The organism is Candidatus Brocadiaceae bacterium (assembly GCA_012728835.1).
GTDB lineage: Bacteria > Planctomycetota > Brocadiia > SM23-32 > SM23-32 > JAAYEJ01.
The window spans coordinates 55,676-112,796 of record JAAYEJ010000045.1 but is presented as its reverse complement, the minus strand read 5'-3'; the positions used below and the strand labels follow the sequence as shown (position 1 = coordinate 112,796).

Below are 57,121 nucleotides of genomic sequence, written 5' to 3'. Positions count from 1 at the left end.
GGCGGCCGCGACGGGGCCTACGTGCTCGACCTGCTGCGCGAGCTGCGCTGCCCCATCATCACGACCTTCCACACCGTCCTGCGCGAGCCGAGCCCCAGCCAGCGGGCGGTGATGGACGAGTTGATCGCCCTGAGCAACCTGCTCGTGGTGATGAGCGAGCTTGGCGCGCAGTTCCTCCAGGAGATCTACGGCGCGCCGGACGTGAAGATCCGGCTGATCCACCACGGCGTGCCCACGATCCCGCTGGTCGAGCCGCAGCACTACAAGGCCCAGTTCGAGATGGAGGGGCGCACGCTGGCGCTCACCTTCGGCCTGCTGGGGCCGGGCAAGGGCATCGAGTACGCCCTGCAGGCCCTGCCGCGCGTCGTGGAGCAGCGGCCGGACTTCTGCTACATCATCCTGGGCGCCACGCACCCGAACATCGTGCGCGAGCACGGCGAGAGCTACCGCCTGGGCCTGCAGCGCCTCGCCCGCGACCTGGGCCTCCAGCGGAACGTCCTGTTCAGCGACCGCTTTGTCAGCCTGGAGGAACTCTGCGAGTTCCTGAAGGCCGCCGACTTCTACGTCACCCCGTACCTGAACCGCGAGCAGATCACCAGCGGCACGCTGGCCTACGCGCTCGGGGCCGGCAAGCCCATCGTCTCGACCGACTACTGGTACGCCGAGGAACTGCTGGCCGACGGCCGGGGCCGGGTGGTCGCCACGCGCGATCCCGATGCCATCGCCGAAGCCCTGATCGAGCTGCTGGAGAACCCCGCCCGCGTGCGCGAGATGCGGGTGAACGCCTACGAGTTCTCCCGCCGGATGACCTGGAACGAGGTGGGCCGCCGCTACCTGGATACCGTCCGTGAGGCCATCTCGACCGCCCGCGTGCGCGCCTCGATGCCGGACGTCAGCATGCGCCACGAGCTGGCCATCACCGGCCTGCCCCGCCCGCGCCTGGACCACCTGATGCGCCTGTCCGACGACACGGGCCTGCTGCAGCACGCCCGCTACTCGGTGCCCGACCGCGCCCACGGCTACTGCACCGACGACAACGCACGGGCGCTCGTCGTGGCCTCGAAGTTCTACGACCTCTACCGCTCCGCCGAGGCCCAGCGGCTGCTGGACACCTACCTGGCCTTCATCACCTACGCGCAGCGCAGCGACGGGCTCTTCCACAACCTGGTCAGCTACAACCGCGTGTTCCTGGACGAAGCGGGAAGCGACGACTGCTACGGCCGCGCGCTCTGGGGGCTGGGGTACACGATGTACCGCGGGCCGGCCACGCACGTGCGCCTCGCCCAGGAGGTCTTCGAGAACGCCGCCGCGCACCTGCCCCAGCTCAACCTGCGCGGACGCGCATACGCCATCCTCGGCCTCTACTACTACCTGCAGCGTTACCCCGAAGCCGAAGACATCGTCGCGAAGATCGACCGGCTGGCCGGGCATCAGATCACGCTCTACCGCCGGGCAGCCGGCGACGACTGGCTCTGGTTCGAAGACGTGGTCAGCTACGACAACGCCGTGATCCCGCAGTCCCTGTTCCTGGCCTACGAGGTGACGCAGGATCAGCGCTACCTGGAGGTGGCCGCCGGAAGCCTGGACTTCATCCTCCGCATGTGCGCCCGCACGAACCACCTCTCCCTGGTCGGCAACGCCGGCTGGCACCGCCGCGGAGAGGGCGCGCCCGCCGGGTTCGACCAGCAGCCCATCGACGCCTGCGGCCTGGTCGAGGCCTGCAAGGTGGCCTTCCGGCTGACCGGCCGCCGCGAGTACCTGCGTTCCATGCGCATGGCCTTCGACTGGTTCCTGGGCGTCAACGACGTGGGTGAGTCCCTCTACAACTTCCGCACCGGCGGCTGCGCGGACGGCCTGATGGCGCACGGCGTCAACAGCAACCAGGGCGCCGAGAGCACCCTCTGCTTCCTGCTGGCCCTGCTGACCCTGGTCGAAGCCTTCAGCGAGCAGGAACGCGCCGCCCGGGGCACCGCCGCCGGCCGGCCCCCTGGCACGAAGGTCTGAGCCCCCCAGGCAGACGCCACAACCCCCGCACCGGAGAGCCCCCTTCCATGGCCGCAAAGAAGCCCGTCGTTCTGGTCGGCACCTGGCCGCCGCGCAGGTGCGGCATCGCCACCTTCGCCGAAGAAGCCCTCGAGTTCATCCGCAAGCACGAACCGGACCGGCCGGCCTTCGTTATCTGCCACACGGACGGCCGGGGCCCGAACGTCTTCCCGCTGATCGACATGTCGCGCGCCGACTGGTACGAACCCGTCGTGCGCAAGATCCGGGAGCTGGACCCCTACGTCGTCCACTGCCAGCACGAGTACGGCATCTACAACTACGTGGACGAACAGGGGCGGTCGGACATGAACGAGGGCTTCCTGCGCATGCTGGAGGCCCTGCCCGACGTGCCCAGCGTCGTCGAGCCCCACACCGTGCACGGCCGGATGAAGGAGCACGAGGAGCAGTTCATCCGCCGGCTCGCCGCCGCCTGCAACGTGCTGCTGTTCAAGTGCCACTACCAGAAGTGGCGCCTGGACTGGACCTTCTCCACCCACGGCTGGACGCGCCCGCACAACATCATGATCGTGCCGCACGGCGCCCGCCCCGACCGCCGCTACGCCATCGACCAGGTCGACCGGCTCAAGGAGGACCTCGGGCTGGGCCACCTGCGCGGCCGCCACATCATCGGCATGGTCGGCTGGATCCAGTCCAACAAGCGCTGGGACATCGTGACGAACCTGTGGGCCGACCTCTGCCGGGAGATCCAGACGCAGACCGGGCAGCAGTGGCTGCTCCTGGCCGCCGGCGACATGCGCGACCCCCACGACCAGGGCGAGTTCACCCGCTACGTCAACGGCGTGCGCCTGCTGGAGCAGAAGGGCATGGCCCACTTCTACCAGTTCACCCCGCGCGGCGAGACCTACTACAAGGTCATGGGCGTCTGCGACTTCGTGGTGCTGCCCAGCATCGACGAGACGCAGTCCGGCACGCTGGCCCGCATCATCGCGCTCAACAAGCCCTACGTCACGACCGCGCCCCTGGAGGGCCTGACCGCCCAGACGCTGGAGAGTGGCGGTGGCCTGCTGTTCACCAACCGGAAGATGCTGCGCCAGCAGATCCTGCGCCTCGCCACCGACGAGGGCCTGCGGTGGGAACTCGGGCACAACCTCTACCGCTACCTGATCGACGAGGTGAGCTGGGAGGTCGTCGCCGCCCGATACTACGAGGCCTACCGGGCCGCCAACGCCGAGGTGCACGAGGGACGCCCTCTGAGCATCCCCCCGGAGTTCTGAGGCGACCGCGCGCCGACGGCCAGGGCTACCACGTGTACTTCCGAAAGCCGAAGCCCTCGTCGTGCCCGTAGACGGCCGGGTCCGCGTCGGGATAGACGACTTCCTCGCCGTTCCAGGGGCGTCGCAGCGTTACCTCGCCCTTGCCGAACCGGACGACGTTGTCGCGGTGCAGCGGCACCTTGCCGCCGGCCGCGGCGATGTAGCGGGGGATGGCGTCGCCCGAGATGTTCCCGTACATGCTCTCGACGATGTCGCGCCCCACCTCGACCGGCACGCGCATGTGGGCGAACTGCGGATTGCGGTGGCTGCAGTTGAAGATGTAGTAGGGCCGCACGTAGGCGGCCTGGATGGTCTCGCAGAGCTTCCACATCTTCGTGCGCGTGTCGTTGACGTGCCGCAGGAGCACGGCCTGGTTGAGGACTGCGCTGACGCGGCGCGCGATCCGCTTGAACGCCTCCTTCGAGACCGGCGTGATCTCCTGCGCCGTGTTGATCTGCGTGACCACGCGCAACGGCGAGCGCTCGTTGCTCTCCTCCAGGATGTCCAGCAGCTCGGCATCGATGCGCTGCGGGGTCGTCACGGGCACACGCGTGCCCAGCCGCTTCATCGTCACGTGTTCGATCTTGTCCAGTTCGCTCAGAAACCACCGGATCGTCCGGTTGGACAGCAGGAAGGCGTCGCCGCCCGTGATGAGCACGTCGCGGATGGCCGCGTGGGCGCGGATGTAGGCGAGCGCCTCCTCGTAGGCCTCCGTCGGGAAGGTGCGGTCCCGGCTGCCGATGTGCGCGATGCGCAGGCAGTGCGTGCAGTACATCGCGCAGACGTTCGTCACCTTGACGGCGACCACGCGGGGATAGAACTGGTCGATCAGGCGCGCCGGCGAATGGTCCGAGGCGACCGGCGGGATCTCCTCGCCCGCGTTGTCCACCATCTCCCCGGTCGGCACGGACTGGAGCAGAACGGGGTCGTCCGGCCGGTCGGCCATGATGAGGCCGGCGTAGTAGGGCGTCAGCCGCATGCGGCAGGACCGCGTGACCCGCGCGACGTCGCGCAGGGCGTCCGGCGGCAGGGGCACGCACCTCGCCAGCGTCTCGACGTCGCCGATGGCGTGGCCGAGCTGGCCGGTGAAGGTGCTCCATTCGTCGGCCGAGATGCCCAGGACGCGGCGGATGCGGTCGTGATTCTCCCGGATGCGGTCCCACAGCTCCAGCCCGCTGGGCGCCTCGCTCGCGTGCGTGCGCAGGTATTCGGCCACGCGCTCGCTCGCGCGCGCGGCGATTGCCCGTGCGCGCCCCACTCGCCCGCCGACCGTCACGCCGTGTTCGTCGCACCGCTCGTGCCGCGCGCAGAGCGCGGCCAGGTCCTCCCGCGTGACGCCGATCGCCGCGGCTCCCGTGCCGGCCGTGCGCCGGGCCGCCAGCAGCGCCTCGAAGAACCCGGCGATCACGGCCGGGGAATCGGACTCGCAGGCCCGGGCATACTGCGCCCGCAGGTCCTCCGCCGGGCCGGCCCCGCCGCCGCGCTCGCACAACTCGTCGAGCAACTCCTCAGTGTACGCATCCAGCGTGCCCATCGTCCGCCGCCTTTCCGGAAACTCGACCTCACCGAGCGGCCAGCGAGTCGGCCAGCCGGCGCCGGCCCTCCTGCAGCCTGGACAGCATCCCGTCGCGCGTCGAATCGACCGCCGCCACCCGCCCGAGGAAGCATCCCGCCTCGACCTGCACGTCCGCGCCGACGTGCTCCAGGAACAGGCAGCCACCCTCCCCGCCGCCGGCCACGCGCCGGAACAGATCGCGCTCGGCCATCTCCTGGGACAGGAACCGCCCGGTCGCCGCCGGCGTGAGCGCCTTGTGGTTGAACGTGCCCCAATGCAGCGGCGGCCCGTCCGCCCGGGGCGGGGCAGTGTTCTCCGGGAAGGCCGACCCCGTCACCGCGCAGTATTCCAGTTCCAGCAGGTTCGGGGCGCCCGCCGGCAGCGCCTGGTCCAGCATGCAGCAGAACTCCATCGTCGTGCCCTGCTTGCGGGCGTTCACCTCGACCAGCCGGTAGTCGCCGCGCGCATCCACGATGAAGTCGCAGCCGAAGATGCCGCGGTAGCCCGCCCGCCCGAGCCGGCGCCCGATGCGGCGGACACACTCGCCCAGAGCCTCCTGAAGGGCCGCCGGCAGCACCGACGGCCAGGTGGACCCGGTGAAGCGGTTGCCGCCTTCGATGCGCTGGTCGGCCACGCCGGCGACGAACACGTCGCGCTCGCCGGCCGCGACCGCCAGGACCGTCGGATCGTGCGTGTGGGGCAGATAGCGGGTGACCAGGTACCTCGCGCGGGCGTCCGTGAAGCGTTCCGCGACGGCCTCGGGCGTGCGCGCCACCATGCTCTGCGCGCCGCCCGCCGATCGTTCCAGGCTGACGAACACGCCGTCCGGCCACCGGCTGAGCAGGTCCGGCAGGGCGTCCAGCAGCTCCTCGCGCCCGTCGCAGATGCGGTAGTCGGGAACCGGCACCAGGGCGCTCAGCTCGCGGTACTGCCAGAGCTTGCTGTTGAGCGTCTGCGCCAGCCGGGGGTCCGGCCCCAGAAGCCGTACCCCGGGCATGTCCAGCAGGGCCAGCCCCGGCCGGCTCTCGAACATCCAGACGAAGAGCCCGTCCTGCTGGTCGAGGATCCGGCGGACCGCCTGCCGCACCGTCTCGCTGTCCGAGACGGCCCGCAGGAACTCCGCGCCCGAAGGACGGACGGCCACCCGGGCACCGCGTTCCTGCGAGAGCCGCCGGGCCCGGGGGTTCACGACGATCGCGTTCGGCTCGGCGTAGATGTCCTGCACGTCCGGCACGACCGACACGTTCCGATACTCCCGGCCGAGGCGGCGCCGGAGCCCTTCGCAGACGAACTCGGCCAGCGGACACCCCTTCGCCTCGCCGACGTACAGGACGCAGGCCGCGTTGCGATTCCGTTCGACGCCGTGGGGGATCATGCCGTCCACACCGAGCCCGCCCTGACCGCACGTGCCGCGGGGCCGCGCGGCACGCGCGTCGCCCAAGCGACCCCGGCAAATGTAGCGCGGCCGGGGCTCACTTTCAAGGCCGGACGGCGCGTCAGTGGTCGCAGATGTTGTCGCCGGTCTGCAGCCGGCCGGCCAGGAAGGCCTCCGCCAGCTCGTGCGGCTCCGCCTCCGGGGCACCGACGATCACACGGATGCCGGCGTCCGAGAACAGATCCTGCGCCCGGCGGCCCATGCCCCCGGCGATGATCAAGTTCGCCCCCTTCTCCGCCAGCCACCGGGGCAGAACCCCCGGGGCGTGCGTCGGCGCCTGCATCCGTTCGACCTCGCCGACACGCTTCTCCGTCTCGTCCACGCTCACCAGGGCGAACTCCGTACAGTGCCCGAAGTGTGCGGACAGCTTCCCCTCGAACAGGGGCATGGCGATCTTCATTCTATCCTCTTTCTGACCTGAGCGGCTCCGGCCATTCTACCAGTGCGACGGGCGGTCCGCATCCGACACCTGCTCCAGCCGCCCCTGGCGGAACGCCTCGAGCGCCTCGGCGACCGTGCCGCTCGCCCCGACGCCCACCTTGACGCCGGCCGCCTGGAGCACCTGCATGGCCTTCGGGCCGATGTGCCCGCTCAGCACCCACTGGCAGCCCTTCTCGGCGACCGTCGTGGCCGACTGGACGCCGGCACCGCCGGCGGCGTTGACGTTCGTCGCGTTGTCCAGCGCTTCCACCTGCCCCGTCTCGTCGTCGTAGAACACGAAGAACCGGGCGCGCCCGAAACGCGGGTCCACCTGGGCCTCCAGATCGCCGCCCTGACTGGTCACGCAGATCCTCATGGCCTGCTTTCCTCTCTCCACACGCCGAAGGGGGGCCTGAGCGACCCCCCTTCGCATGCCGGAAACTCGGGCTACCGGCCCTGTTCCTTCTGAAGTTCCTCGATCTGGGCCCGGATCTCCTCGAGCTGCTGCTCGAGTGCCGTGGCCTGGTCCTTGAGCATCGCGGCCTGGCTTTCGCGCGACGGGGCGGCGTAGCCGTAGGCCGGCGCGCCCCACACGGGGGCTGCGGGAGCGTAGCCGGCGCCCCAGAACCCTCGGCCCCAGCCCATGCCGCGACCCCAGCCGCCACGGCCTCGGCCCCAGCCCATCCCGCGGCCCCAGCCGCCGCGACCATCCGCGTTCATGTAACCCGGCACGCTGTAGCCGGCGCAGAAGCCGGCGGCGCGCCCCGTCATCGGTCCCATCCCCATCGGTCCAGATCCGTCTCCGCCTGGCATGGCCAGACCTCCTCTATGGAAAAAGGTAACGATTCGATTTCAGTTCACCGCGCCCGCGTGTCAACGCGCCCGCGTGTCAACGCGCCCGCGTGTCAACGCGCCCGCGTGTCAACGCGCCCGCGTGTCAACGCGCCCGCGTGTCAACGCGGCCGCGTCATCTGCGCTCCGCACTTCGGGCACTTCATCTGGTAGCAGGGGGTTCCGCGCTGGTGCGGCGCCTGCGCGCCACAGCTCGGGCACACGCAGTGGCCGCCGGGCCCCAGGCCGAATCCGCCGCCCCGGCCCCGGCCGCCGCCCTGTCCGCCCCCGCCGCGTCCCTGTCCTTGTTCCTGTCCCAATGGCATCGCTCTATCCTCCTCCTTGTCGCCAGCCCCATCCGTGCCGGCCCCGGCCCGGGCCGCCCGGGCGTCCGGGGAAGGGCGGCGGCATGAACTGCACGGGCCCGCCCTCGATGGCCAGCGCGTGGCCCTCCGAGAGTGCCCGGGCCACCGTCCGCCTCGCCTCGGCCAGGATGCGGCTGACCGTCGGCCGGGACACCCCCAGCCGCTCGGCCACCTCCTCCTGGCTCAGCCCCTGCGCGTCGGCCAGGCGGATGGCCTCGTAGCCGTCCAGCCCCAGCCGCACCCATTGCAGGGCCCGCGTGGGCACGCCCGCCGGCTTGAACACCGTCACGGGCGGCCTGTGACAGATGAAACGCTGTTTCTTGTTCCTGGGCATCCGCGCCTCATTTTGAACATATGTTCATAATAGCCTGCCGACGGCAACGACGTCAAGGGGAATTCCGAAGCGGGGGGAAGCGGCGCGGTCAGTTCCCGGCGCAGGTCGTGAGCAGCAGCAGGGCGGCGGCCAGCACCAGGATGACCGCGACGGCGACAAGCAGGGGGCGCAAGGGCCGGGCGTCGGCGAAGCGCGCTGCAGCCTCCCCCGGCGGCAGGTCGGCCAGGCCCAGTGCGTCCACGTCCAGCACGAGGGTCCCGCGCTCGGCGGCGGCCGCGATGGCGCGCAGACGACTGCGCTCCGGCCCGTTGGGCAGCCAGGCGGCGGCCTCCAGCCAGGCCCGGCCGGCCTTGCGGCGATAGCCCAGCACGTAGAGGCGGCGGGCCTCGGCGATGCTGTCGCAGAACGCTCTGTGCATTCGCCCCTTGCGGAAGCGGGCGACGGCGGCAAGACCTTCGTCGCTCAGGGGGCCGGCCAGGATGAACGTCTCCAGGTGCGTGCGGGCCACCGGGTATCGTTCTGACTCCAGCGCGTCCACGAGCGGCTGCGGGAGCGCCTCGCGCGGGGCGGCCACGTCCTCTGCGGAGGCGGCCGTCTCCCGCGCGGTGGAGGCCACGGTGACGGCGAGGTCCGCCTTGATCGCCAGCAGGGTGTCGCTGTCCGCGCAGAGCGACTCGGCCCGGGCAATCGTATCCAGGGCGGATTCCGGCTTGCCCATCTCGGCCAGGCTCACGGCCTCCTGAAGGAGGGTCTCACATGCCTGGTGCCGGCGCTCGATCTCGTCGATCAGCGCGGTCACCCCTTCGGTGTCGGGCGGCAGCGACTCCAGGATGTCCAGCGCGGCAGCCAGCCGGCCCTCCTCGGAGAGCCGGCTGGCCTCCTCCCGGAGGGCGCCCGGGTCCGTCTCGCGCGCCGGTGTGTCCTGGAAGGCCGGGCCGGCCGGCCCGTCGCCCACCACCAGGACGATGCTGCTGCTGAGAACGTCGAACAGCTCGAACCCGTCCGCGGGCCGGTCGGCGCGCTCGGGGGCCAGGCACCTCTGGACGATCGAGCCCAGCCGCCCGGGCCACCGGCTCTCATCGATGGGCGGCGCGGGGGCGGCGAGGTCCGGCTGGACGCCCGTGTGGAGGTGCTGCAGGATGCGGCCGAAGGCGTACACGTCCGAGCGCGTATCGAAGTCCCGGACGTTTGCGCGCTGCTGCGGGTCCTGATAGGGGTGGATCAGGTGGGGTTCGAGGGCGCTGCACCCCCGTTCCCACTCGTCGGCCCACAGGCCGATGGCGAAGTCGCTGAACAGGACGCCGCCGCCCGGGAGGGCGAAGACGTTCGACGGCTTCAGGTTTCCGTGAGCGCCGGTCGCCCCGTGGAGTTCCCGCAGGGCCGAGGCGAAGTCCAGGGCGAGGTGCTCGATCCGGTCGTCCGTATCGGCGTCCCCGAGGTGGTCGGCCAGCGAGCCCCCGGGGATGTACCGCATGACCATGACGTAGTGCCGGCGGTCCGGACGGCGGTCGTACAGGTCGACCGCGCAGCGGCCGGAGAGGTCCTGCCAGAAGGTCAGTTCCTCGGTCAGCCGCGCCTGGGCCCGGGGGGTCTGCAGGTTGGCGACGGGGATCGCGCGGATGCAGGTGTCGGGCCGGGCATCCCTGGGGGGTCGGGCGAGCCACAGGGAGCTGAACTGGTCGGTCGTGAGGCAGTCGGCCAGGGTCAGGCCGCCGACGACCGAACCCCGTCGGAGCCCTTCGGGCGTTGACGCTTGTTCCGGCACCTTCCCCCCTCCCTGGAGAATCACAGGTGATTGTAGGAGCAGGACTCCACCGCTGTCAATCGGCGTCTTGGGCCGGCCGGCCGGCCGCGTTGACAGGTTCGGCTGGCAGGGATAGCATACGGTGGCCATGGCCGCCATCGCGTCCACAATCGTCTACATCCTCGGCACCGTGCTCTACGGCGTCCTGACGGGCCTGGTGGTGCGCCGGCGCGGCAAGACGGCCAGCGAGATGATCCTGCTGTTCCTGGGTGCGAGCGCGGGGCTCTGGTATCTGGGCAACGCGCTGGACCGGTCGGCGGAGCTTCTGATCGGCCGTCGCCCGGCGGCCATCGTGCGGGTGACGGACGTGTTCTGCTGCCTGGGCGTGGCCGTGGTGCCCAGCCTTCTTCTTCTGATGGCGCTCCTGTATTTCCACGAGCGGAAGCGGCGGCTGCCGGGCCGGGTCCTGGGGCTGCTGGGCGGGGCGCTGGTTCTGCCGGTGCTGCCGTTCGCCGTCCTCCTGGTGCACATCATCGGGGGCGAGGCCCGCCTGGCGCCGGTCAGCGCCGGGCCGGCGGGTCGCGCCTTCGCCGCCTGGCTGGCCCTCTCGCTGGTCTCGAGCGCATGGGTCTGCTTCCGGCAGGTCCGGCGCGTGCGGGACGTGCACGAGGAGCGCCTGTTCCGGATGCTGTTCTGGGGCATCGTGCTGGTGGCCGGGGCCCTGATGGCCAGCCCCCTGCTGATGGAGGGCCAGGCGGCGGCGCTGCGGCCGGCGTCCGAGGGCGACCTGATGGTCGGCCTGGCCGCGCTGTTCCCGGGCGTCGTCTTCGCCTACTACGTCTACCGGCACAACTACCTCGAGTTCGTCCTGCGCCGCAGCATCTTCTACGCGTTCCTGACCCTTCTGGCCATCGGCATCTACTACGTCCTGATCCGCGAGCTGTCGCTCTGGCTCGGGCAGCGCGTGGAGGGACTCAACACGCCCCTGGTCGAGGCGATCCTGGTGATCGGGCTCGTCTACCTGTTCCCCCGCATGGGCGACGGACTGCGCCGGCTGCTGCGGCTGGTGGTCTTCCCCCGCAGCGCCGACGCCGCACAGCGGCTGAGCGTGGTCAATCAGGACGTGCTGGCGGACCCCATGGTCGAGCCGCAGAAGGCCCTCGAACGCGTCTGTCGGGCCATCCGGGACGGCTGCAGGGTGCGCAGCGCCACGATCCTGCTGCGCCGCGAGGACCGGATCGCCCGTTACGGCAGCCGGACGCCGCGCACGTTCTCCGAGGCCGACTTCGACGCGATCCTCGCCGTCTGCGAGACGTCCGGGTCCGCCTGGCTGGAGCGCCAGGAGGTCCGCAACGCGCCCTGTCTGACGGCGATGCGGAAGCTGGGGGCCTACAGCGTCTACCCGGTCGTGCAGGCCGGGCGCCACTGCGGCCTGATTGCCGTCGGGCGGTCGCCGGCCGTGCTGCCGCTGAGCGAGGACGCCTCGGAGCAACTGGTCGTCATGGCGAACCGGATCGCCGACGCCATGGGCCGGGCGGAGTTGATCCAGGAGACGATGCGGCTCCAGCGCCGCCTCTATGGACGGGAGAAGCTGGTCAGCCTGGGGCAGTTGGCCGCCAGCGTCGCCCACGAGGTGCGCAACCCCCTCAGCTCCATCAAGTCGCTGGTCCAGTGCCTGGCCGAGGACCTGGAGGCGCGCGGGATCGAGGTGGAGGAGAGCGATCTGATCGTCGAGGAGATCAACCGCCTCAACCGCACCGTCAGCGGCCTGCTCCGCTATGCCCGGGCGCCCGCAGACGGGGATCGCGCCGCCGACTTCGCCGATGTGCTCCAGACCGTTCTGCAGGTGCTGCACCACGAGTTCGAGCGGCGCGGCTGCCGCCTGGAGACCGACCTGCCGGAGGACCTGCTCCCGGTCGCGGCGAACGAGGACGAGCTGAAGGAGGTCCTCTTCAACCTGCTGCTCAACGCCCTGGAGGCGATGCCGGAGGGTGGGCGGCTGCGGGTCTCGGCGCAGTCGGCCGACGGCCGGCTGACGGCCTCGGTTGCGGACACGGGCGTGGGCATCCCCGGGGAACTGCTGGAGCGGGTCTTCGAGCCCGCCTTCACTACCAAGCCCGGCGGCACCGGCCTGGGGCTGAGCATCGTGCGGGAGCGCCTGCGTCAGGCGGGCGGCTCGATCGTCTGCCGGAGCGCGCCGCACGGCACCGTCATGGAACTGGACCTGCCCCTGGCCGGACGGCCGCCGGCTTGACCGTCGGGCGCGGGGCCGGTTATGATCGTCGCCTCAGGACGGCCCGGGGCCGGCCCGGCGGGCCGTGTCTCTTTCTGCGTCACCTTGTCAGGTCATCGTCCCGATGCGTGAACGTGCCGGACAGAGCTACAGGAATCTCCTGCGCTTCTACCGCTACGGGTTCGCCTACTGGCGGACCATCGTGCTGGCGCTCTGCTGCATGATGGTCTACTCGGCCGCCGCCCTCTGCGCGGTGCTGCTGATCCATCCGCTGATCGACGCATTCCGGAGCGACGGCGCCCCCGCACAGGCGGTCCAGGCGGATCGGATCGCGGAGCCCGTCGTCCCGGCGGAGGTCGCGCCCATGCCGGAGGAAGACGGGCACGACGGCGCGCAGGAGCCGGCCTTCACCGGCCTGAGGGAGAAGACGAAGGAGTGGTTCCTGGGCCTGCCCATCGTGCGGAGGGTCTCCGCCTGGCTCCTGGATGATCTGAGCCTGACACGCATCGCCCTCGTGCTGCTGTTCGCCATCGGCCCGCCGTTCCTGGCGGCGGGCTTCCTGCAGGAGTACCTGAGCGGGCGCGTGGTCTGGAACGTGCTTGCGGACATGCGCGTGGCCGTCTTCGACCGCCTCAGCGATCTGTCCCTGAGCTACTTCGCGCGCCACCGCACGGGCGACATCGTCAGCCGCCTCACGAACGACATCAGCCGCACCGAGACGGCGCTCGGCGTGATCTTCAGCAAGATCATCATGGACCCGCTCATGCTGGTCATGTTCATTGGCCTGGCCCTGTGGTACAGCCCCGAACTGGCCCTGATCTCGTCGCTGACCGCCCCGCCGTTCATCTTCGTCATCAGCCGCTTCGGCTCCCGCATCCGGCGCCGAGCCGGCAAGATGCTGGAAAGGCTGGCCGATGTGACCGATGCCGTCACACAGATGCTCAACGGCATCCGCGTGGTCAAGGCCTTCCACATGGAGACGGCGGAGCGCGAGGAGTTCCGGACGCGGAACCATGCCCAGGTGCAGCGGGCCCTCAAGCTCGTCCGCAGCGAGGCCTGGGCCGGCGTGCTGCCGCACTTCCTGGGAGGCGTCCTGGCCACGACGCTGGTGCTCATGGTGGCCGACTGGCTGGTCGCCAACCGCGGCCTGCAGCTGAAGGAGGCCCTCGGCTGCATCATCGCGCTGGGCCTGATCGAGGGCCGGGTGCGCCGCATCGTCAAGGCCTACAACTCGCTCCAGCGCAGCACGGCCAGCGTCAACCGCCTGTTCGAGATCGTCGACTCCGAACCGGACATCCGCGATGCCCCCGACGCGGTGGACCTGGACTCGGTCGGCAACGGCATCGAGTACCGCAACGTCTGGTTCTCATACGGCGACGAACCCGTTCTGAAGGACATCTGCCTCTTCGTGCCGGCCGGCAAGACCTACGCCATCGTCGGCGAGACCGGGGCCGGCAAGAGCACCCTGCTGGACCTGATCCCCCGTTTCTACGACGTCACCGACGGCGCCGTGCTGGTCGGCGGCATCGACGTGCGCCATGTGGGCCGCCACAGCCTGATGGATCAGATCGCCATCGTGGGGCAGCATCCGTTCCTGTTCAACCGCTCCATCGCCGAGAACATCCGCTACGGGAAGCCGGGCGCCGACGACGAGGAGGTGCGCCAGGCGGCGGCCGCCGCCAATATCGACGCGTTCATCCGCGGCCTGCCGGAGGGCTATGAGACGGTCGCCGGGGAGGCCGGCGACCGCTTCTCGGGCGGCCAGCGGCAGTGCATCACCATCGCCCGTGCCCTGCTGAAGAACGCCCCCATCCTGATCCTGGACGAAGCGACGTCGAGCCTGGACGCCGAGTCCGAGATGCTCGTCCAGAAGGCGCTCGGGACGCTCATGGAGGGCCGCACGACGCTGGTCATTGCCCACCGCCTGTCCACGGTGCGCCATGCCGACCGCATCGTGGTCCTCCACCGCGGCCGGATCGTGGAACAGGGCACGCACGAGGAACTGCTGGCCCTGCAGGGCGAGTACTTCCGGCTCTGTCGCATGCAGTTCGCCAGTGCGGACGGCCCCGGAGCCCCCGTGCAGGCCCCGCCCGCCCGAATTCCACAGGAAGGGGAGACGAAATGAACACGACTCAGATGATGGGATGGCTCATCTGCCTGATCCTGGCCTTCTTCGCCACCGTCGTGTCCGTCCGCGCGAGCCTGCAGGCCGCCCTGAACGACCGGCACGTGGAGCAGATGCGGGCCGTTGCGGACGACCGGCAGGAGCTGCTGACGCAGATCCGCGACGCGCTGGAACGCATCGCCGGGCACATGGACGCCCAGGCGGCCCCCCTGACGGAACCGGCGGCCGTTGAGGACGTTGCGGACTCCCTCGAGCCCGCCGCGACTTCCGCAACGACGTTCAGAAGTGCCTCTGGTGGTAGCGGGCCAGGTCCGTCACGTGCTGTCGCTCCTCCGCAATGATGCCGTTGAGCAGGTCATGGTGCTCTTCGGGCACGAACGGCAGCATCTCGTGGTAGAACAGGAGCGTGTTGCGCTCCAGCTCCAGGGCCGTCTCGACGGCCGACCGGTCGTCGGGCTGGTTTCGGGCCAGTTCGACCCCGTCCCGCCCGGTCGGAAAGATGCGGCCCTCCAGCAGATAGGCCATGTAGGCCCCGTACTCGCCCTCGTAGGACTCCGCCGGCGGCCGCGGCGGCCCCAGGCTCTCCAGCAGCGACCGGAACTCGGCCTCGTGCTCGTCCTCCATGTGGGCCACGGTCATGGCGAACGCCGCCAGTTCGTCCGTTCCCGCGGCCTCGGCCACGGCCCGGTAGTAGACGGCCCCGGTATGCTCCTCCCGGATGGCCACCTCGATCAGCTCCTTTGCCGAGAACAGTTCAGGCATCCCAGCGCCTCCCTGCAAATGGCTCTCCGCACGCCCCGGACGCCCCCGCCGTGCCGCCGGCGCCACAACGGCCATGTTACCGCAAACGGCCACCCCGCGCAATCGGGCCGGACGTGCTCGCCGGCCCTCCACCGGACCTGCCGGCACCGGGACGGTGAAGGGGGAGCTTCCATTGCCCCCGGGCCGTACACTATAATGGCGACGAGCCCGCGTGTGGCGGCGGACATGCCGGCGGGCTGCGTTCACTCCAGGACCGGGGTTCCCGATGGCTGACGACGAGAGCGCCCGCCAGGCGTCCGAGGACGCGGCGCCGACCTTCGAGGAGGCCCTCCGGAAGCTGGAGGAGATCGTGCGACGCCTCGAGGAGGGCAACCTGACCCTCGACGAGTCGCTGCGGCTGTACGAGGAAGGGATTGCCGCCTTCCAGCGCTGCCAGACGTTGCTGGGAGAGGCCGAGCTGAAGGTCCGCAAGCTGGTGGAGACGCTCGACGGAGACCTGAAGGAGGAGCCGTTCGAGGGGCCGGCGCAGTAGGCGGCGTCCCTGCGAGAGCCGATGGCACCGAAGAAGGTCATCATCGTCGGAAACCGCGCCAAGGACGCCGTCCACAGGGCCGTGGCCGAACTCGAGCCCTGGCTGGCCCGGCGGGCCGAGGTGCGTGTGGACCTGGACCTGGAGGTCCCGGTCGGGCCCGGCGGGGCCGATTTCGCCCTGGTGCTCGGCGGCGACGGCACCGTGCTGCGCGCCGCGCGCGATCTGGCGCCGCACGGCATACCGCTGTTGGGCGTGAACCTGGGGAAGTTCGGCTTCCTGACCGAAACGGACGCCGAGAGCAGTCAGGCCGTGCTCGCCGACGTCCTGGACGGGCGCTGCCTGGTGGTTGACCGCATGATGCTGGCCTGCGAACTGGTGCGGGACGGCGAAACGGTGCTCTCGACCGTCGGGCTGAACGACGTGGTCGTCGGCCGCACGTCGCTCTCGCGCATCATCACGCTGGACCTGGAGGTGGGCGGCGAGCCGATGGTGACCTACCGTGCCGACGGACTGATCGTGGCGACGCCCGTGGGCTCGACGGCGCACAGCCTGGCGGCCGGCGGTCCCATCGTGCACCCGGACATGGAGGCCATGGTCGTTGCCCCCATCTGCCCGCACACCCTGAGCAACCGCCCGCTGGTGCTGCCCGCGCACCTGACGCTGGCCATCGTGCCGCGGCAGTGGGCCGAGCGTCCGGGCCTGACCGTAGACGGCCAGGTGAACGAGGAACTGCGCGAAGGCGACGCGGTCCGCGTGCGCAAGGCGGACCGCCCGCTCAAGCTGATTCAAACGGGAAGGAACGCCTTCTTCAGCACGCTGGAGAACAAGTTGGACTGGAGAGGGCAACCGCGCTATGACAGATAGACGATTCGAGGTCATCATCCTGGAGCGCTACTGCAAGGGCTGCGGCCTCTGCGTGGCGTTCTGCGAGCACGGCAAGCTGGTCATTGACCCCCGCCCGAACAAGCGCGGCGTGCAGGCGGCCGTCGTCCAGCCCGACGTGGAGTGCACCGGCTGCCTGCGGTGCACGGCGGTCTGTCCCGACGCGGCGGTGGAGGTGTTTCGCATCGGCCGCCGGACCGGCAAGGCGGACGCGTCCGCGACGAAATAGTCCCCGGCACTGCAACAGGATAGGATAAGGCCGTGCAGGACAACGAAGGACGGGTTCTCATCAGCGGCAACGAAGCGGCGGGCGAGGCGGCCATCCGCGCGGGCTGCCGGCTCTACGCCGGGTATCCGATCACCCCGCAGAACGAGCTGACCGCCTTCATGGCGGACCAGTTGCCGCTGCGCGGCGGCACCTTCATCCAGGCCGAGAGCGAAGTGGCGGCCATCAACATGGTCTACGGCGCATCGGCGGCCGGCGCGCGGACGATGACCTCGTCCAGCAGCCCGGGCGTCAGCCTGAAGCAGGAAGGCATCTCCTACCTGGCCGGCAGCGAGCTGCCCGCCGTCATCGTGAACGTGCAGCGGGGCGGGCCGGGGCTGGGCAACATCGCCCCGTCCCAGGGCGACTACTTCCAGAGCACGCGCGGCGGCGGCCATGGCGACTACCGCACGCTCTGCCTGGCGCCGGCGTCCGTGCAGGAGGTCTGCGACCTGACCTACGACGCGTTCGACCTTGCAGACCGTTACCGCAACCCCGTCGTGGTGCTCAGCGACGGGCTGCTGGGCCAGATGATGGAGCCGACGCGCTTCGACCACCTGCCGCCCCCGTCGCCTCCGGAGAAGCCCTGGGCGCTGACCGGCGAGCCCGGCCGTGCGCGGAACACCATCCGCTCCTACCGCCACACGGTGGACGCCCTGGCCGAGCTGAACGAGCGCATCCAGGCCAAGTATGACCGCATCTGCGCGGAGGAGACGCGCTCTGAGCAGGTCGGCCCGCCGGACGCCGACGTCGTGCTGGTGGCCTACGGCACGCCGGCGCGCATCTGTCGCCAGGTTGTGGAACAGCCGCCCGCCTCGCTGGGGCTGAGCGTCGCCCTGTTCCGGCCGATCACGCTCTGGCCGTTCCCGTATGCCGCCCTGGCCCGGCAGGCCCAGGGGGCGCGCGGGGTGCTGAGCGTGGAACTGAGCGCCGGCCAACTGATCGAGGACGTGCGTCTGGCCATTGACGGCGCCACGCCCGTGAGACTGCTGGGCCGGATGGGCGGCCGCGTGCCGACCGCCGCCGAGGTCGTGCGCGCGATCGAGGACTTCTTCGCCTGAGGCCCGGAGGAAGGGGCAGATGAGTACACAGGATGTGCAGAAGACCGCCCGCGACGCCCTTTACGAGCGCCCCGGGGCGCTTCTGGACGTCAGCACGCACTACTGCGCCGGCTGCGGCCACGGCATCATGCACCGCCTGCTGGCCGAGTTGCTCGCCGAGCTGGACATCCGCGAGCGGACCATCGGCATCGCCCCCGTCGGCTGTGCCGTGCTGGCCTATGACTACGTGGACATCGACTGGAGCGAGGCGGCGCACGGCCGCCCCCCCGCGGTGGCCACGGCCATCAAGCGCATTCATCCGGATAAGGTGGTCTTCACCTACCAGGGCGACGGCGACCTGGCCTCGATCGGCATGGCCGAGACCATCCACGCCGCCAACCGGGGCGAGAAGATCACCGTGATCTTCATCAACAACACCGTGTACGCCATGACCCAGGGCCAGATGGCGCCGACGACTCTGATCGGCCAGAAGACGACGACCAGCCCGCGGGGCCGCGACGTGGAGATGGGCTACCCCATCCGCGTCTGCGAACTCCTGGACCGGCTGGACGCTCCGGCCCTGCTGGCGCGCACCATGCTGGCCGACCCGTCCAGCATCCGCCGGACCAAGGCCCTGCTGAAGAAGGCCTTCCGCTACCAGATGGACGGGGTCGGGTTCGCCCTGATCGAAGTGCTCTCGCCCTGTCCGACCTACTGGCGCATGACGCCGGCCGAGGCATGCCGTTACGTTCAGGATGAGTTGACGAAGACCTTCCCCGTCGGGATCATCCGCGACGTGAAGGCCGGGCAGTGAGCCGCCCCCACTGGAGGTTCCCGCACGTGGCCGTTCTACCCGAGACGGACGAATGCAGGTTGATCGTGGCCGGCTTCGGCGGCCAGGGCATCATGACGCTGGGCAAGCTGCTCTGCACCGCCGCCATGCATGAGGGCAAGAACGTCACCTACATGCAGTCCTACGGAGCGGAAGTACGCGGCGGCACGGCGAACTGCCAGATCGTCATCGGCACGGGCACGATCTACAGCCCCGTGGTGGAGCAGGCGGACACCCTCGTGGTCCTCAGCCAGCCCTCCTACGACCGCTTCGCGCCCCTGCTCAGGCCGGACGGCCTGATGCTGGTGAACGCCTCGACGGTCGTGGTCGGCCCGGACGGCGCGGGGGCCGCCCGGCGGCTCGTGCGCCTGCCGGCCACCGAGATCGCCGCCGAGATGGGCGACGTCCGCGTCGCGAACGTCATCATGCTCGGCGCGCTCCTGCGCCTGACGCAACTGGTCGGGCTCGAGGCATGCCAGGCCGCAATGGCCCAACTGCTGGGCCGCCGGCGCCCGGAACTGCTGGACCTCAACGAACGCGCCATGGCGCGCGGCAGGGAACTGGCCGCCGACGCGCAGTCCTGAGCGGGCGCCCTCAGCCCCCGGCGCCGGCCCCGGCAGGGACCGGCACGGCGACCTCCAGCCGCCGGAACTCGCTGAGGAACACCTGGAGCGCCTGCGTGCGGGCCGGCGCGCCCGGACACGGCAGGTCGCTGAGCCGGTAGAGGCCGAAGTCCCAGAACTCCCTCGGCCGCGTGCCCGGCCACTCCAACCGGACCAGCCAGGCGTCGCGAGCCTCCGCATCCTGCTCCGGGAAGCCCACGTAGTCCACCGACACGATCGAGTAGCCGCCCCGGCGGCCGGCCGTGGTGCCGCGGATCCGCACGCGTTCGCCCGGGACGGCCGTGGATGCGCGCGCCAGCGGCGTGGGCATGTCCGACGGCACCAGGCAGACCACCTGGCTGGCCACCTCGAAGGCGAGACCGGTCGGCAGGTCGACCAGCATGTCGTTGCGCAGCGCCCTGACCGTCAGGAGTTCGCGAGGCAGGCCCGTGCGAAAGACGCCCGAGACGGTGTCCGTGAAGTCCACGTTGACGGGGTTGTCGGCCGACGCATGGCGGTAGACGGTGTTGGCGTCGTACTGCCCGTAGGCCTTCCGCGTGCCGGGCCGGCCCTCGCGGACGGCCGTGACCGCGGCCAGGCGGTCCAGGAGCGCATCGGGCGACAGGGCCTCAACGGTGACGGCGGCCTCGACCGTCTGCCCCGGCACGGCCGCGCACGGCACGGAGACGGCCACACGGCCGGGCCGGTCGATCACGAAGGGCGCAGTCGCGCCCTGCCAGAGCAGCTCCACCTCGCGCTGGACCTCGGGGACCTGGGCGTCGTAGGTGAACACGGAGTCGACCAGCACCAGCTTCTGAGCGGTTCCCTTGCCGACCAGGGCGCCTTCGACCGTGATCTGCTGGCCTGCGTTCACGGCCAGGGGGCCTCGGAGCACCTGCGGCGTCAGCGGCTGCTGCGGCGGCAGGCGGAACAGGTTCCGCAGGGCCTCCAGGCCGGTGGACGGCACCAGGCACAGCAGTCCGGCCTGGGTGCGGAAGGCGACGGCGACGGGATGGTCGCCGCCCCGGGCCCTGACGGTGCCGAGCCCCGCGGGCACGTCGGCCCGGCCCGCGTACGCGTCGCGGAAGCGCACGTCGGCGTTCACGCCGTCGAGTGCGGCGCGGTAGACGACGTTGGGCGACAGGCTCTTGTAGTGGCGCACGGGGATCTTGACCTCCCCCACGACGGGGGCGGCCGTCCCCTGCTGGGCCGCCGCTGCGGCGGCAGCCAGACCGATCGCCAGTATCACGCAGACTGCCCGTTTCATCAGCCCCCCCCTCAGGAACCAGTGGCCCGTTGCCTCATGCAGCCTTCTGTCGATCATAACCCTTGAACGCGCAGAGTCCAACGGTCATCCGGCAGCGGCATCCGCCATCAGGCAGGCCCCCAGCGCCGTGGTGAACTGGCCGCAGGGCGCCACGGCCGGCTGGATGCCCAGCCGGTGGGCCAGGGCCGCCTGCAGGGCGCGGCTGCGCGAGGGCCCCCCGTCGAACAGCAGCGGTTCCTGCCAGGCGCCCGCGGCCGGCAGGGCGGCCACGCCGGCGGCCACGCTGGCGAACACGCCGGCGGCGACCTCTTCGCGGGCCACCCCCTCGGCCAGGAGGGAGATCACCTCGGACTCCGCAAAGACGGTGCAGGCGCTGGTGATGGGCGCCGGCTTCCCGGCGCACAGCGCCAGATCGTCCAGGCCGGCCAGGTCCAGTTCCAGCACCCGGGCCATCACCTGCAGGAAGCGTCCCGTGCCCGCCGCGCATCGGTCGTTCATGAAGAAGTCGCGGATCATGCCGTCCGGATCCAGGACGATGACCTTGTTGTCCTGGCCGCCCACGTCCAGGATGGTACGGAAGCCTCCGCCGAGGTGCGGGGGGTTCGGCGGGGCGCCGAAGAGGCCGCGCAGCTCCGCCCAGTGGTCGGCCAGCCAGGCGGCGCCGGCCGCGTTGGCCATGATCTCACTGATGCGCGTGCGGGCGCCGGGCACGAGGTTGCGGCCGTAGCCGGTGGCACACAGTGGCACGGCCTCGGCGCCGGCCGACAGGCCCATCCGGTCGAGCGCCTGCCCTGCGAGCGCGCGGCTCTGCTCGGCCACGGCGGGGCGGGTGGGCTCCTCCAGCCAGGCTGCGGGGCGTCCGTCGACAAGGGCCATCACCTTCACGGCGGCGCTGCCCACGTCGATGCCGATGGCGGTCGTCATGGGCGCTCTCCCCCCGCCTCGAGCGGCCGGGCGGCGGGCATCTACCGGACTTCCAGCATGCGGTTCAGCGCGGCGGCCGCCTTCTCCCGCACGGGTTCGGGCACCCGGATGACGTTGCTCATGCGGTCGAGGGCCCGGCGGACGGATGTCAGCGTGGTCAGGTGCATGGACGCGCAGACGCTCCCGGTCGAGAAGAACTCCTTCTGCGGATTGCGGTCCAGCAGGGTCTGGACGAACCCCTCTTCGGTGGCGACGATGAACGAGTCCTTCTCCGATTCGGCCGCGTAGCGAAGCATCTGGGAGGTGCTGCCGACGAAATCCGCCAGACGTCGCACGGCGGGATTGCACTCCGGATGGGCCATGGCGACGGCGTGCGGGTGGAGGCGCTTCAGCTCGCGCACGGTGCCCGTGCTGATGTTGGGATCGTGCACGTAGCAGTGCCCGTCCCAGGGGATGATGTGCTTATCGGTCTGTTCGGCCACGTATGAGGCCAGGTTGCGGTCCGGGACGAACAGGATGTGTTCGTGGGGGAGGGACTCGACGACGGCGACCGCGTTGGCGGAGGTGCAGCAGATGTCGGATTCCGCCTTGACCTCGGCGGAGGTGTTGACGTAGCTGACCACGGCGGTGTTGGCGGGGAGTTCGCCGCGTCTGCGCCGGATCAGTTCCGCGCCGGCCATCTCGGCCAGGCCGCATCCCGCCGCCGGCTCGGGCAGCAGAACGGTGCGCGTGGGGTTGACGATGGCGGCCGTCTCGGCCATGAAGCGCACGCCACAGAAGACGATGACGTCCGCACTCGTCTCGGCAGCGATCCGGCTCAGCTCCAGGGAGTCGCCGGTGTAGTCGGCCATGTGCTGGACCGACGGCCGCTGGTAGTAGTGCGCGAGGATGACGGCGTTGCGCGTGTGCCGCAGCTCGGCGATCTCTTCCCTGAGAACCGAGACATCCGTGTCGAAGCTCCCCATATGTCCTCCCCGGCAGCCCGGGGGATTCGCGCCCCCGTCCGCCCGAACGGCGCCCTCAGCCCTCTGTCCGCCTGCCGAGGTCGTCCATGTAGAGTTTGACGGCGCAGAACTCGCCGCACATGGAGCAGCGGTCTTCCTTCTTCTCGCCGGCCAGCATCTCGGAGAACCGGTCGGGGCTCAGCGCATGCTCGGCCATGGCGCTCCAGTCGCGTGCGGCGCGGGCCCGGGCCATGGCGCCGTCCCACTCGCGGGCGCCTCGGACGCCCTTGGCCACGTCTGCGACGTGGGCCGCGATGCGGGCCGTCGTCACGCCCTGGGCCACGTCCTCGGGGCCCGGCAGCCCCACGTGTTCCTTCGGCGTGACGTAGCAGAGGAAGTCGGCCCCATGGGCGCCCGCCAGCGCGCCGCCGATGGCGGCCACCACGTGGTCGAAGCCGGGCGCCACGTCCGTCGGCAGCGGGCCGAGCACGTAGAACGGCGCTCCGGCGCACCGTTCCTTGGCCAGGCGCACGTTCCGCTCGATCTCGTTCAACGGGACGTGTCCCGGCCCCTCGACCATGACCTGCACGCCCGCCTCGCGGCAGCGCTGAGTCAGCTCGCCCAGCACGGACAGCTCGTGAAGCTGGGCCTCATCGGTCGCGTCTTCGATGCAGCCGGGCCGAAGGCCGTCGCCCAGGCTGATCGTCACGTCGTGCGCACGGGCGATCGCCAGGACGTCGTCGAACTGCTCGTACAGGAAGCTCTCCCGTCCGTGCGCGGCCATCCATTTGAGCAGGAAGACGCCGCCCCGGCTGACGGCGCCCATTACGCGGCGTTCGACCAGCGGCATGGCGGCCCGCCGGACGCCCGCATGCACGGTGGCGAAGTCCACGCCGCCGGCCGCGTGCCGTTCGAATGCCCTCAGGTAGCCGGCGGCGGTCAGCTTCTCCGGCCCGCCGGCTTCGATGGCGGCCTGGTAGATGGGCACCGTGCCCAGCGGCACCGGGCAGTGCGCCGCCACCGCATCCCGCACGGCGTCCAGATCGCTGCCCGTGCTCAGGTCCATGACGGCATCGGCGCCGGCTTCGACGGCGCGCCGGAGCTTCTCCAGCTCCCCCGCCATGCTCCCACCGTCCGGCGAGGTGCCGATGTTGGCATTCACCTTCGTGCGGAGCCCTGCGCCGATGGGCACCGCGCGGAGGCCGGGTCGGGCGACGTTGGCCGGCAGGACCACGGAACCGTCCGCGATCCGCCGGCGCAGTTCCTCCGCCTCCAGGCCCTCGGCGGCGGCGGCCTCGCGCATGAGGGGGGTGATCCGGCCGTCTCTGGCAGTCTGAAGCTGTGTCATAATGATACTGCTCCGCAATCCGGCCGGTCGCCGGCCGTCCGCAGGCCGATTCGAGAGTGGACACACGGCGGATGCCGGCCCGAGGCGATTATACTGCCCGAGTCCGGCACGCGCAAAGGGACCGCGCGCGCACCGAGTCCTGGCCAGCTGCGCCCTCTCACGCCAGGGCGCTGAGGATGGCCCGACGGACGGCCTCCGGGTCGTTGGGGAGCACAGCGCAGCGCGTCGGCCGGTCCATGAGGGCGTCGATGGCCGGGTGAGGCGCCGGGTCCCGGCCCGTGGCCCGGCGAATGGCGTCCGGGAACTTGGCCGGATGGGCCGTGCCGACGCAGACGATGGGGCTGCCGGCATCCTGCCGCGCGGCGATGCGCCGCGCGGCGACCGCCACGCCGACGGCCGTGTGCGGGTCCAGCAGGTAGCCGTGGTCCCGGTGCCAGCGGCGGATCGTGTCCAGGCAGTCGTCCATGGTGCATGAATCCGCAACGAACTCCGCATCGACGACGCCGTCCGGCCCGGGATCGATGGCCAGGGCGCCCGAGCGTGCGAACTCCTGCATCAGCGTGCGGAGCCGGCCGGCGTCGCGTCCGACCCGGTGATAGAGGTAGCGCTCGAAGTTGCTGGAGACCTGGATGTCCATCGCCGGGGCCAGGGTTCTGTGGAGCGCGCCGCGTTCGTAGCGTCCGGTGCGGAAGAAGCCGGCCAGGATGTCGTTCTCGTTCGTGGCCAGGATCAGGCGTTCGATGGGGAGGCCCATGCGCAGGGCGTACCAGGCCGCCAGGATGTCGCCGAAGTTGCCCGTCGGCACGCAGAAGCGGACGCGGTCGGCGCCGGTGGCCGCACAGGTGTCGAAGCAGGCGCGGAAGTAGTACACGATCTGTGCCAGCACGCGCGCCCAGTTGATGGAGTTGACGGCCCCGAGCGAGGCGGCCGCCTTGAACTCGAGGTCCGAGGCGAGCGTCTTCACGATGGCCTGGCAGTCGTCGAAGATGCCCTCGATCGCGATGTTGTGGACGTTCTCGTCCAGGACCGTCGTCATCTGACGTTCCTGAATCGGCGAGACGCGTCCGTGCGGGTGCAGGATGAAGATGTCGATGCCCGGGCGGCCGCGGCAGCCGTAGATGGCGGCGCTGCCGGTGTCGCCGCTGGTGGCGCACAGGATGTTCAGACGGCGGCCCGTGCGGCCGAGGATATGCGAGAACAGGTTGCCCAGGAACTGCAGCGCGACGTCCTTGAAGGCCAGCGTCGGCCCGTGGAACAGCTCCAGCACGTGCAGCGGGCCCGCCTGCACCGTGGGCGCAACCGGCCCGCCGTATGATGCCCCGTAGGTCGCCTCGACCAGCGTGCGCAGTCCCTCGTCCGGCACATCCGTGGCGTACAGGCGCATGACCTCGAACGCGAGGGCGGGATAGTCCAGCGCCCGCCAGTCGTCGAGGCGGTCGGAAACGTCGGGGATGGACTCCGGGATCAGCAGGCCGCCGTCGTCAGCCAGCCCCATCAGCACAGCCGGCTGGAAGGCGATCGGCGCCACGCCGCCGCGTGTGGAGACGTATCGCATGCTGCGGTCCTTACGCAGGATAGGGGCCGGAACATTATCCGCAAATGCGGCCCTTCCTGCAAGTGTCGCATGCACGTGCATCGGCCCGCGGGTGCGCGTATGCTGTGGTGGCCGCGACGGTGAGATGGGGATCACGGACAGGAGCGTCATGACGCGCAGGGGACTTGCCATATTCGACCTGGACGGCACGCTTTTCCGGGCGGACGTCGTGACGGTGCCGGCCGTGCAGCGCACCTTCGAGGCGCACGGCCTGCCGGCGCCGCCTCCCGAGGCGATCCGGCCGTTCATCGGCCGGCCGACGCCCGAACTGCACGCCTGGCTGTGCTCCCTGGCCGGGCCGGACCTCGGCCCGCGCATCGCGGCGGAGGTGGACGACCGCGAGACCGCTCTGGTCACCGAGGCCGGCGGGCTGTACCCGGGCGTGCCGGAGGTCCTCGCTGCCCTCCGCGCGCAGGGCACGACGCTGGCCATCTGCACGAACGGCCCGAAGCCCTACGTGGACGCCGTCGTCGACGGGTTCGGTTTGCGGCCGTTCTTCAGCGCAATCCGTCACCTGGAGCGCGACGGCGACAGCAAGGCATCCATGATCCGTGAACTGCTCGTGCGCCTGCCCGCTCGCCCGGCCGTGATGGTCGGCGACCGCGAGATCGACGTGGACGCGGCGCACGCCGGCGGTCTGCCCGCCATCGGCGTCACCTACGGCATGGGCACCGCCGCGGATCTGTCGGCCGCCGATGCCCTGGCGCAGAGCGCGTGCGAGTTGCCGGGGCTGATCGCGCGGCTGCTGGACGTGGAGGCGCCGGAAGGGGAGGGGCGGCCGTGAGGGACTTCTGGCTCTGCTTCGTTCCGCTGTTCGTGGCCGTGGACGCCATGGGCGTGACGCCGATGTTCGTGGGGCTGACGGAGGGGCTGAGCGGGCCGCGCCTGCATCGGATCATCCTGCAATCGCTGGTGGTCGCCCTGGCCGTGGGGCTGCTGTTCCTGGCCGTGGGCAAGGCGGTGCTCGCGCTGCTGGGAGTCTCGATCGCCGACTTCATGGTGGCCGGCGGCACGCTGCTGTTCGTGCTGTCCGTGCGCGACCTGGTGACGGTGGAGAAGACGGAGCGGCAGGTCGATCCGGACAGCCTGGGGGCCGTGCCGCTCGGGGTACCGCTCATCGCAGGGCCGGCCGTCCTGACAACGTCCCTGCTGCTGCTGAATCAGCACGGGATCGTGCCGACGGCCGCGGCGCTGACGGTGAACGTGCTGATCGCCGGGGGGCTGTTCTGGGTCTCGCCGGGGCTGAACCGGGTGCTGGGCAAGGCGGGCTCGAAGGCCCTCTCGAAGCTGGCCAGCCTGCTCCTGGCGGCCATCGGCGTCATGATCGTGCGCCGCGGCATCGAGATGCTTCTCGCCGGCGCGTGAGCGGGCCATCGACAGGTGGAGGCAGCACGGGCTCGGGTGGTAGAACGGCATCGTTTCCCGTGAAGGTGGATTCGATGGCTGCTTACTCCGACATAGTGAAGAGACGCGAAGCGATCCTCCGTATCGCCGCCACGCACGGCGCCCGCGACGTGCGCGTCTTTGGGGCCGTCGTTCGGGGCGAATCTGAGGATGCCAGCGATCTGGATCTCCTCGTGCCGCCGGTTACTCGGCGATGGTGGAGCGGGAGATCTCCTCGATGGTGGTCTGGCCGTCGTAGATGGCCAGCAGGCCGCTCTGGCGCAGGGAGCGGCAGCCGGTGCGGCGGGCGGCCGAGCGGATCTCCTGCGTCGAGGCGCCCGAGAGCATCATCTCGCGCAGCTCGTCGTTGATGACGAGCACCTCGAAGACCCCCATACGGCCGTAGTAGCCGATGTTGTTGCACCGGTCGCAGCCGCGGCCGCGGTAGAACTTCTTGCCTTTGACGTCTTCGGGGCGCACACCGATGGACAGGATGGCGTCGGGCGTCGGCTCGTACTCCTCGCGGCAGTTGGCGCAGATGCGGCGCACGAGGCGCTGGGCGATGATGCCCTCGAGTGTGGCGTTGATCAGGTAGGGCTCCAGGCCCAGGTCGATCAGACGCGTGATGGCCGTCGGGGCGTCGTTGGTGTGGAGGGTGCTGAAGACGAGGTGGCCGGTCAGCGAGGCCTGGATGGCCATTTCGCCGGTTTCGCGGTCGCGGATCTCGCCGACGAGGATCACGTCGGGATCCTGGCGCAGGAAGAAGCGCATGGCCGTGGCGAACTCCACGCCGATCTCGGGGTGGACCTCCATCTGCATGATCCCCTCGATGTCGTATTCGACGGGATCTTCGGCCGTGATGATCTTCGTGCCGATGTCGTTGCGCTCCTTGAGCGCCGCGTAGAGTGTGGTGGTCTTCCCGGAGCCGGTGGGGCCGGTGCACAGGACGATGCCGTGCGGCCGGTTGACCAGCGCCATCAGGCCGTCCATGTCGATGCGCCGCAGGCCCAGCTCGTTGACGTCCAGCGCGACCATGCGGCGGTCCAGCACGCGCAGCACGACGCTTTCGCCGAACATCGTGGGCAGGGTGGAGACACGCAGGTCGACCGGGCTGCCGAGGATGTTCAGCTCGATCCGGCCGTCCTGAGGGACGCGCCGCTCGGCGATGTCCATGGAGCCGGTCATGACCTTGATACGGCTGGTGATGGCCACGTGGAGGTGCTTGGGAGGGGGCACCATTTCGTAGAGGACGCCGTCGACGCGGTAGCGGACCTTGAACTCGTCCTCGAACGGCTCGAAGTGGATGTCGCTGGCGCGGTCCTGGATGGCCTGCAGGAGGATCAGGTTCAGGAGCCGAATCACGGGCGCGATGTTGGCCATTTCCTCGAGGCTTTCCAGCTCGATGGACTGGCTCGTGTCGGGCAGGTCCTGGAACGCCTCCTCGACGTCTTCCTGGAGCTGGCTCAGGACGTCGGAGACGTTCTCCTGCGTGTCGTAGTACTTCCTCATCGCGCGGTCGACGGAGGCGGGGGTCGCCACGGCGCCGCGCAGGTCACAGTTGAGCAGGAAGCGCAGGTCGTCCAGGGTCTTCAGGTGTGTCGGGTCGGCCAGGGCGACGGTGAGCACGCCGTCGCGGAAGCGGACGGGCACGACCTTGTAGACCTGGGCGACCGAGGGGGAGACGCGGCTGATGACCTCGGCGGGGATGTCCAGGTCATCCAGTTCGACCACTTCCATGCCGGCCTGGCTGGCCAGCGCAAGGGTCAGGTCGTCCCGCGTGATGTAGCCGCGCTCGACAAGGACCTCGCCGATGGCGCCGCCGGACTGCTTCTGGATGGCGAGCGCTTCCTGAATCTGGCTCTCGGTGACCAGGTTCATCTCTTTCAGGATCCGGCCCAGCAGCTTCCTGCGTCTCTCGCGGTCTTGCGCCATTGCTTGTTTCCACCCCAACGGGTTACCTGAGCGGGATGTCAGACCTCCAGGGCCTTGAGGCTGTTGGAGACCTCCTCCGGGTAGCGGCAGCGGGTCAGCACGTCGGTGCGCTCGATGATGCCTTCCTTGTAGAGCTGCAGCAGGTGATCGTCGAGCAGCTGCATGCCCCGGTCGCGGCCCGTCTGGATCGTCGAGTCGATGCGGAACGTCTTGTTGTCGCGGATCAGGTGGCGCACGGCGTTGGTGACCAGCAGCACTTCGTAGGCGGCCACCATGCCTCCGCCGAGGCGCGGCACGAGCGTCTGCGCCAGCACGGCCAGCAGGCTGTTGGCGAGCTGGATGCGGATCTGCGCCTGCTGCTGGGGCGGGAACTCGTCGATGATCCGCTCGACGGTGCTCTGTGCGCTCTGCGTGTGGACGGTCGACAGGACCAGGTGGCCGGTTTCGGCGGCGCTGATGGCCAGGCGGGTGCTGTCCAGGTCCCGCATCTCGCCGACCAGGATCACGTCCGGCGACTCCCGCAGGGCGCGGCGCAGGGCCTCGCCGAATGCCGGCACGTCCACGCCCACCTCGCGCTGGCTGACGATGCTCTTGCGATGCGGGTGCCGGTACTCGATCGGGTCCTCGATCGTCAGGATGTGCACCTTGCGGTTGTTGTTGATGTGGTCCACCATCGTGGCCAGCGTCGTGGTCTTGCCGCTGCCGGTCGGGCCGGTGACCAGGACCAGGCCGCGGGGGCGGAACAGCAACTCCTGCACGACGGGGCCGAGCCCCAGTTCGCTGAAGGTCCGGATCTTCGAGGGGATCATCCGCAGGACGATGGCGATGCGACCCTGCTGACGGAAGGCACCGACGCGGAAGGCGGCCTTGTCCTGGAAGTTGAAGCCGAAGTCGGCCGACCCCATCTCCTGCAGTTCCTGCTGATACCGTTCGGAGGCGATGGACTTGACCAGCCCGGTCGTGTCTTCGCTGGTCAGCGTCTGGGTTGCCAGGGGCTCCAGGGCTCCGTTCAAGCGCAGCATCGGCGGCCGGCCGACGGTCAGCACGATGTCCTCGGCCTCGCGCTTGATGGCGGTGGACAGCAGCTTGTCAATCTGGATCATAGTCGGCGAACACCTGGACTGAAGGTACCATTACGAGCACCGGCAGGACCCTCCCGCCGGCGCCGTGCGACCCGTTCGGCGCCGACCGGCTCCTATTCCACGCCTCCGGCGACGCGCAGGATTTCGTCGATCGTCGTGACGCCCTGGATGACCTTGCGCAGCCCGTCTTCCATCAGGGTCAGCATGCCGAAGGAGCGGGCCTTCTCGCGGATCTCGCCCGTGGCGGCCTTGGCGAACGTCAGGTTGCGCAGGTCCGCGTTCATTTCCATGAGTTCGAAGATGCCCAGCCGGCCGTGATAGCCGGACCCGTTGCAGCGGTTGCAGCCGGCGCCGCGGTAGAGGGTGATGCCTTCGACGCTCTCCGGATCGAGCCCGACGGCCCGGAGCTGGCGTTCGGGATACTCGTACGGCTCCTTGCAGTTCGTGCAGATCGTCCGGATCAGCCGCTGGGCCATGATGGCCTGCACGGACGAGGCGACCATGTAGGGCTTGATCCCCATGTCGATCAGACGGGGGATGGCGCTGGGGGCGTCGTTCGTGTGGAGGGTGCTGAAGACAAGGTGGCCGGTCAGGGCCGCCCGGACGGCGATCTCGGCGGTCTCCTCGTCGCGGATCTCCCCGACCAGGATGATCTCCGGCGCCTGCCGGAGCATGGCGCGCAGGATGACCGGGAACGTGCGGTTGATGTCCGTCTGGACCTGGGACTGGTTGATGCCGGGGAACGTGTACTCGATCGGGTCCTCGGCGGTGATGATCTTCGTGTCCGGACGGTTCAGTTCGTTCAGGGCGCTGTAGAGCGTCGTCGTCTTGCCGCTGCCGGTCGGGCCCGTGACCAGGAAGATGCCGTTCGGCCGCCGGATGATGCGCTCGAAGTGTTCCAGGTCGGACGGGTGGAAGCCCAGCTCCACGAGGCTGACGCGCGCGGCCTCCTTGCTCAGGATACGCATGACGATGCTCTCGCCGTCCGTCGTGGGGATGTCGCTCACACGCAGGTCGAGCGACTGCCCGTTGATGACCAGCGGGATACGGCCGTCCTGCGGCTTCCGCTTCTCGGCCAGGTCCATGCCGGCCATCAGCTTCAGGCGGGCGATGATCGAGTTCTGCAGGCGCTTCGGGGGCGACTCCACCTCCTGGCAGACGCCGTCGATGCGGTAGCGGACGCGCAGGCGGTTGGTCATCGGCTCCACGTGGATGTCGCTGGCGCGCGCCTGGACGGCGTCGCTGACGATCAGGAACACCAGGCGCACCAGCGGGGCGTCATCGCCCTCGTCGCCGATCATCTGGGTCGTCCCGTTCTCGGCGACCGCCTCGCCCTCGGTGAACTCCCGCAGCATGTTGTCCATCGTGGACTCTTCGCCGCCGTAGAAGCGCTCGATCGCGTCCTTGATGTCGTCGGCGGCCGCCAGGACCGGCTTGACGTCCATGTTCAGGATGAACTTCAGGTTGTCGATCGCGCACAGGTCCAGGTCGTCCATGGCGACCACGATCGCGTTGCCTGTCTTCTTCAGCGGCAGGATCCCGTGCATCCGGGCGGTGTTGCGCGGGACGGCGTCGACGGCCTCCACCTCGGGCCGGACCTTGTTCAGGTCCACCACGCGCACGTCGAACTGCTCGCCGACGCACTTGAGGACGTCGGTTGCGGTGACGTATCCGAATCGGACCAGGATCTCGCCCAGCCGCAGCTTCTCGCCCGACTTCTGCTGATACTCCAGAGCCCGCTGGATCTGCTCCTTCTCTACAAGGCCCTTTTCCAACAGCAGCTGCCCGATGGGTTTGCGAGTGGCCATAGGCGGAGTTCCCCATGCTCTCAAGTTCTGAACCCCGGCGATTATAGTGAAAGGCCCCCGCGTTTGCAAGAACTCCCGGCCCCCCAACCCGTTGGCCCCGGGGCGGTTAGCCGCCCACGGCCGACGCCCGGCCGACGCCCCCGGCCCGTTGAACGCCGCGCCCCGTCGCGATAGAATAGGGTCTCCGTTATGCCCGCGCACCTCGCACCCTGGGTTGCGAATGCCGATGCTGTTCGAGGCCCGAGAACTCGTCAAACACTACAGCCGCCGCGCCGTGGTCGACCACGTCAGCTTCAACGTCGACGACGGCGAGTCGGTGGGCATGCTCGGGCCGAACGGCGCGGGCAAGACGACGGCCTTCCGCATGTGCATCGGCCTGGTGCGCCCGGCCGGCGGAACCGTCTTCTTCCAGGGCACCGACGTCACCCGCCTGCCCATGTACCGCCGGGCGCGCCTCGGCATGAGCTACCTGGCCCAGGAGCCGAGCCTCTTCCAGAACATGAGCGTGGCCGAGAACCTGCTGGCCGTCATGGAGATGCAGGGGCGTGGAGCGGCCGAGCGCCGAACCAAGACCGACGAGATGCTCGAGGAGTTCGGCCTGGAGCACCTGTGCGACCAGCCCGCCTACAGCCTCAGCGGCGGCGAGCGCCGCCGGCTCGAGATCGCCCGCGCGCTCTGCGGCGACCCGAAGATCATCCTCCTGGACGAACCGTTCACCGGCGTGGACCCCATCGCCGTCGGGGAGGTCCAGGACCTCGTCGTCGGCCTCAAATACCGGGGCATCGGCGTCCTGATCACCGATCATAACGTGCTCGAGGCCCTGCGCATCACCGACCGCGCCTACATCCTCAGCGAGGGCAAGATCGTCACTCAGGGCACGGCGCAGGAGATTCTGGAAGACCCGATCGCCCGCCAAAGCTACCTGGGAGACCGCATCCGCGCCGAACACATCGACCTGCAGCCGCGCCGGGAGCCGCCGGCCCCAGCGGCCGAAGACACCGAGGGCCCCGTGGAGTCCTGAAGTGCCCCGTCCTTCGACCGGGAGGGGAGCCCCGATCGTGTCACATCCTTCGCCCCGCAGCCGGTTCCTGCTCCGGAGCTTCGCCGTCACCATCGGCGGCGTGTGCGCCATCGCCGTGGCCGCAGCTGTCTGGACCTGGGCCACAACCGTCACCCACGTGGTCGTCTACCGGCTGGAGACCCCCGAGGCCGCCCCGTCGCCGGACGCCCTGAACCGCACGGTCGAGATCGTCTCGAACCGCCTGAAGGCCCTCCGGACCGACCTGGAACTGGGCCGCTGCGCCGTGCGCGCCCTGCCGCCCGATCGCCTCGAGTTCTCCGTGCGGTGCCGCCAGAGCCCCGACTACGCCCTGGCATGGCTCGCCATGCAGGGGCGCGCCGAGTTCCGCCTCCGGCACCCCGACGCGCAGGTCGTCGACGGCCCGGAGAGGCTGCCGGACGGCTACGAGGTGAAGGTTTACACCGAACGCCGCCACATCCTGACCCGCCTGAACGAGCTGAAGGCCGTCCCGCATCACTACGCCGTGCTGCGCGAGCCGGTCATGGCCGTGGACGGGTTCCGGCACGTGGGGTTCGACACCGTCGGCGCGCAGCGGGCCGTCCTGCTGACGTTCGAGTTCCACCAGGAGGACGAACGGCGGTTTGCGGCGGTGACGGCCCTGCACGCGGGCCGGCAGATGGCCATGTTGATCGACGGCGAGATGTTCTTCCCGCCCGCCCCGATCCGCGAGGCCATTGCCGGCGGACGCGTGCAGATCCAGGGCTTCTTCCTCAAACGGCCCATGCGCCGCCTGGCCCGGCTGCTCGAGTGCGGCAGCCTGCCCGGCCGCCTGGTCCGCGTGGAGCCCAGCCCCTCACAGCAGAAAGGAAACGAATGATGACCCGCCCCATGGGGTGTCTGCTCGCCCTGGTGTCCTGCCTTGTGCTGATGCCGCCGGCCCGGCCGGCCTGCGCCGACCCGGCGGAGGGCCCCCAGCCCGCCCGACGGGGCCTGATCCGCCAGGGCGCCTACCTGGTCTGCACGGACGACAACGGGGGCGTGCACATCGTCTTCGACAGCAAGCCCCTCCTGCACAACATGGGCATCTTCTGCGGCCTCAACGGCTTCACGACCTTCCGGGACCTGGTCGACAAGCGCGCCGAGCGTGCGCCGGGCGCCGTGACCTTCACGGGCCGTGTGCGCGGCTCCCAGGTCGCCTTCGAACAGAGGATAGACATCGACGGCGACCGTATCCGCGTGCGCATCCGCCGCACGGGCGACTGGCCGGAGGGCGTCTGGGGCAACTTCCAGGTGCTCCTGCCGGTCGAGCGGTTTGGCGGCGCCCGCGGCCGCGCCGACGGGCGGGAGTTCGCCTACCCGCTCGAATACTCCCCCGAGAACCGCTTCCCGAGCGGCATGACCCGCCTCGAATGCCGCCCCGACCACCCGTCGCTGAACGTGACCTTCGAATGCGCCGACGGCATCACGCTCGGCGACCAGCGGCGATACCGGACCCCGGCCTACGTCGTCGGCATGGGCCTGCCCAGGGGCGAGCGCGAGACGACCGAGTTCTTCATCACGCTGCCCCGGCCGGCCGAGACGCCGCCCGGCCGGGCCGTGCGCTGGTGCCGCATCGGCTACCCGGTCGCGGGCGAGAAGGCCGTCATGCTCGAATGGGCCGAGGGCGATCCGCGCCCCGCCGACGAGGTGCGCCTGGAGGACGGCCAGGGGCGGGTCGTCAAGCACGGCCGCTTCGGCCCCACGCAGACCTCCACAGTGGCCCAGGGCGCGTACGCCGCGTTCGACTTCACGGACGTGCGCACGCCCGGCGACTACCGCGTCGTCTGGTCCGGCGGCGCCACCGACTACTTCCCGATCCGGACGAGCATCTTCGAGGACCGCCTCTATGAGGCGACGCTGGACTGCGCCCTCCCGTTCTTCATGTGCCATGCCGCCGTCGACCTGGGCCCGGCCGTGACCGGCCACGGGGCCTGCCACGTGGACGACGCGGTCGTGGCGCCGCACAACCACGTGGGCCCCGACGGCTTCCGGTCCCACAGCCCCGGGCCGGCGCCCCACCGGCCGGGCGAACACGTGCCCCTGGACCTGGGCGGATGGCACGACGCCGGCGACTGCGACCTGAACGTGCACGCGCAGGGGTTCGTCGTCTGGATGCTGTCGCTGGCCTACGAGGAATTCGGGATCGACCGCGATGCGGCCACGCTGGACGTGGCGGCGCGTACCTTCACGGCCGCCCGCCCGGACGGCACGCCGGACGTGCTTCAGCAGGTCGAGTGGGGCGCCCTCTGGCTGCTCAGCGTGCAGCAGCCGGACGGGCTCGTCTACGGCGGGGTCTGCGCCGAGACACCCCAGCGCAGCGGACGGGTCCTGGAGGCGCTCACCGACGGCCGCCCGGGCACGGGCGACGAACGCCTCCTGTACGTGGACTACCATGCGGACGTACAGCTTGTGCAGGCCATGTCGCTCGCGGCGGCCGGCCGGGTGCTGCGTGCCGTCCGCCCCGAGCTGGCCGAGCGCTGCCTGGCGGCCGCCCGCGCCGCGTTCGACTACTTCCGCACGCACGAGCCCGTCTACCGGGCCGGCACCGGCTACTGCGCCTCGGAGGCGTACGGCCGCGAGCCCGACGGCACGGCCATCGCCGCCGCCATCGAGCTGTACCTGACCACCGGCCAGGAGGCGTATCTGGACGTCGTGCGCGAGCTGGCCCCCTCCCTGCCCGAGCTGACCTTCGAGTGGCCGCAGGCCCGGCGCACGACCGTCGGCAAGTTCTGGTACCCCGTGCCGTCGCTGGCCCGCCTTCACCCCAGGCTGGCCGACGGCGAACTGAAGCAGGTTGTCGAGGCGACCATCCGCCGGGCGGCGGCCGGCCAGGCCGACGTGGCCGCCCGCCGGCCGTGGCCCTTCTACTGGTACGACAGCGGCGAGTGGGGCATGGCCGGAACCTGCGCCATACGGGCCTTCGACACCTACTGGCTCTCCAAGGTCGTGCCGGACCTGACGCCACCGTCGACGGCGCTGCGCGGAATGATGTGGCTCTTCGGCCTGCATCCGGCCTGCGACACCGCGTATGTCATCGGGCTCGGCCTGCCGGAGCCCCGGCACGTCTACAGCGTGCACCTGCACGCGCTCTTCGGCTACGAACCGGCGGCCGTGCCCGGCATCGTCGTGCCGGGCATGAGCGGCTTCTGGAACGCGGGCGTTATGGCCCACATCGACGAGTACGGCTACTACCGCCACACCGAGGCGTGCGTCTACACACAGGCGCAGTATATCTTCGCCGTAGCCGCCATGAAGGCCATGGGCTACTGAGGCCGGCAGCCCCAGACCGCCGTCGACCGCGCCCGGCTTCCGCATGCCGGCCCCTCGTCGAGCAATTGCCGGCCGGTGAGACCGACGTACATGCGCGGAATGCGGAGGGCCGCACGGCCCTGCACCTCGCCGCCGAGGCGGGCCGGCGCGACCTCGTCGAACTGCTCCTGGAACGCGGCGCGGACGTCAACGCGGCCGATCTGCAAAGCCGCACGCCCAGCGGCCTGGCCGTCCTGGCGGGCCACGCCGACCTGGCCGACGTCCTGCGCGAGCGCGGGGGCGTCGAGTAGTCACCTGTGCTCGCGGTCGAACGTCTCCCAGTTCCCCGGCCGGGTCACGTCGGCCGGCAGCGGGCCGATCACCCGCGTCACCTCCCCGGCCAGCGCGAACAGCTCCTCGGTCAACTCCCGGTGGCCGGCGCCGAGGTACCAGTCGCTGCCGCCGATGTTGCCGCCGTTGCGCCAGTAGCCGGCCATGTAGGTGGGGCCCCACGACGCGCCGGGGTGGTCGTAGAAGAGGTTCAGGGAGCTGAGCGCCAGCCACATCGCCATGTGCCGCCGGGTCAGGTAGTCCTCGCAGCGCGTCGCCAGGTCCTCGCCGATGTCCTCGCGGGCGCGGTCCATGGCGTACTCCAGGACGATCCGCGCCTCGCATTCCTGGATGCCGAGCCGGTAGGCCTCGAGCCGGTCGGTCGCCAGCGGGCCGTTCGGCCCGGGCGCCAGCATGGCCTCCGGGATGAACAGGTTGCGCCAGCTGCTCTCGGGATAGCGTTCGTGGCTGCGTCCCACGCGGCTCCCGCGCCGGTCCTTGAGCACCTTCCAGTAGTCCGCGCCCAGACGCCCGGTGCCGCGCTGCGACCCTGTGATCGCCGTCTCCGCCAGGCACAGCCAGAAGACGTTCGGGCTGTTCTCGCGCGAGTTGGCGCGGTCGAACTGCCCGACGAGGTCGGGGCGCGCCCAGCCCATGTGGCTCTTGATCCCGCCGCGGTAGCCTTTCGGCCGCCCCGCGTTGTCGTCGGAGAACGTGACCTTCCAGACGAGCGCCTGGTAGCCGAGCTTCGATATGCCGTATTGCCGCTTGTTGAACGCCGCGCCCTCGTGCGCGTGGATCACCCACGGCAGATCGCCGGTGACCTCCTGGAAGAAGGCGTGTTCCGCCTCGGTCGCCCACGTGTCGTGCTGCACGCCGATCATCATCGCGTCCTGCAGGCCGCGGGCCGCCATCCGTTCGTGCAGTCGGTCGAAGAGCGGCTTCCACAGCGGCCGGCTGGCGTCGGCGTCGAAGTGCGTCGGCAGCTCAGCGATCTCCACCTGCCCCGTGGCCGGGTCAACCACCGTCACGCGGGGCCCCTTGCCGTAGGCGGCGCCCAGCTTCTCCAGGTTCCGGGCGGTGTCCTTCGCCCGGCTGCGCGTCGCCGACTCCAGCGTGTCGGCCGGCATCATGTAGACGTCCCACACGACGAAGATCACCTGCTTCGGCGTGCCCATGTTCTCGGTGGCCACGTCCAGGTAGCGGTCCATGATCGAGAAGTCGTAGTCGTAGGTGCCCTCCCCCGTCCGAACCCAGCGCACCATGGACTCCTCGTTGCCGAAGTTGGTGTGCACGATCAGCGGGATGTAGACGGTGCGCGCACCCGTCTCGCCGATCAGGCGGAACGACTCGGCGATGAGGCGCCAGTGCTCGTCGCTCCACAGCGGCACGTCGTACTCGAGCGCGAGGGTGTCGGGCCCCTGGATCATGTCCACAAACGTGTGCAGGCCCTGCGTGTCGGGCAGCGTCCAGTCGGCGACACGCACCTCGACGGGCACGTCGACGGCCTCGACGCTCTCGGCCTCGATACTTACCGTGCCCGCGTACGTGCCGGCCTCGACGTCGGCGGGGACGCGGACGCGGATCCATACCGGCACGACGGCGCCGTCGGGCGACGGCACGTCCTTTGCGTCGGGCGCGAACGTCAGCTGCTGGTACTCCTTCGGCTCGGGCAGCACCGGGAACTCCGCCTGCGGCTGCTCGGCAAGCGCCCCCAGCCGCATCGTCTTCGTCATGTACGGCGTGGGCAGCCGGCGCTGGCCTGCGTTCACGTGGCGATAGTCGCCCCACGGGATGCCGTAGCGCACCTGCACGTTGGCGGACGGGATGCTGCCGCCGTCTCCGGTCAGATCGCCGGCCGTCGCCTTGAGCCCGCGGATCGGCGTCGTCGAGCCGACGCCCACCTTGCCCGTGAAGATCCCGTTCCTCGCCCCGACGATCACCACGGGCCGCACCCCCTCGGCGCGGTCGCCGAAGTCCACGTTGAGGTCCACGGCCAGCGGATCGGCGGTCCACACCTGGAACCCGTCCGGACGCACGGCGTTCGGCACCAGCCCGCCCGCCCCGTCGGCCGTCAACCGCACGCGCAGTATCTGGCACGAGTTCTCCTCGTACACGTTGTCCTCGGTCGCCTCCGGGTAGGGTGCGCGCACGACCTCGAGCGCGAGCACGTTGGTGCCCGGCCGCAGCAGGTCGGACGGGATCGGCAGGGCGGCCTCCTCGCGCTCCTCGCCGGCGGGCCCGTCGGCCAGTTCCTGCCCGGCGGCGATGTGCCGGCGCGCGATCTCCGTGCCGTTCACGTAGACGATCAGGCCGCCGCGGTAGGCCGCCCAGAGCGACAGCGCGCCGACGGCCGCCGGATCGGTGACCTGGAACTTGCCTCGCAGGCAGACGCGCGCCACCAGGGCCGACTTCGTGGCCAGGGCCGCCGGGCCGCGGTGCCAGGTGCCGTCGTCGAAGCCCGGCGCCGTCCAGCCTTCGGCGGGCCCGGGCGTCTTGTAGTTCAGCCACGCGTGCCGGAGCGTCACCTCCCCCCCGTCCGCGATCACGGGCGGCGCCAGCGTGCAGTGAAAGCGCCAGATGCCGTAGGTGTTCAGCACGACCGTGCCGCCGTCCGCCGCGTCCGGGGCCTCCTGCCCTCGGGCCGCCCCGACCGCCACCGCCAGCAGAACCAGAAGAGCCATCCCCACCCGGCCGGTCCTCATCGTTGCTCCTTCCGTCTCGGTTCAGTTCAGTCAGCCTTCGCGACCGTCACATCTCGTTCCAGGGCTCCTGCTCCATCGCCGCCGCCATGTCCCGGCGGAACTCCTCGTAGTCCTCCGGCAGGCCCCGCGCCTGGGAGAGGAGCCATTCGCGGTAGAGTTCCGCCAGACGCGGCGCGTCGGCCCGGGTCAGACCGGAGCACCAGCCGACGTGGCTCCAGGGCGTCACGAACACGTAGGGGGCGCTGACGCCGTGCCTGGCCAGCTTGCGGAGGCTGGGGAACGTCGGCACGTCGCGCGGGTGCTCGTCCGCCTCGCTGACGGCCGGATCGAACTCGTCGGCCCGTCCGCAGATCTCCAGCGAGGCCAGGTACCAGGCGGCCTCGCCGTGCGGCCGGCCGAACTCCTCCTCGATCTTCCGGTAGAACTCGCCCTCGTTCGGCATGAACAGGATCGGCAGCTCGCCCGTCTCCTCGAACACCTGCCGCAGCGCCACCTGGATGATCGGCCCGTTCGGCCCGTGCCAGCCCACCAGGACCAGCCGCCGGCCGCCGTTCCGAAGGATGCCCTTGACGACGGCGATGATGTAGTCGAGCGTCTCCCGGGGCCGGATGGCGCAACTTCCCGGCCACCGCGTGGTTGCGCCCGGGTAGGTGAACACGATCGGCGGCAGGATGGCCGCCCGCCATTCCTCGGCCAGCACACGGCAGGCCGCCTCGGCCAGGAACGTGTCGCAGGAGAGCCCCACGTGCCTGTCGTGCATCTCGAAGCAGCCCACCGGCAGCAGCAGGATCCCGCCGTCGCGTCGGTGCGCGGCCATCTGGGGAGACGTCATTGTGTCGGCCGGCCGTCCTGATCTCGGCACCATCTCGGGACCTCATGAGTAGCGACCATCGGGGGCGGGCGCCGCGTCGGGCCTGCAGGGGGTGTGAAGAGCGGCTCCCAGGACATGACAAGCCTACCAGAATGCCCGCGGACGTGCCAGCGCGTTCGTGCGCGGAGGCGCCTTGGCACGGACTCCCCGGCCCCGAAGGGCGGCGATGGGTGCCGCGCCACGCTTGACGGTCCCTCCGGGCTGCCGTATCATCGACAACACGAGGGGGGCGTGTGTGCCTCGAGCCGGGAGGTGAGGCCGTCATGCGATGGAAGGGCATCTGTGCGGGCCTCGTGCTGGGTCTTGCGGCGAGCCTCGCCGTTCATGCGGTGTACGTGCGGGCCGACGAGAGCGAGTCCGAACTGCTCGTCCGGCAGTTCTTCCGGCCCCTGACGTGGCTCCTGGATCAGATCGAGAGCTACTACGTCGAAGACGTGGACCGCAGCCTGCTCCTGGAGGGCGCCTACCAGGGCATGATCGAGCAGGTCGACCCCGGCGGGCTCTACCTGCCGGCCGAGATGACCGAACGCTACGGCCGGTCGGCCGGCGGCTCCGTCCCCGAACTGGGCCTGACCGCCCGCTTCCTGCCCCTGGGCAAGGTCGTGGCCATCGACGGCACGATCCAGGGACGCCCGGCCTTTCAGGAAGGGCTTCTCACGGGCGACTTCATCGTCAAGATCCGGGAGACGCCCGACGGAGAGGAACTTGAGGCCGAGGACTTCCGCACCACCTACGACGCCGTGCGCGCCCTCCGTGGCGAACCGGGCACCCGGGTCGTCCTGACCGTCGTGCGGCCCGGCCGGCCGGAGCGCGAGGTGGAGCTGACACGCGCCCTGACGCCGACGCCGAGCGTCCAGGCCGTTCAGATACTGGATGCCGATCCGGAGATCGGCTACATGGCCCTGACGCACTTCGACGAACGGACGGTCGGTCTGATCTCCGACGGCCTGGCGAAGCTCAAGGACCTCGGCGCCCGGTCGGCGGTGCTGGACCTGCGCTTCAACCCCGGCGGACCGCTCGACGCGGCCCTGATGTGTGCCGACCTGCTGCTCGACGAGGGCGTCCTCCTGAGCGCCCGGGGCCGCGGCGATCGCGAGGTCTCGCAGAGCGCCGAACCGGGAGACGCCTTCCCGGACATGAAGCTGGCCCTGCTGGTGAACGTCCGCACCGCCGAAGCCGCCGAGATGATGGCCGCCGCCCTGGCCGACAACGGCCGCGCGACGCTCGTGGGCGAGCCCACGCTCGGCCGCGGCAGCCTGCGCATGGACATCCGGTGCCCATACGACGGCAGCACGATCCGGCTGGCTGTCGCCCACTACGTGCGCCCCAACGGCCAGGAGATCGAGCGCGACCGCGAGGACCCCAGAAGCGGCGGGCTCACGCCCGACGTCGCCGTGGAACTCCCGCCGGACGACGTCCGCCGGCTGGCCGCCCACCTGGCCGGACGCGCCGGCCCGAGCCGGCCCCCGGCCCCGGAGACGGCCGCCGAACCGCAGGAGCCGTTTGTGGACGTGCAGCTGCAGCGGGCCGTCGAACACCTGCGCGGCGCACTCGAACCCGTCCCCGCCGAAGCCCTGGCGGCGGTCTCAGCCGCCGGATAGGACGGAACCATGAGACGACGGTCAATGCGAGATGTCTGGATCGGTGTCGCCGCCGGGCTGGCGCTCGGGCTGCTGCCGGCGGCCCTTCCCGCCCGATCCGCCGAACAGCCGGACCTGATCGAGGGCTTCGTCGAGCCGGTCATGTGGCTCGTGCGCGAGATCGAAGGCCGCTCGGTCGATGAGATCAGCCACGAGGCCCTGCTCGAGGGCGCCTGCGCGGGCATGATGAGCAAGCTCGACCGGCACAGCGCCTTCTGGCCGCCCGCCATGCGCCGGGAGACCGAGGCCGACCTGAAAGGGGAGTTCGGGGGGCTGGGCATCCAGATCACCTTCGACCCGCCGGCCGGCGTCATCCACGTCGAGCAACCGATCGCCGGCACCCCGGCAGCCCGGCTCGGCGTCCTGCCGCACGACCGCATCATCCGCGTGCGTGAAGAATCCACCCGAACGGTCACCGAAGTGGCCGACATGAAGGACGTGCATGAGGTGCTGGAGATCCTCCGCGGCCCGCCCGGCACCCGGATCACGATCACGATCCTGCGCGGCGAGGAGGAGGAGGAGGAAGAGCGCGATATCACCGTCACCCGCGAGATCATCAAGATCCCGGGCGTCCGCGCCGTGGAGATCATCGACCACGAAGACCGGATCGGCTACATCTACATCCCCTACTTCAGCGAAGCCGTCTCCAAGGACCTGGCGGCGGCCCTCGAGGACCTGCAGCGCCAGGGCATGCGCGGCCTGATTCTGGACCTGCGCTTCAACCCGGGCGGCCTGCTCGACGCGGCCAACGCACTGGCGGACCGATTCCTCGACGGCGGCGCGATCGTCACGGTGCGCGCCCCCCGCCAGAACGAGGTCGTGCACGAGGCCCGCCGTTCCCGCTCCGACCTGGACCTGCCCCTCGTCCTGCTGGTCAACCGCCTGAGCGCCAGCGGTTCGGAGATCGTCGCCGGCGCCCTTCAGGACCACCGCCGCGCCGTGCTGGTTGGCGAGACGACCTACGGCAAGGCGAGCGTGCAGCAGGTCATGGACAACCCCCACAACCAGAGCGCCATCAAACTCACCGTCGCCCGCTACTACACGCCGAACGACCACATGATCGAGGGCAGGGGCGTCGTCCCGGACATCGAGATGCGCCTCTCGGACGCCGAGAACCGCAAGCTCTACACCTTCCTGACCCGGAAGACCGAGTACCCGCCCCATCCGCCCGAGGAGTCCGCCGCCGAGGAAGAAGACATCCCCGAAGGGCCGGACGAACCGGGCAAGGACTTCCGGGACGTGCAGTTCGAGAGGGCCCTCGAAGTGCTCCGCCAGGTGATGGCAGGCACCCGCCGGCCGGGCGACCCGCCCGACGCCGCCCCTGACGGGTAGCGAGCGTTTCAACAGCAACGGAGTCGCGCGGCCGTCCTCGGCCGCGGGTCGGGGGGGCAGTCCTGCCGACGGACAACCGCCGGGCGGGCGCTTGGCAAGAGCATCGCCGGGCTGTATAATCGACCTCAGCGGTGCCCCGTTAGCTCAGCGAATAGAGCGTCGGCCTCCGGAGCCGAAGGCCGCAGGTTTGAATCCTGCACGGGGTACCACCCTGGCATTCCGGCCCTTCGGCGAGCGCGTCGAAGGGCCATCTCTTTTGTAGGCAAAGACTTACGTCGTCCAGGGTACGGTTGGAACGAGGGCCGCATCGGCCCAATCTGGTTAGGAATCAGGCTGCGCGCTGGCCGCGACGGGAGCATGCAGCGCGTTCCGGGCAGGAGCGTCAACGCCGAGAAGCCGGAGAACGCGACGAACGAGTTGACGGTGCCATCCGGGTAGATGATCCGGTTCGCGATGAGCGCATCGAGCTTGGCCTCAAGCCTCTTGGCGGGCACGCCACTCGCGTCTCTCAGCGCGTCCTTCGAGAGGCATGTATTCTTCCACAGCCACTGCCACGCCTCCCCGTCCGTGCTGGCGCTCCTGCGCGTTATCCGTCGCCGGGGTCTGACGTCGCAGCGCGTCCACGCCGCGAGGATGCTGACGTAGTCCCTGTCGGAGGTCGAACAGCGGCTCCACACGGAGACCTACGTGACCTCCCTGGAGGTTCAGGCCAGGTAAGCGAGGGGCCTTGAGAGGCTGCGGCGGTACAAAGAAACGCCCCTTTCGGGGCGTTGAGCCAAGGATGCTATCCTTGGCGGGGCAGCTTCTTCTAGTATAATACCCGCCTCGGCAGCAGGCGTCAAGCATGGCTCACGCTTTTTCTTCTGCTTTGCTTGCCTGCTCTCGTCCTGGCGCTGTCGGGACGCTGGCCGGTGAATCCGTTCCCGCTCTAGAGGGCCCACGTGCAACGGCTGGTCGCCTACATTGACGGATTTAACCTGTACTTCGGCCTGCGGCAAGCTGGCTGGCAGCGCTTCCTTTGGCTGGACATCGAAGGTCTTATCCGAGCGCTTCTGAAACCGCACCAGGAGCTGGCACGTGTCAACTACTTCACGGCTCGCGTGTCAGGGACACCGTCCGATCCAGACAAGCCCCACCGCCAGAATACTTACCTCGAGGCGCTCCAGGCGCATTCGGATATCGTCATCCACTACGGGCACTACCTCAACAAGGAGCGGACATGCTTCAAGTGCTCGAACCGGTGGACAGACCACGAGGAGAAGGGAACCGACGTGAACATCGCAGTGCAGATGCTTCTCGACGCCATGCGCGGTGAATTCGACACGGCACTTCTCGTGTCCGCTGACAGCGATCTTGCTGGCCCTGTCCAGGTGGTCCGTCGCGAGTGGCCGCAGAAGCAGGTCGTGGTGGCTTTTCCTCCGAAACGATACTCCGCCGAACTGCAGCGGCGTGCAAGCGGTTTTCTGCACATCAACCGGGCACGAATAGCCGCAAGCCAATTGCCGGATCCGGTGCTCAAGGCCGACGGATACGAACTCCGTAAGCCCATCACCTGGCGATGACTGTGCGACGACAACGAGCCACGCCGACCTCAGAGCCATTCGCGTGCGAGTTCGTCAGCACGCAGCAGGCATGGATGGGGGAGCTCGAAGGCTATGGTGAATTCGGCCACGGCGCGCTGGAAGTGTGGCCAGTCGGGGGTACCACTCTGGCATTCCGGCCCTTTGGCGAGAACCTCGAAGGGCTTTCTCTTTTCCAGGCGCAGACTTACGTCGTCCAGCAGCCGGTTGGAGCATACCGTCTCCAGAATCGCCCGCCGGCGCTCGATGTTCAGACCGCGCCAGAGTTCCCCGAGTCTTTGCGCCCAATCGAAGACCCGTAGCGCCATGTCCCCGCGAGACGCGTCCATGTCCCCGCGAGCGCGCTCCACCGCTTCCGCCGCCCTCTCCTGCTCGACCTTCAGCTCCGCCGACTTCGCTCGGAAGGTCTGCTCCTCCACCGCGCCGGCCAGGTAGGCGTTCAGCAGCCGCTCCTGCATCACCTTCAGGTCGCCTTGCCGGCTGGACAACTGCTTCTTCTTCCGCTGCCCATCTGCCGTGAGGTCCGCCAGGGCCGCCTTCAGGGCGCGGCGGAACCAGTCCCGCGACTGCGTGCGGGGACACCTCCGGGCGACGGAACGACGGCGACCGACGCGCGCGAACAGGGACAGCTACCTCTGCCAGGGCCAGCCCCGCCGCGCGGGCTGCGTGCCCACGGCGTAGACGTGCACCTTCCCCTCATCCTGGAGCCGCACCAGCGGCACGTCCTGCGGAATCTGGTCGCGATCCAGCCAGGGCTTCATGGACGTGCCGAGCAGGACGAGCCGCCCGCCGGACTCCGTCAGTTCCCGGACGGCGGCGTCGCGCTTCTCCTTGTAGCCGGGCGCCGGACGGCCCGACCACACGTCGAGCGGCGAAGGCCATTCCTTCACGACCTTGTTCACGTAGATGTAGTAGTCCTCCGGCCGGTTGCTGTACACCGGCCGGTCCCACGGCACGGACATGGCGGCGCGCGTCTCCCGCACGTTCCAGGAACTCGCCGAGAGGCGCGTCCTGTTGTGCTCGAACTCGGCGAATCGCGCGCCGGCGTGCACCTGCATCACGGCTATGGCAAGCCACGGCAGCAGGGGCAGCCTGCGCGCCGCCCACCGCCGGGCCTCCCACATCCAGGCGCCCGGCCACACCGCAAGCACGCCCACGAGCCACGCCGCATACGCGGGCAGCAGGATGCGGTTGTCCAGGGGCGTCAGGCGGTCGCAGTAGGAGACGCTGACCAGGAGGAATGCGCAGTAGGTGACGAGGAAGGCCGCGTACGCCCAGGGGAGGTGGCGCAGCCGCTCCCCCACCGGGACGTTCCCGCGCCGGAGCGTGAGGTACAGAGCGAAGCACACGGCAGCCAGGCAGAGCAGCCCCAACGGAATGAGCGAGTGCTGCAGGGTGGTGCCGGGCCGGAACCCCGGCACACCCCATCCGGAGACGGCGCGGAGCGCGTCGTCGATCTGCTGTCGGGTGACCGGGTGGGCCGCCCACGTCCTGTTCGTCGCGGTGCCGCCCAGCCGGAGGTTCCTGAGCATCCAGAGGCCGGCGGGCAGGCAACTGAGCAACCCGAACGCCGCCGCCCGCGCGAGCCGCTTCCACAGGCCGCCCGCGCCAAACGCGCAGACGACCAGAGCGCCCGTTGCCACCAGCGGCGCGCCCGCCCAGCGGCACAGCAGCGCCAGCGCCGTGGCGTCACAGGCGAGGAGGAAGAGCCGGCGACTGGGCCGCCGGGCGTACGCGTGCAGCGCCGCCAGCGCGGCCAGCAGGAGGAAGACGAACAGCGGCTCGGACAGCGCCGCCGTATGCATGCGCAGCATGACGGGCGATGCGGCCATCAGCACCGCCGCCAGGCACGAGAGCGCCCGGTTTCTGGTCGTGCCGTAGACGGCCAGCGCCGCGAGCGCAGCGTTCAGTCCCAGGAGCACGGCGTTCATCCACCGGCTCACAACGAGGGGGTCCGGCCCGAGGGAGCCGACGGCGCCGAGCACGGCGGGGTACAGCGGCGGGAAGTGTACGAGCGGCCGGTCGGTCGGCGTGCCCCACGGGATCGTCAGCCCCCGCCCTGCCGCCAGGTTGCGCGCGGCGCCCAGGTAGCTCGCCGAGTCGCCCGTGCAGTAGGGCCGGATGAGCGTGAGCTTCACAGCGAGAATGGCGGCGGACACGGCGATGCCGGCGACCACCCAGGGCAAGATACGGTCGAGTCTCGTTGCCGGCGGGGAGATGGCCGCATCCTCCGGGACCACCATCCGCGCGGCCTCCCGCACCTCCACCCCGATCCCGTCATCTGCGTGCATGAGCGTATCCTTGCCTGGACTCCTGGAGCGGGCTGCCTCAGGGGGATGAGGCCGCTCTCGGAAAGGTCCATCTCCTGAGAAGTGCGGGCGGTTCGGGGTCGAATGCCTGATCGACCTGCAGGGGAGAGCAGCGATCGTCGTGATGGCCGTAGGCCCCGCGCTTGACAACCTTGATCCTGTTGCTGATTCCCTCCAGCTTGCTGTCGTGAACCGGGTAGTCGCAGTGGTCCGGGATGCCCTGAGCGTCCGGGCCGGCGCACACCACCGGCAGCATACGACAACGTCGAGGGCGGATTCTCAGGAAATCCGTGAACGGTCACCAACCTGGCGGAGCAGGCGCTGCGGTCTGTGGTGATCGACCGCAGGGGCACCCAGGGCACGCGCGGGGAGGCCGGACGGGTGTTGGGGCCGGCTCAGCGGACCGTCGGCTGCTCCGTCAACCCGCGAGCCGGAGGGCGTCACCCTGGTGGAGCCGGCGCCTGACCCGGGTCCAGAGCCCGGCAGTGAGGCGCAGCATTCGAAGTGGCGCCCGGCCCCCAACACTGCAGCGTCGGACCTCCTTGAAGATTCCGGCTGACCTGACAGCCCGTGGAAGGGGTGTGGAATAGCCGCACGCCCTTCCGATCGGCGCTGTAGAAGAGCATCCTTGTGCCGGCAGAATCCGGTGGGTAGAATGCCCGGTCGGAGACTCGGCATCCTGCACCTTTCGGGAGGCGACGGTCATGACAGTGAGGCCTGGGGTCGGGCGAGATGAGGGACGCCGTCGGAGCCGGCTGGTCCTTGAGACGCTGGAGCCGCGGCTGCTGCTGTCGGGGACCGTGCTGGTTGCCTTGTCGGGTGCCGGCAACCTGATCCTGACGGGCGACGTTCAGGACAACAGCGTCGTGATCGACCAGGCTGGCCTGGCCGCCGGTCAGATGCGCATCACGGGCACGGACGGCACGCTGATCGACACCGGTGGCGGCCCTGCCGGTTCGGTCGTTCTGTCCGGCGTCAGAAGGGACGTGATCATCGCGATGGGGGATGGCAACGATCGGGCCAGGCTGGAGGGCGTCAATGCTCCCCGTCACGTGGCCTTCGACGGCAGCACGGGCGACAACCAGCTCACAGTCCTCAACAGCTCGGTGGGCGGCGGCCTCCGGGTGAAGAACGGCGACGGGATTGACAACAGCGTCGTTCAGGGCTCCACCATCACCGGGAATGTGGTGATAGCGAACGGAAGCGGGGGCAGCGGGGTCGTCCTGAACGGGAGCGGCGTCGGCGGGGCGGTCTTGGTGAAGAACCGAGATGGCCACGACACGGTGACGCTGGACGCGACGGACGTCGCCGGCCGTGTGAGCGTGGCCACCGGCGCCGGGGGGAGCGCGACGGTCCTGCACGATTCCGGCGTGGGAGGTTCGTTCAAGGCCGCCGGTGCGGACGGCGACGACCACCTCGTGCTCGATTCGGTGGATGTCGCCGGCAAGGTGACGGTCAGCAGCGGAAACGGCAACAACGCGGCCGCGTTGGCGTACAGCAGCATCGGAGGCTCCGCGAAGTTCACGAACAAGGATGGTTTCGACAGCTTCGTCCTGAACGGAACGGGCGTGGCGGGCAGTCTCCGCGTGGGCAACGGCGCCGGCGACAGCACGGGCGTCCTGGTCGACAGCGGCGTTGCCGGGACGGTGAAGATCGCTGCGCGCGACGGCAGCGACAACCTGGTGGTGAGTGGAACGGGCGTCGGCGGGGGGCTGGCCGTGAACAATGGTCACGGCGGCGGAAGCATCGTTCTGAGTGACAGCGACTTCGGCGGCCATGTCGGCATCGCGAACGGATCCGGTGACGACAGCCTGGTCATGGACAACGCCGACGTCGGCGGCAACGTGACCGTGCGCAAGGGCGACGGGAGCAGCAACATCGTCTTCGGCGGCACCTCCGGCGCGGGCGGCAGTGTCTCTTTCCGGAGCGGGACGGGGAATGCCGTTGTCGTCGTTGAGAGCGCCGGCATCGGAGCCGACCTGATAATCAGCAACCGCGCCGGCGGCGGTGCCACGAACATTTACGACAGCGGCATCAACGGCAACGTGAAGGTGGCCGGCGGTGAGGGGGTCAACACCTTCTCGCTCGTCGGGTCCGGAGTGGGGGGCGGCGTGAGTGTCGCCTACAAGAGTGCCGGCGCGAGCAACATCGTGCTGGACCCCACCGGAATCGGAGCCGACCTCACGATCGCCACAGGCACGGGCGCCGACTCCGTCCAACTGTTCGCACTGACCGTCGGCGGTCGGACGTCGGTGAAGACCGGCGGGGGCATCGACACCGTGGTTGTGGGGGTGTCGTCCTCCTTCGGAGGGGATTTCCTGCTCGACACGGGGACGGAAGACGACTGGATGGCGCTGTACGCCTCCGCGTTCGGCGGCAGACTGAACGTGCGGATGGGCGCGGGAGATGACCGTGCGGAGGTCGGACCTGCCGGCGCCATCACCGTCGAGGGATCGGCCGCCCTCGACGGTGCTGCCGGCCTCGACTCCCTGGAGATCGAAGGCAACGGGAACGCATTCGCGGTGCCGCCGGTCATCACCGGTTTCGAGACCATCACCTGAGCCGTCTGCGGGCGCGCATGCCGGGAAGCGCTGAAGACGAGAGGAGCGCAACGGGCTCGGGACGCCACCCGGGCTTCCGTTGCGCTCCATCTCCGCATCGGCTCACGTCAGGGCGCGACGGCCGTCAGTATTCCACGGCGCGCGGCAGCGACTTGGCTTCCTCGACCCACTTGGTGACCATGGCTGCCGACGGCACCACACGGACGAGCTTCTTCTCTTCGTTCGTCTTCGTCATGGCGGCCAGGAGGTTGTCGGGACGGCGCCGCGCGAGTTCGGCCACCGTGTCCACGCCCGCCGCTTCCAGCAGTTCCGCGTATTCGCCGGCGACGCCGTGGATGCGGAAGAGGTCCGCGTGGTTCACCCAGCGGAGGATGTTCTTGCCGCTGATTGCGGTGGCCGCGGCCAGGTCCGTGCGACCCTTGGGCGTTGCGCCCTTCTTGAGGAGGTCCTCGACCGTCGTGACGCCGGCCTCCTTGAGCTTGGCCTCATAGGCCGGACCGATGCCCTCGATATCGACCAGCTTCGCCATCGTACTCCCTCCGTTCGAGTTCCTGTGCTGCTGCGTTCACGCTCTCCGGACTCAGGATGCGGCCCCGCCGCCCTTCAGCACCTTGGAGAGTATCTGCATCACAGCGGGCCCGCCCTTGCTCTTGACGAAGCTGAGTATGACGCCCGCGTACTTCTCGATCATGCCGGGGTCCAGCTTGAGCTTGCTGAAGCCCCCGGCCAGATCGGCGAGGCCGCCCAGGCCGCCCGCCTTTGCACCGCCCAGCGTGCCGGCCAACCGGCCCACGAGCTTGCCCATACCGCCGGTCTCGGGGGCCGAATCGATCAGACCCTGCACGTCGGGCACGACCTTGGTGACCTCGGCGAAGTCGCCGCCCAGCTTCTCTCTGGCCAGTTTCAGAAGAAGGCCGGCTCCCCCCTTCGCCTGGTCCTCGCCGACACCCAACTGCGCCATCACCTGCCCGACCAAGTCGTTTGCCGTCATGAACGCCTCCCATTCCCAAACGGCGACCAAACATCTCCCCCTGGTGCCCCCACCGCCAATAACCGATGATAGCGCGACGCCCGGGGAAGTCAAGGCTCATTTTTTGCACGCGGGGTGTCCGACGGGCGCGGGGCGGGGCACGGACCGTGCCGCCCGCAGACGAGCCTCGGGGCGGCCCCCCCGGTTTTCACCTTGACAGACCGGCCCGGCGCGCGTACTATTCGGGCATGGTTTGAGCGCCCGGCCTGGAGCGTCGGACGGCTGCCGAACGCGATTTCTGCGATCATGGCCAGAGGAGGGGCCGGCGCAGGACCGATGGATTGCCTTCCGGTGTCGGTGGGCGGCGATGCATGGCTGCCCGACCGGACGACAGGGGATTTCCCAGCGAGTGTGCATAGAGAGGCAGGATTGAACCCCATGAAGCATGCCAAGCTGCTGTTCTGTGTTGTCTGCCTGCTGATGTCGGCCTTCGCGGTTCACGCGCAGACTGCCGTGGTCGCCCCGCCCCGGGCGCGGCTCCAGTTGCTGGACCAGGCGCCGGCGGGTTCCGTCGGTTACCTGCTCGTCGACATGCCCAGGCTGCTCGGCTCTCCGCTGGCTCAGAGCCTGAGGCAGGGCATGCCCGTGCCGGTGGACGTGCAGAAGCTCGACCAGTTCGTCCTGTTCGTGCTGCCGGGAGCCGAGGGAGGCCCGCCGGAAGTGAGCGGCCTCGTGAAGGGCACCGAGACGATCCGCGAGGATGTCGCCCAGTTCCTGACGGGGCAGGCGACCACCGTCGAGGGCATGGCGGCCTATGCCCTGGACCATGCCGCCGGCCCCGGCGAGTCGCCCATGCTGGTCGTCGCCGACGACACCACGCTTCTGTTCGGGTCCACCCAGGCCAGCCTGGCCAAGGGGATCGTGGCGTTCAGGGGCCAGGCTCGCGACGATCTCAAGGCAGCCCGGCAACTGGCCTCCCCGTATCTCCGCGAGCCGATCCAGGGGGCCTTCGTCCTGACCGACGACCTCAAGGCCCAGGCCCAGGCCGACCCCAACGCGCCCGCCTGGCTGGCCGGCACCAAGGGGGTGGCCCTTGGCGTCTCGATGCCCGCCGGGCTGTCCATCAACGGCCTGCTCGAGCTGGCCGACGCCGCCACCGCCGTGCAGGTCGCCGCTCAGGGCGCGGAGGGCCTGAACGGCGTCAAGGCCCAGATGGCGCAGCCGTCGAACTTCATGGCCATGATGTTCCAGCCCTTCCGTCCGCTGATCGACAACGCGCGGATCTACGGCGAGGGCGCCACAGTGCGGCTGGCCACCCAGTTGAGCGAGGCCGAACTCACCGCCATGGTCGCGGCCCTGCAGCAGATGCAGCAGGGCATGATGCAGGGCGGGATGGCGCCGGGAGCCCCGATGCCTCCGCAGCAGTGATTTCCTGCTGAAGCGTGTGCGTGAAGCGACAGGGGCCGGCGGCGTTGCCGGCCCCTCTTGCGTACGTCAAGCGGAACCGCTACCGCCCGTTTGCAGGTAGGCCGCCAGCAGCTTCGCGCAGTTCGTCAGGCCCTCCCGCACACACACCTCGAACCCGTGCGTGTTGTCCGTCGGCAGGCCCAGGCAGCCGATCTGCGCCGCGCCGCCCGTCTTCCGCACACAGGACGCATCCGAGCCGTAATGCTCGACGGCCGCGTAGCGTGATCCTGTCCCGGCCGCCTCGCCGGCCTCGGCCAGGGCCCGGCAGACCGCACGGGAGTAGACCGACTGCTGGTCGCTGACGAGGATGACGGGCATCGCGTCGAGTGGGACGTCATACTCGGGTGCGGCCGGGGCGACGTCGAGCGCGAGCAGGATCTCCCCGGGCAGGGAGTGCGACGCATACGCGGCCGCGCCGCCCGCGATCTCCTCCAACGACGAGCAGATGAAGTGCACGTCACACGGGGGCGGGCCGCCCCGGCGGACCTCGGCGCCCGCCGCCAGCATCAGGGCGATGCCCGCGCGGTCGTCCAGGAAATAGCTGCCCACGCAGTCCTCGAAGAAGAACAGCCGCCGGCGGCTGCGACCGACCACGACGCGGGAGCCCGCGTGAACGCCGCGCACCCGCAGCTCGTCGCGGCTCAGGCGCGTGTTCACGCGGACGGCCTCCCACGAGACCTCCTTGCCGTCGCGGGGCTCGCCGGGGTTCTCGGACGCATGGCGCGGGCCGAGCCCGATCACGCCCGGGATGGGCTCCCCGCTGTCCGGCAGAACGTCCACCGGCCCGTCTCCGAAGCGCCGATACAGGAACCCGCGGGGCCGCACACTGAGCCGCCCGTCGTCCTCGATGCGCTTCACGTAGGCGCCCAGCTCGTCCTTGTGCGCCATCACCTTGACGCCGGGCTCGCGGCTCTGGCCGCGGATCAGGCCGACGACGTTCCCGGCCGGGTCGGTGGTCACTTCGTCGCAGAAGGGCTCCAGATGGCGCCGGCAGACGGCGTCCACCTCGTCCTCATGGCCGCACGGGCCTCGCGCGGCCACCAGTTCGGCCAGAACCTCCAGAATTGCGTCCGTCTCAATCGGCATGGCAGTGCCCTGACTCAAAGTAGCACGCTGAGGAAGCGCTACGGCGGAAGGGGCTGTCGGGACCGCGCTGGACGAGCTGGATCGCCATGCCCCATGGGTCGCGCAGCAGCAGGATCGTGTCGCCCGGAGCGCTGGCGCAGCGCTCGACGAAGGCCGCGCCGGCTGCCTGCAGCCGCCGGCTGTCCTCCTCCGCGTCCTCGCTGGCAACGGCCAGATGCACCTGGAGCGGCGCCAGCGACGCGAAATCCACCGGCGGAGTGGTCGGTGTCGCACCCAGTTCGATCAGAAGGGCGCCGGCATCGTCGGCCAGCCACGTCGAGCCCTGGTCGTTGTCGCCGTTGCGGACGACGATCCGGAAGCCCAGGTGTTCCGCATACCAGGCGCCCATGTCGATCGGCGCCTGCACGATGAAGCCCATGTGTTCGATCTTCATGCGTCAGCCCTCGTAGCGATCGTGCCGGCCGTTCCGCCTTCAGACCGCCGGAGTATAGTGCGGCCGTGACCGCCGTTCAACGTGCGTTCTGGTACAACAGTGGCGCCTGCCGCGTTCACCAGCCCGTTCGCTTGCATTATGTTCGCCAGGGAGTATAATGTTCTGTTAGTAGAACAACGAGTTGGAGGAACGGCCATGGCGTTGACGGGGCAACTGAGTGCCGCGTTGGAGGACTATCTGGAGGCCATTTACCGGCTTGAGCGGGAGAAGCGCTTTGCCCGCGTGCGCGACATCTCTGCCATGGTCAACGTGGCGAAGTCGGCCGTAACCACGGCGCTCCAGAGCCTTTCCGACAAGGGGCTCGTCAACTACGAGCCCTATGAGCCGGTCACGCTTTCGCCTGAGGGGCGCGAACGGGCGGGGCGCATCCTGCTGAGGCACCGCGTCATCAGGGACTTCCTTGAGGGCGTGCTCGGCCTGGAGGCCGAACGATCCGACTCCATGGCGTGCAGGATGGAGCATGCGATCGATCGCGAGACGCTGGACCGGCTCGTCTGCTTCCTCGCCTTTGTCGGCCGCCGGCGCGACGAGGGAGACAGCTGGCTGGAGGAGTTCCGCCGGTTCGCCCGGGGAGGCTCCGAACGGCAGGCGTGCGAACTGTGCATTCGACAATACCTGCAGGACGCAGAGCTCGAATAGGAAGCCGCACGGCCCTGAGCGACAGGATGGCGGGTCTGAGGGTGGACGATTCCCAGTTCCAGGACCGGCTCGAACGCGAGGTGCGCGCGCGCAGGATCGCGCGCCGCATCCTGGACGTGCCGGAGGACGCCCCGCCCGAGGAACTGAAGCGTGCCTGGCGACGGGCCTGCAAGGAGAACCACCCGGACCGCAAGGCGGGCGACCCCGATGCGGCCCGCCGCTTTGCCGCCATCAACGGCGCCTACCGTCTGCTTGTGTTCGGCGAACCGTGCAGGATGCTCCTTGAGGCGGACGACGAAGCACCGGCCGGCACGGACGCGGACGGATACAACCTTGACTCGCGTTGGGGCTACTTCCTCTGGTGGCGGGACGGGTTCTTCCGCTGACGCCTCCCCGCGCGCCGATCACGTGACGTGCCGAAAGACCACATCTATGGAAGGACGCACAACCCATGCCTGACCCAGAGCAGTCCGTTGAGGAGCCCTCCGGGGCCGGGAATGCCCGGCCAGACCAGATGCAGGAACGTCAGGAACAGGAGCGCCGCCTCCGGCAGCAGGTGGCCGGCATCAAGCACACCGTGGCCGTCATGTCCGGAAAGGGCGGCGTCGGCAAGAGCACCGTGGCGGCAAACCTGGCCGTCGCCCTGGCCATGACGGGCCGGAAGGTGGGCCTGCTGGACTCCGACTTCCATGGCCCCAGCGTGCCGAAGATCCTGGGGCTGGACGAGACTCACCTGCTCTCGGACGGGCAGAAGATCCTGCCCGCGCCCTGTGGCCCGGGCCTTCAGGTCATGTCCATCGCGTTCCTGCTTCGCCAGAAGGACGACGCCGTCATCTGGCGCGGCCCGTTGAAGATGAACGTGCTGCGTCAGTTCCTTGCGGACGTGGAATGGGGGGAGCTGGACTACCTGATCGTCGACCTGCCGCCCGGCACGGGCGACGAACCGCTGTCGGTCTGCCAGCTCATACCGGGCGCCACCGGCGGCGTCGTCGTGACGACGCCTCAGGAGCTGGCCCTGGCCGACGTGCGCAAGTGCATCGGCTTCTGCCGGCAGCTCCACCTGCCCGTTCTCGGCGTGGTGGAGAACATGAGCGGATTCGTCTGCCCGCACTGCGGCAAGAGCACCGATGTGTTCGGGGCCGGAGGCGGGGAGGCGATGGCCGGCAGGGCCGGCGTGCCCTTCCTGGGCCGCATCCCGCTCGACCCCACGCTGATGCAGGCGTGCGAGGACGGCGTGCCGTTCGTCAGGGGTGGCGCCGAGACCGCGGCGGGGCAGGCGTTCCTCCGCGTGGTCGAACAGATCATCGAAGCGAGCGAGTCCCCTTCGGCCGCGCCGAACGCATAGCCGGAGTCGTATGCCATCCGAGTTCATGGGAGTGAAGTACCATGGTCATTACCATCGCCAGCGGCAAGGGCGGCACGGGCAAGACGACGGTCGCGGTCAACATGGCCGCCGCCCTGACGCGCGGCGACAGCATCCGGCAGCCGGTCCGCCTCCTTGACTGCGACGTCGAGGAGCCGAACGATCACCTGTTCGTTCACCCGCACTTCTCCGAAAGGCAAGACGTCGCGGTGCGACGCCCGCAATGGGACCCTGAGCGGTGCACCGGCTGCAGGAAGTGCCAGGAGGCGTGCAACTACAACGCCATCGCGGTTGTCAACAAGCCGTCCGAGGACGGTCCCCCGACACCCAACGTGCTCATCTTCTCCGAACTCTGCCACGCGTGCGGGCTCTGCAGCTACATCTGCCCCGAAGGCGCATTGAGCGAGCACGAGGTGGTCATCGGCACGGTGGAGGCGGACCCCGGCTCCGGCGAGTTCTACTTCGCCCACGGCCTGCTGAACGTGGCCGAGCCCCTGGCGCCCGCGGTCGTGCGCGGCGTCAAGCAGCACGCGGCCGACGAGGGCCTGACGCTGATCGATGCCGCCCCGGGCACCGCCTGCCCGGTGGTGGAGGCCGTGCGGGATGCCGACGCGGTGATCCTCGTTACCGAACCGACGCCCTTCGGGCTCAACGACCTGGGCCTGGCGGTCGGCCTGGCGCTCGAGTTGCGCCGTCCCACGGGCATCGTGGTGAACCGATCCGACGGACGGGACACCATCATCCGGGAATACGCTGACCGCGTCGGCGTGCCCATCATCGGCCGCATCCCGTTCAGCCGGAAGTACGCGGAGACCTACTCGCGCGGCGACCTGCTGATCGACGCCTTCCCGGAGGTGGCGGACGAACTGCTGTCCGTCTACCGGCGCATGGTCGAGCTGTCGACACAGGAACCGCCGGCCGCTCCGGCGGAGGTATGGAACACGCAGACAGCGCCGGCCGAGACGGCCCCGCCGCGCTCGGGCAGCGGCAGGACATACCGGGAGTGCACCGTCATCAGCGGCAAGGGCGGCACGGGCAAGACGACGGTGACGGCCGCGTTGGCCGCACTGAGCGATGACAAGGTCATGGCCGACTGCGACGTGGACGCCGCCGACCTGCATCTGCTGCTCAGGCCGCGCGTTCTGGAAGCGCAGGACTTCTACGGTGGAAAGAAGGCGACGATCCGTTCCGCGCAGTGCGTCGCCTGCGGCGTGTGCGCTGCGCACTGCCACTTCGACGCCATCGATCCCGTGTATGCCGCCGACGGAACGCCCACCGCCTACGCCGTGAACGACCTCGCCTGTGAGGGTTGTGGCTTCTGCGGACACGTCTGCCCGATCGGGGCCATCGACGTCACCGACAACTGCACGGGGCAGAGCTACGTCTCCGAGACGTGCCACGGCATGATGTCGCACGCGCGGCTGGGCATCGCCGAGGAGAACTCCGGCAAGCTGGTGACGCACGTGCGCGAGCGCGCATCGGACCTGGCCGCCGACGGCGGGCAGTCCAGGATCATCAACGACGGCTCGCCGGGGACCGGCTGCCCCGTCATCGCCTCCGTCTCGGGCGCCGACCTGGCCCTGATCGTCACCGAGCCGACCGTCTCCGGCGTGCACGACATGGAACGTGCCCTGCAGCTCTGCCGGCACTTCGGCGTGCAGAGCGTGATCTGCATCAACAAGTGCGACCTCAACACGGAGCAGGCCGAGCGCATCCGCGCGATGGCTTCCCAATACGGCGCCCGCGTCATCGGCCGGATCCCCTTCGATCCCAATGTCAACGAAGCCCTCTGCGCCGGCCGCAACCTCGTGGAACACGGCCGCGGGCCGGCCGCGACGGCCGTGCGGGCACTCTGGCAGGAGATGGAGAAGGAACTCGGGGCCGGCTGATCCGCCGAGTTCCTCCAGGGA

The 57,121-nt window shown here is 69.8% G+C and carries 50 protein-coding genes and 1 tRNA gene (1 of these 51 only partly in view); 26 read left to right on the top strand and 25 right to left on the bottom strand.

The window, feature by feature from the left end; all coding sequences use genetic code 11:
- On the top strand, nt 1–2,004 hold the 3' portion of the coding sequence (locus tag GXY85_07305; GenBank protein NLW50639.1) for a glycosyltransferase. Its footprint begins 300 nt before the window's first position; 2,004 of the gene's 2,304 nt are visible here — the last part of the coding sequence; its start codon lies off the left edge, out of view; the stop codon is at nt 2,002–2,004.
- 47 nt (nt 2,005–2,051) lie between these two features.
- On the top strand, nt 2,052–3,278 hold the full coding sequence (locus GXY85_07300; protein ID NLW50638.1) for a glycosyltransferase: 1,227 nt from the start codon (nt 2,052–2,054) through the stop codon (nt 3,276–3,278).
- 25 nt (nt 3,279–3,303) lie between these two features.
- Here the strand turns inward: GXY85_07300 and GXY85_07295 are convergent, their stop codons facing one another.
- The 7 genes from GXY85_07295 to GXY85_07265 all read right to left on the bottom strand — a co-directional run bounded on the left by GXY85_07295 (nt 3,304) and on the right by GXY85_07265 (nt 10,022).
- Complete coding sequence (locus GXY85_07295) at nt 3,304–4,851, bottom strand: KamA family radical SAM protein (protein NLW50637.1); 1,548 nt, start codon at nt 4,849–4,851, stop codon at nt 3,304–3,306.
- A gap of 28 nt (nt 4,852–4,879) precedes the next feature.
- Nucleotides 4,880–6,256 carry an ATP-grasp domain-containing protein gene (locus tag GXY85_07290; protein ID NLW50636.1) on the bottom strand — a complete coding sequence of 459 codons (1,377 nt, stop codon included), beginning with the start codon at nt 6,254–6,256 and terminating at the stop codon, nt 4,880–4,882.
- 112 nt (nt 6,257–6,368) lie between these two features.
- A complete protein-coding gene (locus tag GXY85_07285; protein NLW50635.1) occupies nt 6,369–6,707 on the bottom strand; it encodes an ATPase in 339 nt (112 codons plus the stop codon).
- Nucleotides 6,708–6,743: 36 nt separating this feature from the next.
- Nucleotides 6,744–7,103, bottom strand: coding sequence for a dinitrogenase iron-molybdenum cofactor biosynthesis protein (locus GXY85_07280; protein NLW50634.1), 360 nt, complete (start codon nt 7,101–7,103; stop codon nt 6,744–6,746).
- A 71-nt stretch (nt 7,104–7,174) separates the two neighbouring features.
- Entirely contained in the window at nt 7,175–7,540 is a 366-nt protein-coding gene (locus GXY85_07275; GenBank protein ID NLW50633.1) for a DUF5320 domain-containing protein, read from the bottom strand.
- A gap of 348 nt (nt 7,541–7,888) precedes the next feature.
- Entirely contained in the window at nt 7,889–8,257 is a 369-nt protein-coding gene (locus GXY85_07270; GenBank protein NLW50632.1) for a DUF134 domain-containing protein, read from the bottom strand.
- A gap of 88 nt (nt 8,258–8,345) precedes the next feature.
- On the bottom strand, nt 8,346–10,022 hold the full coding sequence (locus tag GXY85_07265; GenBank protein ID NLW50631.1) for a protein kinase: 1,677 nt from the start codon (nt 10,020–10,022) through the stop codon (nt 8,346–8,348).
- A 121-nt stretch (nt 10,023–10,143) separates the two neighbouring features.
- Here GXY85_07265 and GXY85_07260 point away from each other — a divergent pair, with 121 nt between their 5' ends.
- The 3 genes from GXY85_07260 to GXY85_07250 all read left to right on the top strand — a co-directional run bounded on the left by GXY85_07260 (nt 10,144) and on the right by GXY85_07250 (nt 14,700).
- On the top strand, nt 10,144–12,255 hold the full coding sequence (locus tag GXY85_07260; protein ID NLW50630.1) for a hypothetical protein: 2,112 nt from the start codon (nt 10,144–10,146) through the stop codon (nt 12,253–12,255).
- 103 nt (nt 12,256–12,358) lie between these two features.
- Nucleotides 12,359–14,359, top strand: a complete 2,001-nt coding sequence (locus GXY85_07255; GenBank protein NLW50629.1) for an ABC transporter ATP-binding protein — start codon at nt 12,359–12,361, stop codon at nt 14,357–14,359.
- Nucleotides 14,356–14,700, top strand: coding sequence for a hypothetical protein (locus GXY85_07250; protein NLW50628.1), 345 nt, complete (start codon nt 14,356–14,358; stop codon nt 14,698–14,700). Before GXY85_07255 ends, GXY85_07250 begins: the two co-directional genes overlap by 4 nt.
- Here GXY85_07250 and GXY85_07245 read toward each other — a convergent pair.
- The gene (locus GXY85_07245; GenBank protein NLW50627.1) at nt 14,639–15,121 is read right to left on the bottom strand and encodes a hypothetical protein; all 483 of its coding nucleotides are present in this window, start codon (nt 15,119–15,121) and stop codon (nt 14,639–14,641) included. The genes GXY85_07250 and GXY85_07245 overlap by 62 nt on opposite strands.
- Before the next feature lie 265 nt (nt 15,122–15,386).
- Here GXY85_07245 and xseB point away from each other — a divergent pair, with 265 nt between their 5' ends.
- From xseB to GXY85_07215, 6 genes are read left to right on the top strand one after another with little or no spacing between them, the layout of a single operon-like run.
- A complete protein-coding gene (gene xseB / locus GXY85_07240; protein ID NLW50626.1) occupies nt 15,387–15,653 on the top strand; it encodes an exodeoxyribonuclease VII small subunit in 267 nt (88 codons plus the stop codon).
- Between the two features lie 21 nt (nt 15,654–15,674).
- Nucleotides 15,675–16,517 carry an NAD(+)/NADH kinase gene (locus GXY85_07235; GenBank protein ID NLW50625.1) on the top strand — a complete coding sequence of 281 codons (843 nt, stop codon included), beginning with the start codon at nt 15,675–15,677 and terminating at the stop codon, nt 16,515–16,517.
- Complete coding sequence (locus GXY85_07230) at nt 16,507–16,764, top strand: 4Fe-4S dicluster domain-containing protein (GenBank protein ID NLW50624.1); 258 nt, start codon at nt 16,507–16,509, stop codon at nt 16,762–16,764. The genes GXY85_07235 and GXY85_07230 overlap by 11 nt, the downstream gene beginning before the upstream one ends.
- A gap of 32 nt (nt 16,765–16,796) precedes the next feature.
- Nucleotides 16,797–17,861 carry a 3-methyl-2-oxobutanoate dehydrogenase subunit VorB gene (gene vorB / locus GXY85_07225; protein ID NLW50623.1) on the top strand — a complete coding sequence of 355 codons (1,065 nt, stop codon included), beginning with the start codon at nt 16,797–16,799 and terminating at the stop codon, nt 17,859–17,861.
- Between the two features lie 19 nt (nt 17,862–17,880).
- Nucleotides 17,881–18,654 carry a 2-oxoglutarate oxidoreductase gene (locus tag GXY85_07220; GenBank protein ID NLW50622.1) on the top strand — a complete coding sequence of 258 codons (774 nt, stop codon included), beginning with the start codon at nt 17,881–17,883 and terminating at the stop codon, nt 18,652–18,654.
- Nucleotides 18,655–18,680: 26 nt separating this feature from the next.
- Nucleotides 18,681–19,256 (top strand): 2-oxoacid:ferredoxin oxidoreductase subunit gamma, encoded by a 576-nt coding sequence (locus GXY85_07215; GenBank protein ID NLW50621.1) that lies wholly within the window; start codon nt 18,681–18,683, stop codon nt 19,254–19,256.
- A gap of 10 nt (nt 19,257–19,266) precedes the next feature.
- Here GXY85_07215 and GXY85_07210 read toward each other — a convergent pair whose 3' ends face one another.
- From GXY85_07210 to GXY85_07190, 5 genes are all read right to left on the bottom strand, one after another.
- Entirely contained in the window at nt 19,267–20,541 is a 1,275-nt protein-coding gene (locus GXY85_07210; protein ID NLW50620.1) for a hypothetical protein, read from the bottom strand.
- Nucleotides 20,542–20,625: 84 nt separating this feature from the next.
- Complete coding sequence (locus GXY85_07205; GenBank protein NLW50619.1) at nt 20,626–21,465, bottom strand: hypothetical protein; 840 nt, start codon at nt 21,463–21,465, stop codon at nt 20,626–20,628.
- A 41-nt stretch (nt 21,466–21,506) separates the two neighbouring features.
- Nucleotides 21,507–22,430 carry a quinolinate synthase NadA gene (nadA, locus tag GXY85_07200; GenBank protein ID NLW50618.1) on the bottom strand — a complete coding sequence of 308 codons (924 nt, stop codon included), beginning with the start codon at nt 22,428–22,430 and terminating at the stop codon, nt 21,507–21,509.
- Between the two features lie 55 nt (nt 22,431–22,485).
- Nucleotides 22,486–23,757 (bottom strand): phosphomethylpyrimidine synthase ThiC, encoded by a 1,272-nt coding sequence (gene thiC, locus GXY85_07195; GenBank protein NLW50617.1) that lies wholly within the window; start codon nt 23,755–23,757, stop codon nt 22,486–22,488.
- Nucleotides 23,758–23,914: 157 nt separating this feature from the next.
- The gene (locus tag GXY85_07190) at nt 23,915–25,312 is read right to left on the bottom strand and encodes a threonine synthase (GenBank protein ID NLW50616.1); all 1,398 of its coding nucleotides are present in this window, start codon (nt 25,310–25,312) and stop codon (nt 23,915–23,917) included.
- 148 nt (nt 25,313–25,460) lie between these two features.
- Between GXY85_07190 and GXY85_07185 the strand changes: the two genes are divergently transcribed.
- Both GXY85_07185 and GXY85_07180 read left to right on the top strand, forming a co-directional pair.
- Nucleotides 25,461–26,135: an HAD hydrolase-like protein gene (locus GXY85_07185; protein NLW50615.1), complete on the top strand. Its 675-nt coding sequence runs from the start codon at nt 25,461–25,463 to the stop codon at nt 26,133–26,135.
- Nucleotides 26,132–26,716 (top strand): MarC family protein, encoded by a 585-nt coding sequence (locus GXY85_07180; GenBank protein NLW50614.1) that lies wholly within the window; start codon nt 26,132–26,134, stop codon nt 26,714–26,716. Before GXY85_07185 ends, GXY85_07180 begins: the two co-directional genes overlap by 4 nt.
- Before the next feature lie 222 nt (nt 26,717–26,938).
- Here GXY85_07180 and tadA (GXY85_07175) read toward each other — a convergent pair whose 3' ends face one another.
- The 3 genes from tadA (GXY85_07175) to tadA (GXY85_07165) form a co-directional block, all read right to left on the bottom strand.
- A complete protein-coding gene (gene tadA / locus GXY85_07175; GenBank protein ID NLW50613.1) occupies nt 26,939–28,666 on the bottom strand; it encodes a Flp pilus assembly complex ATPase component TadA in 1,728 nt (575 codons plus the stop codon).
- 38 nt (nt 28,667–28,704) lie between these two features.
- A complete protein-coding gene (locus GXY85_07170; GenBank protein NLW50612.1) occupies nt 28,705–29,769 on the bottom strand; it encodes a PilT/PilU family type 4a pilus ATPase in 1,065 nt (354 codons plus the stop codon).
- 92 nt (nt 29,770–29,861) lie between these two features.
- Nucleotides 29,862–31,556 (bottom strand): Flp pilus assembly complex ATPase component TadA, encoded by a 1,695-nt coding sequence (tadA, locus tag GXY85_07165; GenBank protein NLW50611.1) that lies wholly within the window; start codon nt 31,554–31,556, stop codon nt 29,862–29,864.
- 226 nt (nt 31,557–31,782) lie between these two features.
- Between tadA (GXY85_07165) and lptB the strand changes: the two genes are divergently transcribed.
- The 3 genes from lptB (at nt 31,783) to GXY85_07150 (ending at nt 36,176) form a co-directional block, all read left to right on the top strand.
- The gene (gene lptB / locus GXY85_07160; GenBank protein NLW50610.1) at nt 31,783–32,577 is read left to right on the top strand and encodes an LPS export ABC transporter ATP-binding protein; all 795 of its coding nucleotides are present in this window, start codon (nt 31,783–31,785) and stop codon (nt 32,575–32,577) included.
- Between the two features lie 37 nt (nt 32,578–32,614).
- Nucleotides 32,615–33,454, top strand: coding sequence for a hypothetical protein (locus GXY85_07155; protein NLW50609.1), 840 nt, complete (start codon nt 32,615–32,617; stop codon nt 33,452–33,454).
- 2,308 nt (nt 33,455–35,762) lie between these two features.
- The gene (locus tag GXY85_07150; protein NLW50608.1) at nt 35,763–36,176 is read left to right on the top strand and encodes an ankyrin repeat domain-containing protein; all 414 of its coding nucleotides are present in this window, start codon (nt 35,763–35,765) and stop codon (nt 36,174–36,176) included.
- On the opposite strand, the gene GXY85_07145 is transcribed toward GXY85_07150, so the two are convergent.
- Both GXY85_07145 and GXY85_07140 read right to left on the bottom strand, forming a co-directional pair.
- Nucleotides 36,177–38,900: a hypothetical protein gene (locus tag GXY85_07145; GenBank protein ID NLW50607.1), complete on the bottom strand. Its 2,724-nt coding sequence runs from the start codon at nt 38,898–38,900 to the stop codon at nt 36,177–36,179.
- Between the two features lie 46 nt (nt 38,901–38,946).
- Nucleotides 38,947–39,717, bottom strand: a complete 771-nt coding sequence (locus tag GXY85_07140) for a creatininase family protein (GenBank protein ID NLW50606.1) — start codon at nt 39,715–39,717, stop codon at nt 38,947–38,949.
- Nucleotides 39,718–40,034: 317 nt separating this feature from the next.
- Here GXY85_07140 and GXY85_07135 point away from each other — a divergent pair, with 317 nt between their 5' ends.
- From GXY85_07135 to GXY85_07120, 4 genes are all read left to right on the top strand, one after another.
- On the top strand, nt 40,035–41,372 hold the full coding sequence (locus tag GXY85_07135; GenBank protein ID NLW50605.1) for a hypothetical protein: 1,338 nt from the start codon (nt 40,035–40,037) through the stop codon (nt 41,370–41,372).
- A gap of 24 nt (nt 41,373–41,396) precedes the next feature.
- Nucleotides 41,397–42,743 carry a S41 family peptidase gene (locus GXY85_07130; protein ID NLW50604.1) on the top strand — a complete coding sequence of 449 codons (1,347 nt, stop codon included), beginning with the start codon at nt 41,397–41,399 and terminating at the stop codon, nt 42,741–42,743.
- A gap of 133 nt (nt 42,744–42,876) precedes the next feature.
- Nucleotides 42,877–42,952, top strand: a tRNA-Arg gene (locus GXY85_07125).
- A gap of 732 nt (nt 42,953–43,684) precedes the next feature.
- On the top strand, nt 43,685–44,305 hold the full coding sequence (locus tag GXY85_07120; protein ID NLW50603.1) for an NYN domain-containing protein: 621 nt from the start codon (nt 43,685–43,687) through the stop codon (nt 44,303–44,305).
- Nucleotides 44,306–44,334: 29 nt separating this feature from the next.
- Here the strand turns inward: GXY85_07120 and GXY85_07115 are convergent, their stop codons facing one another.
- From GXY85_07115 to GXY85_07105, 3 genes are all read right to left on the bottom strand, one after another.
- Entirely contained in the window at nt 44,335–44,811 is a 477-nt protein-coding gene (locus GXY85_07115; protein NLW50602.1) for a hypothetical protein, read from the bottom strand.
- 141 nt (nt 44,812–44,952) lie between these two features.
- Complete coding sequence (locus tag GXY85_07110) at nt 44,953–46,614, bottom strand: phospholipid carrier-dependent glycosyltransferase (protein ID NLW50601.1); 1,662 nt, start codon at nt 46,612–46,614, stop codon at nt 44,953–44,955.
- Between the two features lie 37 nt (nt 46,615–46,651).
- A complete protein-coding gene (locus GXY85_07105) occupies nt 46,652–46,888 on the bottom strand; it encodes a transposase (protein NLW50600.1) in 237 nt (78 codons plus the stop codon).
- 448 nt (nt 46,889–47,336) lie between these two features.
- Here GXY85_07105 and GXY85_07100 point away from each other — a divergent pair, with 448 nt between their 5' ends.
- Nucleotides 47,337–49,193: an LEPR-XLL domain-containing protein gene (locus tag GXY85_07100; protein ID NLW50599.1), complete on the top strand. Its 1,857-nt coding sequence runs from the start codon at nt 47,337–47,339 to the stop codon at nt 49,191–49,193.
- Nucleotides 49,194–49,317: 124 nt separating this feature from the next.
- Here the strand turns inward: GXY85_07100 and GXY85_07095 are convergent, their stop codons facing one another.
- Nucleotides 49,318–49,722, bottom strand: coding sequence for a DUF4332 domain-containing protein (locus tag GXY85_07095; protein ID NLW50598.1), 405 nt, complete (start codon nt 49,720–49,722; stop codon nt 49,318–49,320).
- A 51-nt stretch (nt 49,723–49,773) separates the two neighbouring features.
- Nucleotides 49,774–50,184, bottom strand: coding sequence for a DUF2780 domain-containing protein (locus GXY85_07090; GenBank protein ID NLW50597.1), 411 nt, complete (start codon nt 50,182–50,184; stop codon nt 49,774–49,776).
- A gap of 417 nt (nt 50,185–50,601) precedes the next feature.
- Here GXY85_07090 and GXY85_07085 point away from each other — a divergent pair, with 417 nt between their 5' ends.
- Entirely contained in the window at nt 50,602–51,591 is a 990-nt protein-coding gene (locus GXY85_07085) for a hypothetical protein (protein ID NLW50596.1), read from the top strand.
- A 66-nt stretch (nt 51,592–51,657) separates the two neighbouring features.
- On the opposite strand, the gene GXY85_07080 is transcribed toward GXY85_07085, so the two are convergent.
- Both GXY85_07080 and GXY85_07075 read right to left on the bottom strand, forming a co-directional pair.
- The gene (locus GXY85_07080) at nt 51,658–52,716 is read right to left on the bottom strand and encodes a M42 family peptidase (protein NLW50595.1); all 1,059 of its coding nucleotides are present in this window, start codon (nt 52,714–52,716) and stop codon (nt 51,658–51,660) included.
- Nucleotides 52,706–53,149 carry a VOC family protein gene (locus GXY85_07075; protein ID NLW50594.1) on the bottom strand — a complete coding sequence of 148 codons (444 nt, stop codon included), beginning with the start codon at nt 53,147–53,149 and terminating at the stop codon, nt 52,706–52,708. The genes GXY85_07080 and GXY85_07075 overlap by 11 nt, the downstream gene beginning before the upstream one ends.
- A 195-nt stretch (nt 53,150–53,344) precedes the next feature.
- Here GXY85_07075 and GXY85_07070 point away from each other — a divergent pair, with 195 nt between their 5' ends.
- From GXY85_07070 to GXY85_07055, 4 genes are all read left to right on the top strand, one after another.
- Nucleotides 53,345–53,848: a metal-dependent transcriptional regulator gene (locus tag GXY85_07070; GenBank protein NLW50593.1), complete on the top strand. Its 504-nt coding sequence runs from the start codon at nt 53,345–53,347 to the stop codon at nt 53,846–53,848.
- 26 nt (nt 53,849–53,874) lie between these two features.
- Entirely contained in the window at nt 53,875–54,234 is a 360-nt protein-coding gene (locus tag GXY85_07065) for a DnaJ domain-containing protein (protein NLW50592.1), read from the top strand.
- A 128-nt stretch (nt 54,235–54,362) separates the two neighbouring features.
- Nucleotides 54,363–55,193, top strand: coding sequence for an Mrp/NBP35 family ATP-binding protein (locus tag GXY85_07060; GenBank protein NLW50591.1), 831 nt, complete (start codon nt 54,363–54,365; stop codon nt 55,191–55,193).
- Nucleotides 55,194–56,098: 905 nt separating this feature from the next.
- The gene (locus tag GXY85_07055) at nt 56,099–57,100 is read left to right on the top strand and encodes a (4Fe-4S)-binding protein (protein ID NLW50590.1); all 1,002 of its coding nucleotides are present in this window, start codon (nt 56,099–56,101) and stop codon (nt 57,098–57,100) included.
- The last annotated feature ends 21 nt before the right edge of the window (nt 57,101–57,121 follow it).

Bases quoted from the DNA above. Each gene is read 5' to 3' on its own strand.
- GXY85_07300 (NLW50638.1), top strand. From the start codon at position 2,052: ATGGCCGCAAAGAAGCCCGTCGTTCTGGTCGGCACCTGGCCGCCGCGC.
- GXY85_07295 (NLW50637.1), bottom strand. From the start codon at position 4,851: ATGGGCACGCTGGATGCGTACACTGAGGAGTTGCTCGACGAGTTGTGC.
- GXY85_07285 (NLW50635.1), bottom strand. From the start codon at position 6,707: ATGAAGATCGCCATGCCCCTGTTCGAGGGGAAGCTGTCCGCACACTTC.
- GXY85_07280 (NLW50634.1), bottom strand. From the start codon at position 7,103: ATGAGGATCTGCGTGACCAGTCAGGGCGGCGATCTGGAGGCCCAGGTG.
- GXY85_07275 (NLW50633.1), bottom strand. From the start codon at position 7,540: ATGCCAGGCGGAGACGGATCTGGACCGATGGGGATGGGACCGATGACG.
- GXY85_07270 (NLW50632.1), bottom strand. From the start codon at position 8,257: ATGCCCAGGAACAAGAAACAGCGTTTCATCTGTCACAGGCCGCCCGTG.
- GXY85_07255 (NLW50629.1), top strand. From the start codon at position 12,359: ATGCGTGAACGTGCCGGACAGAGCTACAGGAATCTCCTGCGCTTCTAC.
- GXY85_07250 (NLW50628.1), top strand. From the start codon at position 14,356: ATGAACACGACTCAGATGATGGGATGGCTCATCTGCCTGATCCTGGCC.
- GXY85_07245 (NLW50627.1), bottom strand. From the start codon at position 15,121: ATGCCTGAACTGTTCTCGGCAAAGGAGCTGATCGAGGTGGCCATCCGG.
- xseB (NLW50626.1), top strand. From the start codon at position 15,387: ATGGCTGACGACGAGAGCGCCCGCCAGGCGTCCGAGGACGCGGCGCCG.
- GXY85_07235 (NLW50625.1), top strand. From the start codon at position 15,675: ATGGCACCGAAGAAGGTCATCATCGTCGGAAACCGCGCCAAGGACGCC.
- GXY85_07230 (NLW50624.1), top strand. From the start codon at position 16,507: ATGACAGATAGACGATTCGAGGTCATCATCCTGGAGCGCTACTGCAAG.
- GXY85_07220 (NLW50622.1), top strand. From the start codon at position 17,881: ATGAGTACACAGGATGTGCAGAAGACCGCCCGCGACGCCCTTTACGAG.
- GXY85_07210 (NLW50620.1), bottom strand. From the start codon at position 20,541: ATGAAACGGGCAGTCTGCGTGATACTGGCGATCGGTCTGGCTGCCGCC.
- GXY85_07205 (NLW50619.1), bottom strand. From the start codon at position 21,465: ATGACGACCGCCATCGGCATCGACGTGGGCAGCGCCGCCGTGAAGGTG.
- nadA (NLW50618.1), bottom strand. From the start codon at position 22,430: ATGGGGAGCTTCGACACGGATGTCTCGGTTCTCAGGGAAGAGATCGCC.
- thiC (NLW50617.1), bottom strand. From the start codon at position 23,757: ATGACACAGCTTCAGACTGCCAGAGACGGCCGGATCACCCCCCTCATG.
- GXY85_07190 (NLW50616.1), bottom strand. From the start codon at position 25,312: ATGCGATACGTCTCCACACGCGGCGGCGTGGCGCCGATCGCCTTCCAG.
- GXY85_07185 (NLW50615.1), top strand. From the start codon at position 25,461: ATGACGCGCAGGGGACTTGCCATATTCGACCTGGACGGCACGCTTTTC.
- tadA (NLW50613.1), bottom strand. From the start codon at position 28,666: ATGGCGCAAGACCGCGAGAGACGCAGGAAGCTGCTGGGCCGGATCCTG.
- GXY85_07170 (NLW50612.1), bottom strand. From the start codon at position 29,769: ATGATCCAGATTGACAAGCTGCTGTCCACCGCCATCAAGCGCGAGGCC.
- tadA (NLW50611.1), bottom strand. From the start codon at position 31,556: ATGGCCACTCGCAAACCCATCGGGCAGCTGCTGTTGGAAAAGGGCCTT.
- lptB (NLW50610.1), top strand. From the start codon at position 31,783: ATGCTGTTCGAGGCCCGAGAACTCGTCAAACACTACAGCCGCCGCGCC.
- GXY85_07145 (NLW50607.1), bottom strand. From the start codon at position 38,900: ATGAGGACCGGCCGGGTGGGGATGGCTCTTCTGGTTCTGCTGGCGGTG.
- GXY85_07140 (NLW50606.1), bottom strand. From the start codon at position 39,717: ATGGCCGCGCACCGACGCGACGGCGGGATCCTGCTGCTGCCGGTGGGC.
- GXY85_07135 (NLW50605.1), top strand. From the start codon at position 40,035: ATGCGATGGAAGGGCATCTGTGCGGGCCTCGTGCTGGGTCTTGCGGCG.
- GXY85_07130 (NLW50604.1), top strand. From the start codon at position 41,397: ATGCGAGATGTCTGGATCGGTGTCGCCGCCGGGCTGGCGCTCGGGCTG.
- GXY85_07110 (NLW50601.1), bottom strand. From the start codon at position 46,614: ATGCACGCAGATGACGGGATCGGGGTGGAGGTGCGGGAGGCCGCGCGG.
- GXY85_07105 (NLW50600.1), bottom strand. From the start codon at position 46,888: ATGCTGCCGGTGGTGTGCGCCGGCCCGGACGCTCAGGGCATCCCGGAC.
- GXY85_07100 (NLW50599.1), top strand. From the start codon at position 47,337: ATGACAGTGAGGCCTGGGGTCGGGCGAGATGAGGGACGCCGTCGGAGC.
- GXY85_07095 (NLW50598.1), bottom strand. From the start codon at position 49,722: ATGGCGAAGCTGGTCGATATCGAGGGCATCGGTCCGGCCTATGAGGCC.
- GXY85_07090 (NLW50597.1), bottom strand. From the start codon at position 50,184: ATGACGGCAAACGACTTGGTCGGGCAGGTGATGGCGCAGTTGGGTGTC.
- GXY85_07085 (NLW50596.1), top strand. From the start codon at position 50,602: ATGAAGCATGCCAAGCTGCTGTTCTGTGTTGTCTGCCTGCTGATGTCG.
- GXY85_07080 (NLW50595.1), bottom strand. From the start codon at position 52,716: ATGCCGATTGAGACGGACGCAATTCTGGAGGTTCTGGCCGAACTGGTG.
- GXY85_07075 (NLW50594.1), bottom strand. From the start codon at position 53,149: ATGAAGATCGAACACATGGGCTTCATCGTGCAGGCGCCGATCGACATG.
- GXY85_07070 (NLW50593.1), top strand. From the start codon at position 53,345: ATGGCGTTGACGGGGCAACTGAGTGCCGCGTTGGAGGACTATCTGGAG.
- GXY85_07065 (NLW50592.1), top strand. From the start codon at position 53,875: ATGGCGGGTCTGAGGGTGGACGATTCCCAGTTCCAGGACCGGCTCGAA.
- GXY85_07060 (NLW50591.1), top strand. From the start codon at position 54,363: ATGCAGGAACGTCAGGAACAGGAGCGCCGCCTCCGGCAGCAGGTGGCC.
- GXY85_07055 (NLW50590.1), top strand. From the start codon at position 56,099: ATGGTCGAGCTGTCGACACAGGAACCGCCGGCCGCTCCGGCGGAGGTA.